The following is a 57,671-nucleotide window of genomic DNA, read 5'->3' as shown; positions in this document are numbered from 1 at the left end:
AGCTTGCCGGCCAGTTCTTCAGGCATTTTGTTGATGACCAAGTCATGATCTTGCGCGACGAAGTTCCTGCTCGCCCCCGTGCCATCGGCGTTTTCCGCGAGAGTGGCCATGTATCCCCGTTTGAGAACAAAGGAACTCGCCGGGAAGTCACTACCGGTTTTTTGATAAGTTGTGAAAGGCTGCTCCTTGCCCTTGAGGTGCTCATTTTCGAAAAGAGTGAGAGCGGGAAAGTCTGGTCCATGGGGGATGACCACCGCCCCAACCCCATAGGGTTCGATGCGGATGTTTTTTCCCAGTCGGGCCACCGCACCATTCACAAGCATGCGATCGAGAAACTGGTCGCGAACTACCGAGGGTTTGAACTTTTCAAAAACGACCCAACCATCTCCATGCACAAAATTAAAAGAAGAGCCGGCAAGCAGATTCTCATCGCTCCCAGTGAGATGAAGCACGGTGGCCTCCTTGGGGGTGAAGAACTGATTGGTTAGAGTTTCCGCTTTGCTCGTTTGAAAGTCCTTGCCGCGAGGGAGCGGCTTTCCGGGGGCGAGGATGGCAATTTTGTTTTCGGCAGGCTGCCCAAGGAGACGCAGGAACTGTTGATCCGCTTTGCTAAAGTTGGAGACTGGGAGTTCGAATTTCGCCCCCAGTTCGTCCTCCACCAGTACGGCGTTGCCCTTCTGAGTGAGGATTTTGAGCTCAACCGGTTGCGGGACTTCCTTGAGAGTCCACTCGCGACCAAGCAAAGCGCCGGGAGCACAGAAGAACAATATGGCGAGAAATGTGAGACTACCGGAAAAACGCATCTTCATCTTGGAAAACAGAACCTGCCTCAGTCCTGAGCCAAATACGAGCAAAGACCCCGCCTTGCGTCTTCGCCTGGACAGTCTTCATCGCTTATTGAAGCAGCCGCCTCCCCTAGGATGCGCGAGTCCCCAAGGCCCTGCGTATTCTTTTTCTTTTTGATTTCTTGATCCTCCATTTTTCGTTTTTCTTCCCCCTATGTCCGAAACACGCATCGAACGCGATTCCATGGGAGAAATGGCTGTCCCAGTTGAAGCCCTCTACGGAGCCTCCACCCAACGCGCCGTCCTGAACTTTCCCGTTTCCCACCGTCCGGTGGACCCCCTCATGATTCACGCCTACGGGCTCATTAAGCTCGCCGCCGCGCGCGCCAATGGCGAACTCGGCGTGGTTGATACCGCCAAGACCGCGATTATCGAAAAGGCCGCACGCGAAGTCCTCGAGGGCAAGCACGACGAGCACTTCCCCGTCGACACCTACCAGACCGGATCCGGCACCTCGACCAACATGAACGCCAACGAGGTCATCGCGAACCGCGCCAAGCAAATCGATCCCGATTGCGGCGTGCACCCCAACGACCACGTCAACCAGAGCCAGTCCTCCAACGACACCTTCCCCACCGCAATGCACATTGCGACCGGAATGGCGTTCAAGGACATGTTGATCCCCGCTCTGGAAGGCCTTCACAAATCTCTCGTGCAAAAGGCGCACGAATTCCACGACGTTCTCAAGATTGGCCGCACCCACCTGATGGACGCGACTCCCGTTCGTCTCGGGCAAGAGTTCTCCGGCTTCGCCAAACAAGTGGAGCGCTCGCTGGACCGCAGCCACAAGGCCCTCAACGCCATCTTCGAACTTCCTCTCGGCGGCACCGCGGTGGGCACGGGCCTAAACTGCCACCCCGAGTTCCCCAAGAAAGCCATCGCCATCATCGCGGAGGAAAGCGGCATCGACTTCGTGGAAGCGGAAGATCACTTCGAAGCCCAAGCGGCCAAAGACGCCCTCGTCGAAGCCCACGGCCAGCTCAACACCATCGCCACCAGCCTTTACAAAATCGCAAACGACATCCGCCTCTTGGGTTCCGGTCCCCGTTGCTCCATCGGCGAGATTTCCCTGCCCTCCACCCAGCCCGGCTCCTCCATCATGCCTGGCAAAGTGAATCCCGTAATGGCGGAAGCCGTCACCATGGTCGCCGCCCGCGTTTTTGGTAACAACAACACCGTCACTTGGTCGGGAGCAAACGGGCACTTCGAGCTCAACGTCTTCATGCCGGTCATGATTGACGCCATTCTTCAGTCCACCCGCTTGTTAGCCAACGTTGCTACCATCTTCGATGAAAAGTGCGTGCAAGGCATCGTCGCCAACAAGGAGCGCTGCGAGTCCCTCATCGAGAACTCTCTCTCCATGGTCACCAGCCTCGCCCCCATCATCGGCTACGAGCCCGCCAGCAAGATTGCCAAGGAGTCCGTCGAAACCGGCCGCACCGTGCGCGAACTCTGCGCGGAACGCCTCGAGGAGCTCGGCATCAGCGCCGAACAACTCGCCGAAGCCCTCGACCCCGGCACTATGGCTGGCGAGTAGGAGCGATTTTTTCTACTCATCGAACAACTACCCTTTCCAACAACTCTGCCTCCTCCGAGGCAGAGTTTTTTTGTGAATTTTTGCCTCACAAAGGAGGCCTTGGTCTTCGACGTTGAGGGGGACTCCACTTCGAACTTTCCAATCGTCTTCCCCAGCAACGACACTCTCGACCTGAGCCCGTTCCTGAAAGAACACTTCGAGGAGCGCTATGGCAAACATTCAAAACTGCCTGCAGATGAATGATTCCCTTCCGAGCGATAGGTTTCTGTCGAAGTCCTCATCACGCCGCCACCTCAAACATCTCGCAAATCCAGTCTGAGTTGGTAGAAAAAGTGGTGCTCAGAATTCACCGAACATCTTCCTGGTTCTGCGTCCTCGCCATCTGTCTTTGTCTCCCCCGACTGCTGGCGAATACTGGCAGCATTCAGGGTCAGGTCCCTCTTCCCGAGACCGACGAAGCAGCCATTCCGGTTGAGAAATATCGTGGAAAAATTTCCGGGCAAGTGGCCACCGCCCCTCCCCTGGTAGCGGCTGTTTGGTTGGAGGCTCCGCACCTCTCCGCACCCGCCAAACCGCCCGTGGTCACCCTTCCGCAAACGAATTATCAGTTCGTGCGTTCCCTCATCGTCATTCCGACTGGCACCACCGTCTTGTTCCCCAACAACGATTCCGACTACCACAACATCTACTCGCTTTCGCGTCCCAAACGCTTCGACTTGGGTCGCTACAAAAAGAGCGAAAACCCAGCGCCCACCGTACTATTCGACAAGGCAGGCTTCCTCGATCTTCATTGCGAAATCCACGATCACATGAGAGCCCGCATCCGCGTCGTTGATTCCCCTTACTTCGGCACCACGGATGCCAAAGGCCAATTTACCCTCACTAACATTCCGCCCGGCACCTACACGCTGCACGCTCAACTCGATCGAAAGACCACTTGGAAACAAACTATCGTAGTGCAAAAGAAAGCGACCACTCGAATCACTTTTCCCAAGTCATGAACAAGCGTCTGGCCATCCTCCTCCCTTTGCTTCTTCCGGGCCTCTCCTTCGCCCGCGATTGGGAATTCAGCGGCAGCATCGAGAACACCCTCTGGCTGTCCAATGAGATTCCGCCTGCCTTTCTCGAGTTCGATGAAGGCTACCTCTACGACCCCAGCCTCTCGCTCAGTCTCGACTATCAGCCCGACCCGCGATTCTATCTCCATGCCACCGCGACCTACGACCAAGGCTTCGACCCCGGCACCAAGACTGATGGAGAGCTTCGCCTGGACGCCCTCATCCTTCGCTATCAACCTTTTGGGGACAACACCCTCAATCTGCAAGCGGGTAAGTTCCCCACCTTCGTTGGCAACTGGACTCCGAACCACAATTACTACGACGACCCCTTTCTCCTCGCCTCTCTACCCTACGCCGCAAACAACGGGATCAATACGCAGAACCCAAACGACCAGTCCCCCTCCGCCATCGAGGCGCGAGCCAGTGCGGACACTCCCAACATCCATCGGGCCAAAGAAAACTGGTCCTCCCTCATCTGGGGGCCAGCCTATTCCAATGGCTTTGCCGCCTTCGGGAGCACCGAACACTGGGACTATGCGTTCGAAGTGAAAAACACTGCGCTGGGCTCCAATCCCGACGAGTGGCACTTGGGCGAAGGTGATTTTGCGGAGCCCACATTTTCCGGCCGAATTGGTTACCGCCCCGACGCCGCCTGGGCCTTCGGACTTTCCGGCAGCTACGGTCCCTATCTGGATGCGGATGCGAGTGACAAGTGGGCCCCCGGAATCAGCCGCGACGATTTCTATCAGACCCTCATCGGCCTCGATGCCCGCTGGGCGCATCACGACTGGATTCTCTCGGGAGAAGCGTTCTACGCAAACTACGACGCGCTCGGTGAAGACCTGCAGAGCTTCAGCTACTACCTGCAAGCACGCTACAAAGCCGCCCCGGGATTCTGGTTGGCGGGACGCTTCGGGCAAACTTTCAGCAACGAAGTCACGGTCCCCTCAGGAAGCGAAAAACCATGGTCGCCAGACCTATTGAGAGCCGAGCTGGCAGCGGGTTGGCGCATCACCCCGGACCTCCTCCTAAAAGGCCAATACGCCTACACCCTCGTGACGAACAACCTGAGTTACCCAAACAAAAACCTCTTCGCCCTCTCCCTCGGCTACCGCTTCTAAAGCCTTTCGGAGCGCGGGTACGAGGCACGAGCTCCCGCTTTCCAAGACAAACCCCCTCCTACCCCAAGAGGAGCGCCAGCCACCACCCTCCCCCTGCCCGCGCAGGGTCCCTTCAACGCCGGGCCCAAACTCGGTGGCGCAGGCACCAATCCCCTTCTCCAGTCCTTTATCAATTCCGACAAAGCCTGGTATCAGGACGCGCGCCAAGCCTACCACGGCAACGACCTCATCGGCGCTGACGGGCAGATCTCCAAACTCGATTGGTCCCTCGCCTACACCTCATACCAGTGGAGCAACTGGACCGCCAACAACCCCGGCACGCCCTTCACCCCCGACCACGAAGTCTACCCCTACGCCGACGGGAAAACTCTTGTCGAAATCTCCTGCGACGACAACGAGGCCTGGACCGGAGTCGAGCCCGCTCTCGCCTCCCTTGGTGCCACCAACATCTCGCACCACGACAGCGTCATCAGCGCCTGGGTCCCCATCGATCAACTCGGTCCCGCCTCTCTGCTCGACGGCATCACCTTCATTCGTCCAGCCTACCGCGAGAACCGTTCCGGCCTCACTTCTTCGCAAGGAGACTTGGCCATTCAAGCCGACCTCGCTCGCGCCGTCGCCCCGGGATTCACTGGTCAAGGCATCACCATCGGAACTCTTTCCGATAGCTTCGCCACCGCCCCCACACCCTCGACCACCGCTTCTGAAGACATCTCTAACAACGACCTTCCTGATGGCATTGAAGTCCTCAGCGAGTTCGCCCAGCCCGCCACGGACGAAGGACGGGCGATGATGCAGATCATCCACGATCTGGCCCCCGGGGCAGAACAAAAATTCTTCACGGCCTTCAATGGACAAGCCGCCTTCGCCAATGGCATCCGCTCCCTCGCCGCTGCCGGCTGCGACATCATCGTCGACGACGTCTTCTTCTTCGCCGAACCCTTTTTTCAAAACGGCCTCATCGCCCAAGCCGTTAACGAAGTCTCTGCCGCGGGAAAACCCTACTTCAGCGCGGCTGGCAATTCCGGCCGGCAATCTTACGAATCGGAGTTCCGCTTCGCCGACGGATTCACCGGGCTCAGCGGTGGCCCTCTCCACGACTTCGATCCCGGTCCCGCGACCGACGCCTTTCAAAGCTTCACCATCCCCGTCGGTTCGGCCGTCACCTTCGTGCTGCAATGGGACGAGCCCTTCTTCAGCGTTTCGGGTGCTCCGGGTTGTCAGTCCGATATCGACATCTTCCTCACCGGCAGCGGTGACGGTCAGTTCAATGTCCTCACCGGAGCCTTCTCCCGCAATGTCAATGGTGACGCGGTCGACATCTTCACCTTTACCAACAATGGAACCATCGACATCGACGGACAGCCCGGACCCGATACCGAGTTCAATCTCGCCATCGAAGGTCTCGCCGGAACCCCTCCGAATCTCATGAAAATCCTCTACATCAACCGGGGCAATTTTTCCGTCAATGAGTTCGATACCCAGAGCAGCACCCTCGTTGGTCACGCCAACGCGCAGCACGCCATCGCAGTCGCCGCCGCGCCCTTCTTCCAGACTCCGCCTTTCGGATCCGCCATCCCCCAGCTCGAGTCCTTTTCCTCTCCCGGCGGCAGTGCGCTACTTTTCAACGACGACGGCACCCGCTTCGTCGAACCCCTCGAAACCGCCCAACCGCGCATCACCTCCGCCGACGGGGGCAACACCACGTTCTTCGGGCAAGTCATCAATGATGGCGACAGCTTCCCGAACTTTTTCGGCACCTCCGCCGCCGCTCCCCATGCCGCCGCGGTTGCAGCCTTGATGTTAGAAAGCGCCGGTGGCCCCGATTCTCTCACCCCAGCCCAACTCCTTACCCTCCTTCAACAAACGGCAATCGACATGGAGACACCGGGATTCGACTCCGGGTCTGGCGCGGGTCTTATCGATGCCCAGTCCGCGCTCAGACGCATCGGTGAAAGCTTGTTCGGCGACCCCCTCCTCGCCGATATCTTCATGGACGAGGACAACCAAAGCTGGCTCAACCCCAACGTCTGGGACAACGACAACGCACCCTCCCCCGAGTTCGACTACGTGCTCGCCACCGTGGGCAACAACATCATGCGTAGCTCCCCGCAAAACCAAATTGCCGCCGGCACCGCCGACTTTCCCGGCAACTCCCTGACCGTCCCCTCCGGCACCCGCTTCTTGCTCAAGCAGCAAAGCCAAACCGCCTCCATCAACTCCGGTCAAGGCGAACTCATTCTCGATGGCGGACAAGTGAGCTTCGGTCCCAACGCAAACGGCAGTCCCGTCCTTGACCTCAACGATTTCCATGTGACCGCCACCTCCGGAAACAGTCTCGGAATCGCATCCAGCATTCGCAACAACACCGCAACCGTGAACGGCCGACTCACCGGACCAGGAGACCTTTTAATTCTTCTCGAAGACGGCGGTTCGTCCCTCACCTCAAACGGCGTTGTTGCCTTCGCGGAAGTGGATGAGAAAGGCTACACTGGTAAGCTCACCGTCCAGGGACGGGGCTCGTCGGGCAACGCCATCCTCGACTTCAATTCCGATGTCGATTTCACCGGAGGAGCTGCCCTGGAACTCATTGGAAAAGGAACGCTCAAAGTCGACCAAGCGCTCACCTTTCAAGCCAGCAAGCTCAGTGATCCCGTCAATGGCACCGTCCCTCCCGGAGTCTATTCCGGGGTCGAACTCGAGGCCCTGGGCGCAAACTATCTCAATGCCGGCGGAACCCTAACTGTCCTCCCCGAGCCCTCGCTGGAAGGTTTCGAGTTCATCAAAACGGACGAAGCGATTACCCAAGTCAATATTGCCTTCAGCAATCTCCAACCGGGTCTCACCTACGATCTTTACCGTAGTACTGACCTGGTCACCTTCGACACCCTGGTCGATACCGCTACTACGGAAGTGCCGGCCTTCACCTTCATCGACACGCAGTCCCCGCCCGCGAAAGCCTTCTATCGGCTGTCCTCACGAGAGGAGCCCGAACCCAACTAACCCTTTCCTCGAGCAATCCACAAAAGGCCTCCCGAGCAATCGGGAGGCCTTTTTTACATCCCTTCGGTCCACCTTCTTGATTCCGCAGGGGCCTATATACTTACCGCAGCAACCTATCACAAAGAACATCTCTTCCACGGAGAAGAACGGCTCAAAGCCTTGCAGGCCGGCTTGCTCAAATACGCAGAGCAATACGAATGGAGCTTGCAAGCCTGGGCCGTCTTCCCCAATCACTATCACTTTATCGGATCTTCTCCGAAAGGAAACGCCGAAAACCTCACTCGGTTCCTTTGCAAGTTTCACAGTCACTCGGCCCTTTGGGTTAACCGACTTGATCAATCAAAAGGCCGGCAAGTCTGGCACAACTTTTGGGACAATCATCTCACCTTTGAGAACAGCTATTACGCCCGTCTCAACTACATTCACCAAAACGCAGTCAAACACGGACTGGTCCAAGTCGCCGACCAATATCCGTGGTGCAGCGCCCGGTGGTTTCAACGCCAGGCCACCCGCGCCCAAGTCCAAAAAATCTATCGCTTCCCCACCGACCGCCTCAACATCGAAGACGACTACGGCGATTTCCACGATATCGGAGCGCGGTAGCGAGGCACGAGCTCCCGCTTTCCCGGGCAAACCTACTCTCACCTCAAAGGGTGCGCTAGCTCCGCCCCCTTTCCCGAAAAGCCACCCCACAAATCCTTACCAACCAAAAAAACGAAGCTATCGCTTCTCGCCTCCCACCCTCAACCCACTTACTCAAAAAGCGGGAGCTCGTGCCTCGCTCCCGCACTCCGAAGAAAATCAGCCTTTAGGGACAACTTGCAGTCGGTAGAACGCCCGTTCAGCGGGAGGATTCGTATCAGTGAAAACATCGGAGGATTCGCTTGGACTACCGCTATCCACAACCGTGAAGTCGCTCTCCAACTCAGTGGTTCGCATGAGCTGATAGCTCGCATCGGTTCTCAAATTTCCAAAAGTGATCTGCACCTCACTGAGAACACCCTCTTCCTCAACGGGTACTATCTTATCGAAGACAGGAGGAGCTTCCACAAAGACGAGATTGTCCATCGAGAAATCACAGAAGCTGATGAACGGATCCGAAAACAGCACGTCTTCAAAGGGAGCCAACCCCACGAATCCGATGAACCCCGAGGTATTGTGCTTCCCGATCGGCTTTAAAGAAATATCCGCGAAGGTCACGTGTGTTTGGTCACCCGCATGCCGATAATCCATCCCCCAAGCCACCACCGGAAAGGGAAAGCTCATGCGAGCACTCTGAACCGGGTTTCCATCAAGCCTCACTTGGAAAAACTCAGTGCCATCAATCGCACTGGCCCCCGTTCCTGGTCGAATCCCTCCGCTTGTATCGAAAAGCTCGAAGGTCAGATCACCAACTTGGGTCGCGGTATCGGAAAGGAAATTGCCTGTCTGAATCTCGTTGAAGTCTTCAGAATAAATCCCTCCAAGATTCGCCACCGCCTCCATCCAAGCTTCTCGGTCGGTGAAAACCTGGGTCTCGGCACAGAGGAATGAGCTGCAGGAAAGGGCTGTTGCCACTGAAATCCATGAAAATGGGAACTGATATTTGTAGTTAGAAGTCATTTGAAAAATCGGGTTCACCAAAGAATCCGAAGTCGCCACCCCAAGGTTGCAATTTATTCTCTCAATCATCGAAGCGCGGGTGCGAGGCACGAGTTCCCGCTTTCCAGAGCAAACCTCAACCCGCCCTAAAAGGAGCGCTAGCGCCGCCCCCGTTCCCACGGCAGTCCCTCCTTTCTCCCCATCCACCCACTGACCTGAAGCTATCGCTTCTCACCTCCCAACCTCAACCCACCACAGAAAAGCGGAAGCTATCGCATCCGCGCTCCACATTGCCTCTAGTTACTTCCCTACAATTTCATCCTTCCAAGCGCCTCTCTCAGCACCTGCAAATCCCAGTCCGCAACTCGATAGTCGTTGGTGAGAACCACTACGCGCTGACTTTTCTCCAGAGCAAACACCTGCAGAGCCTCCCGCCCATCAGGCAAAATCAAATTCCAATCCTGATAGACAATCTTTCCGCCCTCTTCGCCCTGCGTCCCCGTGTCGAGTTCCCCCCTCCACTCTTCCGCTTGCTCGAAATCACCCGCAATCCACCGCTCCAAGAACTTCCCTCCGTCCTCATCCGAAACCTCCACAACCCAATCTCCATCGGCCAACACCATTCGCACTTTCGTCCCTGGCACCCGGTCCAACTCACGAGCTTGCAAAACCTCTCCCGCCTCCGAAACCGAAACCACTTCCAGCGCTCCGGGAACCTGGATCAAGAGCTCCGAGTCACCCAACCACCAGGCATCGGTCGGCGCATCAATTCGCTGATTCTCCACTTCGTAAAAACCTGCCGCCTGCCGCTCGTCAACGGACCAAATTTGCACCCCTACCGCACTCGTGGTTGCTAGAAACCGCTCGTTTGGAGAAAGACTTCCCCCATAAAGACCCGCTTCCACGGGCGAAAGATATTGCTTCTCCCAAAACGCAAAGCCCACCGGTGGAGCTAAATTCCGATCCGGCGAAACCGAAGCGAGAAGCAACTCCCCATTCACCGAAAACCAGTCCGCCCGGTCCTCCTCATAAACCACCTGCAGCACCTCGGCTTGCTTTCCAAAGCGAATCTCCTCGGGCCAATCTTGCAAAGGGATGGACACAAACACTTTTCTACGATGGGTATCGTAGACAGCCAGCTCCATTCGCTCTCCCCTCACCATGGCCAGAAAGCGCCCGTCCTCCGACCACGCTGGCGAACACCGTAAGACACCTCCCGGCAACTCCCAATCCCCAGCCACGAGAAGCCCACCCTCGACTTCTTCCACCCTTGGAAAAGCTCTCTCCTCGCCAATCGCCACCTTCCCCTTACCCACATCCCAGTAGGCCAAGGTCGCGACCGCTTCATCCCGAATCCGCTCCGAATCCTGAATTTCTTTCGCTTCCGAAAGTAACCCCAAAGCACGCTCACGGAATCCCGGCTCACGCAAAAGCCTCTCCGCCCGGGCTTGCTCGATGAGTGACTCGTGCAACAACTGACCCCGCCGTTGATAGTTATCTAACAATAGAATGGACCCAACAACGGCCATGAGCACCAGAAGCGCCGCCAGAACAGCAGGCAAAGGATGGCGGCGTGACCAGCGCCAAGCCTTCTCAGGCAGAGTCGCGGGGCGTGCCAGAATCTCACGCCCGTCGAGCCAACGCTTCAAGTCCTCTACGAAAGCGGCCACGCTGACATAGCGCTCATCCGGATTTTTCGCCAAAGCCTTGGCGCAGATGACTTCCAAATCACGACCGGCCTCGGGACGGAAGCGACGGACGGGGAGCACCTCTTCATCCACAACCGCCCGCAACTGCGCCGCAAGGTTTTCCGCGCCCTCATGGGGACGCCGACCCGTGAGACACTCGAACAGAACGGCCCCCAAGCCATACTGATCGGCGGCCACGCTTCCCCGTGCCAGCTGACCGGACGCCACCTCGGGGGCCAGGTAATTCGGCGTCCCGACCAAGGCCTCGGTTCGGGTCAGAGCACCATCTCCCGCAACGTCCATGCGAGCGACGCCGAAGTCGCCGACGTAGATTTTTCCTTCCCGATCAAAGAGGAGATTGCCGGGCTTCAGATCGCGATGAAGCACCCCTTGCTGATGCGCAAAGTGGACCGCTTCCCCCGCGTCAATCAACCATCGCACCGCGTCCCGCACCTCGGGCAAGCCCGTGCGGAGCTTGTCCTGCAGGGTGCCACCGCGCGCAAGTTTCATCACCAAAAAGGCGAACCCATCCCACTCTCCCACCTGATAGACGGGTAGAATACCGGGATGATCGAGCGCCGCCATGGCCCGACCCTCGCGCTGAAAACGCTCCTGAACTTCCGCGTCCTCGGCGAACTTCGGCAACACCACCTTCAGAGCCACCTCACGTTCGGGGCGCAGCTGGCGGGCCTGATAGACAGCCGCCATGCCACCACGCGCCAACTCTCTAACTACCTCGTAGCCCGGAGGAGCAAAGCCCTGTTCCTCGAGCGCCTCCTCAAAGGCCCCCAGCATCATTCTCCGTCTGGATTCCGCATCAGCCATGGTCCTTTGCCGGCCGTCGCATCATGACATCGCGGAGCAATGCCAGCTCTTCATCAATCTCGTGGGGAGCGCTCACGGTCAAGGCCACCTCGCGGCGAAGATGCTCACGGAACTTGGCGCGCATGCGCGAGACCTCGGACTTCACGCCCCCTTCACCCATTCCGAGAAGCTGGCCCAAATCGGCATAATTCCGCATCTCACCTTCTCCTGTTAGAAAAACCTGCAGAGACTCCCACCCTTCTTCACCCCGCTTTTTCTTCACTTCCTCTCCCGTCGCAAGAACCGCGGCATCGAACAGAGTTTCCGCCCACGCGAGGTCGAAACGCAGGGCATCATCCTCATAACTGCTGGAGTCCTCCCGCAGCTCCACGCGCTCCAATTGCCCACCCCGTTTGGCCGCCATCGTTCTACGCGCATCGTCGGCTAGAAAATTGCGCAGGGCGTTGAGGAGAAAGGTCCGGAACTTGCCCCGCTCGCGATCCGCCCGGCGGAAAAAGCCTCCTTCCATCAGGGAGAGAAAAAAATCCTGAGTCAAATCCTCCACCCGCTCAGACGGCACTCCCCGCGCCCGCATGACTGAAGAAATGGGCGTCCAATAGCGTTCGAACAGTTTCCCGAGAGCCGCTTTTTCGGACTCCCCACCATTGAGGGTCGCCTCTGCCAAAATGGTCCAACTGGTCTCGGGAAAGGTCATCGTGCGTTCCTGCCAACAGCTTGCCGAAAACTTGCGCCGAATGCCATCGCGAAAGCAAGCCAGCCTTTCTACTGAAGCATCCGCGCTCCCCATTCTCGTCCTTTCGGAGTGCGGGTGCGAGGCACGAGCCCCCGCGCTCCGAAAAAGTTGCAACCTCTTACGCGAGAATCCGGAACCTTATGGGGGCCGCCGAATCTTAAGCATTCGAGCCCCGCTCAACCAACCGTATCAAAAATGAAAATCACACGAAACCACCTCGCCATCGTCTCCCTCCTCGCTTCGGGAACTCTCGCTCACGGAGCCATCGTCTTTTCCCAAATCGATCTCGTGAACAACACCATCACCCTGACCAACACGGGAGCTTCGGCAGTCGACCTCGGGGGCTGGCGATTTTGTTCGCACGACATCGACAGCGTGCGGGTCTACTCGTCGTCGAGCCAGTTCAATGGCATCTCCATCCTCAGTAATGAAAGCTATGTCGTTGATACCACCGACATTCCCTTCGCAGGACTGCTCGGGGGCAATACCCTCTCGGTTGGACTTTATAACGACCTCGATGGCAGCCTATCCTTCGGCTCGGCCAACGATCTCTCGGCCTTCATTCAATTCGCCCCCGAGGGAACCACCGAGGTTGGAAACGCCGAATTCCGCACCCACACCGCCGTCGAAGCCGGTCTCTGGGACGCCAATGGTAGCTTTGTGCAAGTCGGAGCCGACGACACCCTCATCCAACTCAACGACCTCAACTCCTCTATCGGTTCAACGAGCTTCTCCGCGATCCCCGAACCTAGTGCCGCCCTTCTCGCTGGCTTCGCCGGACTGCTGGCACTCGGTCATCGTCGTCGCCCGGCCTAACAGAAAGCCCTCTCCCCCGAAAACCATGACAGGCCCACCTTCCTCACGGGAGGTGGGCTTTTTGATTGAGTTCAGAGGAGACAGGTGTTCCTTTTCCTGCGGAGTTTGGGGCTGGGACCTCACTCTTCGGACATCCTGTTTTCATGAACATCCTCGACACCGCACGCTCGCAATTGAACGCCGACTCCTTGTCGGGAATGGCTGATTTTCTTGGCATCGATTCCTCGGTCCTACCACAACTCATTAACGAATCCCTGCCGGCTCTGCTGGCGATTTTTCAAAAAGCCTCCGCCGAACCGACCAAGGCCGTCCTCATCGACCAGTTCCTCACCCAGACTGACAACAGTATTCTGGAACAACCCAACGAAGCCCTGGCGCAATATGGTCCCGATTTGATGAAGGGTGGAAAGTCCGGTTTGGCGCGACTCCTCGGCCCCCAACTCACCGACTACATCGCTCCCTTGGCCAAGTCGACCGGCTTGGGCGAAGGCAAAGTGGCATCCGCTCTGGGAACACTCGCTCCCTTCGTCATCGCCCTGATAGGTCAGGAGACCAGCAATGCGGAAGGACTGCAGGCCCTTCTACTCGATCAGGAAATCGCCGCCCCCGTCCCCGAGGCGAAAGTCGCGGTGCGGGAGAAGGCTCCCGAGAAGTCCTACCTCCCTGATCCGACCAAGAAGAAAGAGCGCCGACCCTTCCCCAAGCGCAAGACCATCCTGCTCGTTCTGGTCCTTTCTCTGGTCGCAGCCCTTCTCTTTTGGTTGGTGAGCACGGGGGTGATTCCTCTCCCCACCAGCGTGGAACCCACACCCGAGACCACCCTCCCCGTTCCCACTCCAGCTGCTCAATCTCCGTGAAAATCAGTCCCGCCGACGCTCCTTGGAGCGAGGTTTCACACAACGTGGCCATTCGCAAACAAGTCTTTGTGAGCAATGGCGAGGTGCCGAACATCACCCAATTCGCGCGCTCGGTCTTCGCACCTGGCCAAGTGGCGCCCGGTCACAGTCATGAAGATATGTGGGAAGTCTTTTTGGTGACCAGTGGGGTCCTAACGGTTGAGGTGGATGGCGCCGTCCATCGACTCGAGGCAGGCGCCTCCATCACCCTCGCTCCGAAGGAAGTTCATGAGCTCCGCAACGAAGGTCCCGAAGAACTGCATTTGACCTACTTCGGAATCCTGAGTTCCGATTGATAGACAAAATCCTGTTCCACAAACGGTCTGAGGGAAGCGTTTTTATGAAGCCCTCACCCTCCACCCTCATCGGTCTCCTGCTTTTGGGGGGTGCGGCGATTCTCTTTTTCAACCAGCAAAGTGATCGCGAGAACAAGCAGCGCGAGTTCGGTTCGACAGCCCGGCCCGAATCACCCGAGGGGAAAATCAGGCCAAAAGTCTTTCCCGAAGGGCCACCCGAGCACCGGTATCGAGCCGCTCATTCCTGGGTTGTGGAAAGTCAGAAAAACACCGACCGTCAACGTCTGGCGAACTTTCAGGCAGTCCGGCTGGTCCTCCTCGGCATCCAGAAAGAGACCCCCGAATGGGAGCCCGAGCGCATCGCCTTTCGCATGAGACAAACGAACGACTGGATCCAGAGGTTGCAGGAGAGAGAGATTCAGAAAGCTCTTTCCGAGAACGCACACTTGCCGAGAGCGGAAAAATGAGACAAAAGCGCGCCATGTTTGAAGGCACCTACACCGCGCTCATCACCCCCTTTCGCAATGACACCGTCGATTACGATGCTTTCCGTGCTCTCATCGATCGTCAGGCTGAAGCTGGAATGACCGGCATCGTTCCCGTCGGCACCACCGGCGAGTCCCCCACCGTCACGACCGAAGAGCATCTCGAAATCATTCGCGTCGCCGTAGAGCACACTGCTGGTCGCATGCAAGTCGTCGCCGGCACCGGAGCCAATGCGACCGCCGAGGCCATCCACTTGACCAAAGCTGCCGAGGAAATGGGGGCCGATTCTTCCCTGCAGGTCTGCCCTTATTACAACAAGCCCTCTCAGGAAGGCCTTTACCAGCACTACAAGGCCGTAGCCGATGCCACCAAGCTGCCCATCATGCTCTACTCCGTGCCCGGCCGCTCAACGGTATCCATCGCACCCGAGACTGCTGCTCGCCTCGCCAACGATTGCCCCAACATTCTCTCGCTGAAAGAAGCCGGTGGTTCGGTAGACCGGATCAACCAACTGGTGCAGGCCGTGCCGGAAGGCTTTGAGCTTCTTTCCGGCGATGATCCGCTAACCGTTCCCTTCATGTCCTGCGGCGCAACCGGCCTGGTATCAGTCGCGGGCAACATCATCCCCGACGTGATGGTTCGGCTCGTTAACGCCTGTCTCTCTGGCGATTATGCTGAGGCTCTCGCGATGCAGAAGAAGTATTACCCCCTCTTCAACGCCCTCATGTCCCTCGACACCAACCCCGTGCCCATCAAGAGCGCGGCCGTGATGATGGGTCACTGCGCGGACGAGTTCCGTCTGCCTCTGGTGGGCTTGAACGAGAAAAAGTCCGCCCAGCTGAAGGCCGTGCTCGAGGAGTTCGAACTGCTTTAGTCCGGAACTTTTTCCGCTAGGACCCGAAAGAAAAGAGGCTCTTCACTCGAGCTCGGCGCAACGGTGGCGAAAGAGAGTTTCCACCGGTCGCCGAGATCAGTTTGTTCCGCGATTTCGGGCACTTCGAAACCGTCGTCTGTGGTCCAAAAGGAATCCCAAGATTCCAAATCGCGTGAAGTCTGCACTTGATAGCGGAAGCCCGGGGTCGTCTTGAGATGCTCGAAGGAAAAGCGGGCTGATTCAGGAGCGGACTCTTCTACCTCCAACTGAAAGTCGAGGACAGAGACCTCGAGAGAAACCAAGGCCTCATTCCCGTCCAAGTCGACGAGGTCGAAACTGAGAGTGGCGGTTCCCGCTTCCCCGGCGATGAGCTCCAAAGTCTCACCCGACAAGCTGGCTGAGATCGGTCCGTTGGTGTCGACTAGGGTTGCAGAAACGGGGCTGATTCGACTCACCGATTCAATTTGTACCAGGTCCGTCGAGGGGTCGGGGGATGAGCCACTCGGGTTTACCAGAGTCGGCCAATCATTGAGAGTGGTCGCTGATCCATTGATCGAAAGAGGGTAGTTGCCAGTTGGCTTTGCCTGCAGGACATCCAGCACAGGCAAGGTCAAGTCGCTTGCCCTACCGAAGACCGAGAAGCCACCCGAGTTGCTCGGACTATCCAGCGCGGTGCGGTTATCAATCGTATTGAAGAACCACTGACTGGTCGCGCTATTGGGGTCGGAGGTCTTGGCCGGAGCAATGGTCCCTCTCAAGTTCGGAAGCCCCGGCTCATTGGCGATGGGCGAATAGAGGTCCAAGGTCGAATAGGCATCTGAGGCTCCCTCCGGATCGGGCTTGAGAAAGCCTGCTTGCACGATACTCAATCCCGTCGCCACCGAGCGGTGAAAGATGACATCGGTGTAAGCTCCATCATCAACATAGCGCAAAAAGTTGGCGACCGTATTGGGTGCGGCCTGCGGATAAAGAACCACATCCACCGTGCCCGCATTCGTAACAACTCTTGCCGCACTTTCGGTATCGAAGTCCTCAAACAAGTCGCTGAAGGAAAAAGTGGTTTTGGTCTGCGAAGTCACCAGAACCAAATCATCACGCAAAGAAGGACCTGAGGAAGATGGGACAAACCGAAAAGTCACAAAGCTACTCGCGACCGAGTTCTCGTCATCCACTTTGCGAAGCGCGCGAAAAACTCCCACTTGAGTCGGCGTTCCGGAAATCACCCCCGTGGTCGAGTCGATGGACAAGCCTTCGGGCAATTCTTCCGCGCTGAAAGTCAATTCGCCAGTCTGATCCGGCGCACGTGAGATGGACGGAGCAGCAACTGTGATTGGAGTGCCCACCGGACCACCCCCGAAGACTCCCGCAGCCATCGCTACCGTGGTTGGCAGAGTGACGGAGACAGGCGCAGAAAACTCCGAATGGTCGTCGTCAGGTGAGAGGCTGCGAATCCGAAAGTAGAGAGTCCCTCCACCACCGGTGAAAGTGGTACGGGTCTGATTTGGAAGGGTCGTGGTGATGACAGTCCAGTCATCGACTCCATTGACGCTATATTCGATCTCGAATCCACTCTCGCCCTCCGAGACATCGTTCCAGATCAATTCGATGGATGCGCTTGAGGTAAAGGGCGCAGCCGTTCTCAGTTCAGTCGGCTCGGGCAAAGCTGCTTCCGCAGCCATTCCCATCATCGATAAAGCAGCAACAATGTTTCGCATCCTGAGACGATCAAAGCCTCTCAAGAACGAAAAACAATCTGAAACTGGTCTTCGCTGGGACACTGACCCACGAAAAAGGGGACACGTATCGCATCCCCTTTTCAGAAAATTCAAATGGTCGCTGCGTAGCCTACCCTCGGCCCTTCTTTTTGAGTGCAAGCTGAGCCATTGCCGAAGCAATCACCTTCTGCTGGGCAGCCACTTCTTCCGCTTCTTCAGGGTCGATCTCGGCGAGGGTCTTGTGGGCGCGCTCCATGGCGGCTTCCACTTTGGCCTCGTCAATTTCGTCCTGCTCGAAAGCGACGTCAGTTAGAACGGTGACCTTCTCTTGGGTGACCTCGGCGAAACCGTGGCCCACCGCGAGCTCGACAACTTTGCCATCTTTCGAGTAGCGCAGTTCACCGGCATCCATAGCGGTGACGAGAGCTGCGTGCATCGAAAGAATTCCCATCTCACCGTCCGCGCCGGGCAGATAGACATTGTCGACATCGTCGGAAAATACTTTCCGCTCGGGAGTCACGATATTGAGATGAAAGGCCATAGCTGTTGCTTAAAAAGTGAGTGGGTGAATTACGCTTTCTCGACGGAGTCGATGCCAGCCTTCATGTAGAAGTTACCTTCAGGAACGCTGTCGTGCTTGCCGTCCAGAATCTCGGCAAATCCTTTCACGGTGTCTTCGATGGAGCAAAGAACGCCGGGAACGTTGGTGAAAATCTCCGCAACGTGGAAAGGCTGGGTGAGGAAACGCTGAATCTTACGAGCACGGAATACGCTCAACTTATCTTCGTCGGAGAGCTCATCCATACCAAGAATGGCAATGATGTCCTGCAAGTCCTTGTAGCGCTGGAGAACGGTCTGAACTCCCCGAGCCACGCGGTAGTGCTCTTCACCCACAATCTCGGGCGCAAGCGCTTTCGAAGTCGAAGCAAGAGGGTCAACCGCAGGGAAAAGAGCCTGCTCCGCAAGGGAACGCTCAAGAACAACCGTCGCGTCCAAGTGGGCGAAGGTGTTGGCGGGAGCGGGGTCAGTCAAGTCATCCGCAGGAACGTAAACGGCCTGAATGGAAGTAATCGAACCCTTGTTGGTGGAAGTGATTCGCTCCTGAAGTCCGGCCATCTCTTCGGAAAGAGTGGGCTGGTAACCTACCGCGGAAGGAGTCCGGCCAAGAAGGGCGGATACCTCGGAACCGGCCTGGGAGAAACGGAAAATGTTATCAACGAAGAGAAGAACGTCCTGTCCAGCTTCGTCACGGAAGTGCTCCGCCATGGTAAGCGCGGAAAGAGCGACACGGAGACGGGCTCCTGGAGGCTCGTTCATCTGGCCATAACAAAGTGCCACCTTGGAACCATCCGCGAGAACGGGAGTTCCGTCTGCGTTCAATTTGGGGTGACCTTTTTCGTCTTTTTCAGTGGCGATAACGCCAGACTCAATCATCTCCCAGTAAAGGTCGTTACCCTCACGAGTCCGCTCACCCACACCTGCGAAAACGGAGTAACCACCGTGTGCTTTCGCAATGTTGTTGATGAGCTCCATGATGACAACGGTCTTACCAACACCCGCACCACCGAACATACCGCCCTTACCACCCTTGAGCAGTGGGCAGATGAGGTCGATGACTTTGATACCGGTAGGAAGAACTTCCGTGGTAGCGGACTGGTCTGTCAGCTCGGGAGCCGGACGGTGAATGGGAGACTTGGTGTCAGGCTCGGGAAGAGGAACGTTCTCGTCCACCAGGTCGCCGGTCACGTTGAAGATACGTCCCAGTACTTGCTTACCAACAGGAACCGCGATGGGCTTGCCGGTGTCAGACAAAGTCATGCCGCGCTTCAAGCCGTCAGTTGCGCTCATGGCAACTGCCCGGACCCAGCCGTCACCGAGGTGCTGCTGAACTTCCAATGTCAAAGTGGTGTCCACGCCTGCTGGCTGGAACTGCACCTCGAGGGCGTTGTTAATTTCAGGCAGCTTGCTAGCCTTTGAGAAGTCGGCGTCAACGACGGCGCCGATGACCTGGACGATGGTTCCTTGGTTGCTCATGGTTGGAGAGAGGTTTGTGTTATCCTTTAGAGGTAGTTGGGATTTTAGAAGGCGAAGTCAATGATCACTCCATGGCCTTCATGGCGGTAGTGATCTCGAGAAGCTCGGCGGTAATCGCGGCTTGGCGTGCTTTGTTGTATTGGAGGGTCAGCTCCTTGGTCATCTTCTTCGCGTTGTCGGTCGCCGCTTTCATGGCAACCATCCGCGCGGAGTGCTCGGAAGCACGCGATTCGATGATCATCTGATAGACTTGGAAATTGATGTAGAGGGGAAGAAGAGTATCGAGAACATCTTCCGAGGAAGGCTCGAAGAGGTAATCCTTACCCAAGGCGGCAGCGTGGTCGGTCTCCTTGACTTCATTGCCAACTCCTTCGTAGTCCTGCTTCTCACCCACGGTATCCGCATCGATTGGCAGCAGTTGCACAACCGTTGGTTCCTGATTAAGGGTGGTGACGAAGTTGGTGAAAGCGACGGAAATCTTCCCATACTTGCCTTCCAAGAAGAGCTTGGTGAGGAGGGTCGCAATGGGACGGGCTTCCACGAAGGGAGCGGGGTCCGCGACTTCGAAGTCAGCGACGAGTTCGCCACCCGATTTCGCCAACTGCTCGCGGAGCTTGCGCCCAACGGTGACATACTCGGCATCGGATGAGGTCTGGGAACGAACTTTCTTGAGGAGGTTCGTATTGAGCGCTCCGCAAAGACCCTTGTCAGTGGAAATGACCAGGACCAATTCCTTGCCGCCGTCGCGCTTTTCGAGGAGGGCGTGTGCTTCCTCATCGACGTTCTCCTTCAAGTTTACCAGAACCTGATTGAGAAGATCGGCGTAGTCACGACCGGCAAGAGCCTGGTCCTGCGCCTTCTTCATCTTGGCCGCAGCCACCAGCTGCATTGCGCGGGTGATTTGTGCGGTGTTTTTGACCGACTTGATGCGTCGGCGGATGTCACGAAGGTTGGCCACTGTTTTTTAAATGGGTTGGGGTAATCGGGTGGTTGGGAAAGTTGCCTGGCAACTCTCCGCAACCGTTAAAGCTCTACTTCCAAGTGGACTTGAAGTCCTTCATTGCCTGGTCGACTTTTTCCTTGGCCTCTTTGTTCTTCTTGAGGTCAGGCTTCTCGTTCCGGATTTCGGCGAGAACGTCGGCCTTGCGAGTGGTGAAGAATTCACCCATCGCGTTCTGGCACTCCTTGATGCGCTCGACTTCGACGTCATCGAAGTAACCGTTCTGCATCGCGAAGAGATAGATACACTCCATCTCGATGGAGAGCGGGGTGTATTGGTTCTGCTTGAAGAGTTCCACAATCCGTCCACCACGCTCGAGCTTGGCCTTGGTGCCGGCATCGAGGTCGGAACCGAACTGGGCAAAGGCCTGAAGTTCGCGATACTGGGCGAGGTCGAGCTTCACAGTTCCCGCGACCGACTTAATGGTCTTGGTCTGTGCAGCGGAACCCACTCGGGATACGGAGAGACCAACGGAAATCGCAGGGCGAATACCTTGGTAGAACAAGTCGGTCTCGAGGAAAATCTGTCCGTCGGTGATGGAAATCACGTTGGTTGGAATGTAAGCCGATACGTCACCAGCCTGCGTCTCAATGATGGGCAGTGCGGTCAAAGAACCACCACCTGCGTTTTCGGAAAGACGGGCAGAGCGCTCAAGAAGGCGGCTGTGCAGGTAGAAAACGTCACCAGGATAGGCCTCACGACCGGAAGGACGGCGAAGAATGAGGGAAACCTGACGATAGGCAACCGCGTGCTTGGAAAGGTCATCGAAAACGATGAGGCAGTCTTTCCCCTGGTCCATGAGGTATTCCGCGATGGAACAACCGGCGTAAGGAGCAAGGAACTGCATCGCAGCAGGGTCGGATGCGGAAGCGGAAACGATAGTGGTGTATTCCATCGCACCCGCGTCTTCGAGAGTCTTGGCGATGCGGGAAACGTTGGAGAGCTTCTGGCCAATCGCAACGTAGATACAGTGAAGAGGCTTGAAGTCCTTCAACTCACCGCGCTCGGCAGCTTTGTTCTGCTGAGCCTGGGAAATGATGGTGTCCACGGCGATGGTGGTCTTACCAGTGGAACGGTCACCAATGATGAGCTCACGCTGACCGCGACCAATTGGAATCATGGCGTCGATGGACATGATACCGGTCTGGACGGGAACGGAAACGGACTTCCGCTTAATGATGCCGGGAGCAATCTTTTCGAGAGGGTATTCAGCAGCAGCGTCGATTGGGCCTTTGCCATCGATGGGTGCACCGAGAGCGTTCACCACGCGGCCGAGACAAGCTTCACCGACGGGAACGGAGAGGAGTTTGCCAGTAGTCTTACACTCCATGCCTTCAGTCACCTTGGCGTAGTCACCGAGGAGAACAACCCCGACTTCACCTTCCTCAAGGTTCATGGCGAGACCGGTCACGCCACCGGGGAATTCGATGGCTTCGTTCAGCATCACGTCGCTGAGACCTTCAACTTTTGCAACCCCGTCACCAGTTTCGCGGACGACGCCGACGTTGGTTTTTTCGACCCCGGCCGAAACTTGGGAAATGTGCGATTCGAGTTCTTGGAGAATGCTGCTCATCGGTTTGTTATTTGGAGATTGTGTTTACTGAAATGCCGTTTCGAGGCGTTTGATGCGGGCGGCCACCGAACCATCGATGACGTCATCGCCGACCCGGATCTTCATCCCGCCCATCAGGTCGGGGTTGGTCCGGAATTCAAAATTGAGGCCCTGTCCATATTGATTGGTCAGGGAGTCGCGCACGCGCTGTTCGGTGGCGGGGTCGAGGAAGCGAGCGCTTTCCACCACTACCCGCTTGCCATCTTCTTCGCGACGGACGAGACGGGAAAGACCCGCGAGAATACCACGATAGTCACGCGGCTTGTCCGCGACGATCTTCGCAATCACCGAGCGCATACGCTGCTCATCGAGGTGTCCCTCGGGAGAGCAAAGCCGGAAAATTCTCCGGGCGGCAGTCTGGGCGGATTTGGAAATCTTCATCGCGTTCGGTTCGGAAAGAAGGAAAGGAAATTAGTTGGGAAGGGTCGCCATGGACTCTTCGTTGATACGACGCTGGTCGTCATCGGTCAGGACTTTGCCAGCCACTTGGGAAGTCGCGGTGGTCACCAGCTTGCCGAATTCGGCCTTCAGCTCGTTCACCATTTGGGCGCGCTCGGCTTTGGCTGCCTCCTCGGCTTTGGCCAAAATGCTCTTCGCGGAAGCAATCGCCTTCTGCGCCTCTTGCTCGCTCAACTTGCTCGCGCTTTCGCGGGCTTCGTCAATCATGCGCTGGGCATCGGCATTCGCCTGGGCGATGGCCTCGGCAGTGTGCTTCTCACTATCCGCGAGCTGCTGCTCGATTTGCTTGAGCTTCTCTTCGCCATCAGCGATGCGAGTTTTGCGCTCTTCAAGCATGGTCTGGATGGGACCGAAGGCGAACTTCTTGAGGACGAAGATCACCAGGAAAAAGTTAATCACTTGGGCCACGAAGAAAGGAAGCTTGAGACCAAAGGTTTTGGTCAGGTTTTCCCATACTCCGGGTTCAACTTCGGCAGCGGCTAGTAGGAGGTTCATCGTGGTAGTTTAGTGAAAAAATTGCCGCCGGACACGAGGTCCGGCGGACTTTGTAAAATCATTTAGACTGCGAAGGCAGAAAGAATGAAGACACCCTCAATAAGAGCGGCCAAAATAATGGAAAGAACGAGGATAGGAGTAGCTGCACCAGGGTTGCGTCCAGTGGCTTCAGCAGCCTTGGAGCCGAGGAGGCCGATTCCGAGTCCAGCACCGACAGCGGCGAGACCTGCAACAAAGAATTTGTTGGCCTCGAATGCAGCGAGCATCAATGGGAGCATTTCGATTGTCATATTAGTATCTGTTTTTGTTGGTTGAACAACGCTCCCACAGTCTTGCCATGGTCAAGCGCCGAAAGTTTTCTTAGTGAGCTTCTTCGTGGTCGTCACCGTGCGAGTGGTCGCAGATGAGGCGGAGGAAAATCGCACACAGGAGGGTGAAGACGAGAGCCTGAATAAGGCCCACGAGGAGCTCAACAAAGTAGAAAGGAAGAGCCGGCAGGAAGTGAAGCGCGGGATGCGGAACGAGTGCCATGAGAGACTCCAGAGTCTGCTCACCTCCGTAGATGTTACCGAAGAGACGGAAACTCAGTGCCACCGGACGAATCGCGATGGAAATCATTTCCAAGACCCCCACGAAGAGGAAGATGGGAATCATCATGAGCATCATGATGCCTTTGAAGTCACCCTTGGGAGCGAAGATGTGCTCGAAGAAGCCTTTCACCCCGTTCTCAGTGATGGCCCAGTAGAACCAAAGGATGGCGAAGGTGAAGGCCATGGCCGCGGTCAGGTTGAGGTCGGCGTTTGCACCCCGGAAGAATGGACGGAAGATGGGCTCCTTGAGGTTTTCCCCAGAGCCATAGAGACCAACGGTGCCGACTCCCGGGAACAGGCCCATGTAGTTGTTGACCAGGATGAAAACGAAGACTGAACCGAAGAACCAGAAGGTGCGCTTGATGAGGTGCTCACCGAGAATATTGCCAAAGAAGTCGTAGAGACTTTCGATGACCCACTCGGCAAAGTTTTGGAAGCCGGCGGGAACCAATTTCATGTCCTTGGTCGCGGCTTTGCAGAAAAGAACGATGAGACCAACGGAAATCCAGCACATGAGGATGGAGTTCGAAACGGGACCAAACAATTGCTCCGCGTTGAGGGGCATTTTGTGATGACCACCCTCGTGACCGCCACCAGCAGCCATGAGAGCACTACCCGAGGCGAGGAAACCGATCAGAGTCAGGAGAATACGGGAGAAAGTGTTTGAAAAATTCACAGTGTTGCGGTGCCGACTAAGATTCGAATAGGAGGGTTCGAAACTTGGGTCAAGACACTTTGTGAAATTTTTCACAAAGTCCCAAACTCGGGACTTGGCGGGGATTTTATCGAGATGTGGAGTTTTCCTTGAGGGACCAAGGATAGGGCATGAAAAGTGGTGAAAAGTTCATCTTGGGAAGCTTCTTGGCGGACAGCTCGCGCCAACCGCCCGCCTGAGTTGAAAAGTGAACGGGTCTTTTCGAGATCCCGCTTTTCGTAGAAACAGACGAGGTTATCGTGGGCTACTTCTCTTTTTTCTCAGTCTCAGCCTTTTCATCGGCAGCCGCCGCCTTTTCGTCGGCCTTGTCCTTTTTCGGGACGAAGCGGAGAACGGAACCATTGATGCAGTAGCGCTGGTCGGTCGGGGTGTCGAAACCTTCCCCTTCAAACAGGTGACCCAGGTGGCCATCGCAATTGGCGCAGCGCACCTCGGTGCGAATCATGCCTCCGCTAACATCGGGCACGGTCTTGACGTTCTCGTTCTTGGCCGGGTCGTAGAACGAGGGCCAGCCACAGTGGGCGTCGAACTTGCCTTCGGAGGTGAAGAGTTCGGTGTTGCAACCCACGCAAATGTAAGTGCCCTCGCCCTGCTCCTTGAACTCTTTGTAAACTTGACCGAATGCGCGGTCTGTTCCCGACTCACGCAAAACTCGATATTGCTCGGGAGTGAGCTCCTTTTTCCATTCTTCTTCAGATTTCACGACTTTTTGAGTTGGCTCTTCCGGTTTCTCAGTAACGACCTCCATCACCTGCTTATCCCCTTTTGCCTGCTGACTAAGGGCAAGTCCACCCATGGCGACAGTCAATCCAAGGGCTAGTGAGGTGATGAGAGTTCGAGTGGTCATAATGATAGGAGGCTACTAAGGCGAACCTTATTCCTCGATTGCCTGTTCGTCAAACGGAGGCTGCTAGGTGTTCACAAACCCGGTGGGGTAGATCATTTGCATCAACATCGAGAGCAAGAAGTTGGCGATGAGGATGGCGAGGGAGGAAAAAACCATCGCGTTGGTGGTCCCCCGCCCAACGCCCACCGCCCCGTTGGAGGCCTTGAGCCCTTGATGGCAGGAGATGACGACGATCAGGAAACCAAAGACCGTTCCCTTGATGAGAGCGATCTTCACATCATCGAGGGACGAATACTTGCGCACGTTCTCCCACCAGATGGCGTCTTCCACATTGAACAAGGGCACGCCCACGAGGTAGGAGGCAAAAATCCCACAAACCACGGACTCGGCGAGAAGGATGGGGATGGAGATCACCATCGCGAGGAACCGCGGCGTCACCAGGTAGTCGATGGGATGGACGGCCATAGAACGAAGGGCGTCGATTTGCTCGGTCACCTTCATGGTTCCGATTTCTGCTGCCATGGAAGATCCGACCCGACCGGCCAGCATGAGACCGGTGATGGTCGGGCCGAGCTCCCGCAGCATGGCCGCGCTGACCAAGCCGCCCGCCAGGGTCTCCATCCCGACCAATTGAAACTGAAAAAGCGCCTGAGCCGCCAAGACCGCACCGGTGAAGCCGCCGGTGATAATCACGACGGGCTGCGAGCGGTATCCGATCTCCGCGATTTGGCGAAAGAGCTGGGGCCAACGGCGATTCCCCCTGAGCAACGATTCTCCCACATCTCTCGCCAGAAAGGCCAACTCGCCCAAGTATCGAAGAAAGGCGAAGAATGAATCTCCAAGTTGGGCTAATAGGCGCACGACCCTACTTCGTCTACTTCACCCCCATCCCGCAAACAAAAAAACCCGATGAAGCCAAGGCCTCACCGGGAATATGAAATGAAAGTTGATCCTCGATTAGAGAGAAGCTTTCAGAGTCGAGGAAGGCTTGAAGCCAACAGACTTGGAAGCTTTGATCTTCATCGCTTCTCCAGTCTTGGGGTTACGTCCCATACGGGCGGCGCGCTTCTTGACCTCGAAAGTGCCGAATCCGATGATTTGGACCTTCTTGTCTTTCTTCACACCCTTCGCAATTGCGTCGAGCACAGACGCGACTGCCTCTTCGGCTGCACGCTTGGTGGTGTCTGCTCCCATACCCTTTTGGACTGCTTCAATAAGTTCTGCTTTGTTCATAGCGACCACGTTTTGAGCGGTTTTTGGATACTTGGCAAAGCTAAAGTAGTGATGCGCGAAGTCTTGTGTCATATAGAATTCTGCTTGCCAACTCACACTTTTCGTGTTTTTCGAACCATTCCCAAATCGTGCAGTGGCGAGGGATAGAGGCTGTTAGATTCTGTTAGAAATTCCGATGGCCCGTCGCAACAGGACAAACGGGTGAACCTAAGTCGGGCACGCAAAGCAAACAGAGGGAGACAAGCAGTCCGCACCTCTCATGGAATCCATTGAAGATTCCCCAGCCTGAAGCTTCTGCTCCAGTGAGCTCTCCAACGAGCTAGGAAGAGCGGTTTTTCCTTATTGCACGGGCGCTAGAGCGTCCGTTTCCACTTCAACAAGGAGGTTCTCCGGCACGTAGCGGTAGTGGCCGATGATAGGATACGAGAAGAGTTCATTCTCCCAGCGAGGGCCAGAACCGTTGTTGTGGACGACCCACTTCTCCTCCGAAAGCTTGCCGGGGCCGGGGACGATGATTCCGATATGACCAGCGCGCTGAGGCAACTGCTCGGGCAAGTGCCAGACCACGATGTCACCAAATTCGTAATCGTCTGAAGAGTTGCTGGTAACGAGAGACTCGCCGTGACGAACGAAAAAGCGCTGCAAATTTGGTGTGCGCCGGTGGTCGACATTGGGATCGGGCTCGCTCAAACCCCAGTAACGGGGATACTCGCGAAAGTGCTCCGACATGTCGTCGTTGATGAGAAGCTGGAGATCTGTTCCCAGAGTGCGGTAGGCGCGGACGATGACATCTTCTGCCTTGCCACGGTCGGCTGGGATGTCGCCATTGGGAAAATCAATCACCCGGTAGGTCAAGTCATAGACCACCTGGGACTCGGTGCGTTGCAAGGCAGCCTTGGCCAACTTGGCACCAAAGGTTCCAAGTTCATCAAGCTGCTTGCCGGCAGCCTCCAAAGTGGTCGCATTGGGCTCACTCTGTTGAGCCTGAACCAGCTGCACGAACGGCCGGGCCAGAAAAAAAGCGAGGACGGCAGCAAATCCAATCAAGAGCCAACCTCCGGCCGAGCTTCGAGGCTTCTTGACAGTCGGGGTCGGCCCGATATATTCGATTGGCTTGAGTTTCACTATTTAATACACTTTCCTTAACGGACTTTAGGACACCTTCTTTCGATTGAACATCCTTTTTTCGGCATTTTAGTAAAAAAGTCACTCCATTTTCGTCATCATTTCCTACTTTGGAGCCCATGCACTTGCCTCAGGCCGAAACAATCGATAGCGACTGGTACGGAAAAGCTCTTTCCCCTCCAGCATCTTACTGTCTGCAACATGGCCCCGAGGGCTTTCGGCTGACTGCCTCCCGGCAGGCGCCCGCCCTCTCCGCCCCCCAGTCATCACCGGGCGAATTCGTTCCCGAGCTCTGGCGATATGACGTGGCCGAGATCTTCTTCCTTGAGCCCAGCGGTCGTTACCTGGAGATCAATCTGGCACCCAACGGAGCCTGGTGGGCTCGTTGGTTTGGCAAAGTGCGGCAGGCCGAGTCCGAGCAGCCGGACTTTCAAGAAGTCGTGACCGAGAGCAAGCTCGGGGCAGATTCCTGGGAAGCCTCCATTCTCCTTCCCGACTCACTGTTCTCCGACATCGGGGGCTTGCGTTTCAACGTGACCTTTATCCTGAATTCTCCCCGTCAAACGTTTCACAGTCTGGCAAAACTACCGGGAGCGGAGCCGGATTTTCACCAGCCGGACCATTTTCTGCCCCTGTTGCCGGGGGTTCCCTCTTGATTCCAACCGCTCTTTCACCAAGGGTCTAACCAGTGCCTGAACGCGTGAAAATCAATGGACCGTCCCTAGCTCTGGTTGCCCCCGTGGATATCACCGAGGCCTGTCTGGCGACGCCCGCCTTCCGGGCTATCCGGCGCGCTCGCCCTGATCTGACGCCGGTCGTCCTTTGTCCGAAATCGGCGGTTTCCTTTTGGTCCGTGCACTTTCAGCAAGTCCTGTCCTACGACGATTCCGCCTCGCCGCAAAAGCTGGCAGAGCGTTTCGCGGGAGGCACCTATCATTCAGCGCTGATTCTCGAGGACTCGCGGGCCGCGCGGGCCCTCTCCCGACTTGGCGTGCCCCAACGGATTGGTTTCGCCGTGCCGGGTTTGGACAAGCTTCTCACCGACCCGATCACGATCACCATGGACCACGGTCCCCTCCCCCACCGGGTGACCCGCTACTTGAAATTGGCCGAGGAACTGGAGTGTGATCCCCATCAGGCCGAGAACTTTGCGCCTCCCCCTCTTCCCCGACGACCTTCCACCCCGCGTATCGCACTCGCTCCGGACTCGGACTTGGGACCAGCCGCCGAATGGCCGACGGCATCTTTTCTAGAGCTCACCCAATCCCTAACGGAAAGCCTGAAACCCGAGTTCTACCTCCTATCCTTGCCAGGAAAAAGTCCCGCCGCTGATCTCCTGGCCAAATCATTGGGGAGCGAACAAGACAAAGAGCCTAAACGAAATTCATCCGCTGGAGACCTTGGTTTGGACAACCTGCTGGAACTCCTGCCCACCTTCTCCACCGTGGTGGGCTCGAACGGAAGTTTGGTCAACCTCGCCGCCCATTTGGGAGTGCCGACCGTGACCCTGATGGGACCACACAGCCCCCGGACACACCGTCCGTTGGGAAAAATCCACGAAGTTCTCACCACCTACGCAGAGTGCTCGCCTTGCCACCTCGCAAAGTGCCCTCTCGACCACCGCTGCCTCAATGAACTGTCGGTGGAGACTGTAACCGAGGCGGTGAAACGCGTCCTCGCCTAACCTCGCCTAGTCGTTTCGGAACAGCACTGGACGAGCGCCGTTGCGGAGGATCGTTGCAGGATGCTTAAGCAGGCTGTTGATACTCGAAATAAAGGATCGAAGTCTTACCGTAATCCTTACGCTTCACGAGGTTAAGATAGGGCAAGTCCTCGGGAGTCGCCCGCTCGGACTCCACCTCCAAAACCAGAATCCCTTCGTGAGCCAAGGGTAAAGGCTCGCTGAGAAGAGAGCCCGCCAAGTCCGCGGAGCCATTGCGGAAATAAGGAGGGTCGGCAAAAATGAGGTCGTAGGGCTGCGGGTCACGAAACTTTTCCAGAAAACGAAAGACATCGCTTTCCACGATTCTCCCCTCCGGAAACTTGGTGTGGGCAAGATTATCGCGAAGGCAACGCAGCGCCTGGGCATCCATTTCCACGAAGGTGCAGCTCTTCGAACCACGCGATAGAGCCTCCAACCCCAGCGCTCCCGTTCCGGCAAAAAGGTCCAGAACTTTGGCCTCGGGAACGACGTGCCGTAGGACATTGAAGATAGCTTCCCGCACTCGATCTGAGGTGGGTCGGGTGACGTTTGCGGGCTCTTTCAATCGGGTTCCGCGATGGGTTCCGGCTATGATTCTCATGGTGTTTCGATTTCTTCTGGGGCTCGGGCGGGAAGTTCTTCAGCGACCTCGCGCGCGGTGAAGTTCTGTAGATGCTGCACGATGGTCGGCAATGGAATGAATTCTCCCTTGCGACCGGTATTGACCGCCACATTGGGCGCAAAGCCTTCAAAGTGAAGGTCCCGATACAAGCGGTCGGGAGTTTCCAACGGTTGAAACCAGCGGCGGGTCCATCCCCCGCTGACGAAGCTGCCAATCGCAACGCGGGTGAGGCGATCCGCGAGCTCGGGATCGGCAACAATCCGCATCACCGCTAAAACATATCCTCCCAGATGGAACTGCCCATTGCCCATGAGCGAGAGGCGCTCCGATCGCAAGGATAGGTCAGGAGCTATGAGGGTCATCCGGCGCAAGCCCATCCGGGCGTGTGCGGTATCAAAGACGAGATGCTGCCCGCGCAACTCGGAGTAAACCTCCACCTCCCGCGCGCCTAGATTGCAGTCCGCGATCCAGCTATCCGGGTTGGTCAATCGACCGGAGGCCGAAAGGGTGGCCGCCACCTCTGGACACCGGAGGTGGAACTGGGAATTCTGGTGGAGAAGGTAATCCGGTATCGCCTGTGAGGACAGTGAAGCATTGAACCGGAAGTCCTTCTTTCCCCCACGGGGGGCAAAGGCCCCACCCACTCGCACGGTGAAGGGAAGGCCTTTACCTCCCGGATCGACATACGAAGGCAAGGTCAGCGCCAAATCTTGGTTCGCCAGCTTCCAGACAGGTCTTTTCCATTCGATAGGCAAGGTGTGCGCACCGGCGACAGACTGCCCTGCCAGAGCCACCTCTTTCCAAGCGATTGAGCCATTCGTTGCCGGACCCGCCAGAGGCAAATCGAGGTTCAATCCCTTGACCTCGAGAGACTGCCCGATCTTCAGAGAATAAAAACGCACCTTGGCATCGCGCACCCGCAACCAGAAACGCTTTTCATCGGGTTCCCGCAACGGGGGTTTGGGAGGCGGGACCGGTTTTGGCTTCTGGGTCGGAGAAGGCTTGGGCCGGGGCTTGGTGGGCTTGGGCTTTCCAGTCTGCTCCGGCGGCTTCGGCTGTTCGACCGGCGCTGGTTGCACCGGCGGGGCCGGGGTGGTGGGCTGCACCACGAAGAGAAGTTCGACCGGCACGTTGAGCTCGGGGCCCACCAGATTGGCTTCGCGAAAGAGCTTTTTCCCTCGGAGGAGATCCTTCCAATAAGGCTTCAACCTCGCTTCCTTCAGAGCCAGCAGGGGCGGGAGAGGCTGGGCTTGAGCATCCGGGGGCAACTTCAAATGCCCGGCCAAATTCTTGACCGTCACCCCATTCCACGGCGACCAACTGGCCCCGGAAACCTGCCAACGAATTCCGCTGCGGCGCTCGAGGTTGCTCTGGAGAAATTTTCGCCCCGGCGGTGTGGCGAGGAAAATGTTGGAAGCGGCGAAGAGAAGCACGATGAGGAGAAGCCCGGCGAGGATCCCTCGAACGAGCCACCGGAGGAGCGGCTGCGACTTCTCTCTACTCACAAAGTTCTTACTCGGATCCGCTGCTAGTCCCGCTTGATGGCAAAGCGAATCACCATGCTTTTATCGAAAAGACGGGTTCCCGCACTCGAAACCTCCTGCAAGCGATAGACCAGCAGGCCGTAGCTGCCATCGGCCAACTTGCCAATGGCGAGATTCTCTTTGGTGATGCCGAAGCCATCGTTGAGCTCCATCTTCCATTCCTTGCCAGTCCACTCACCGAGAATGCTGCGCTTGTCGGCCTTGATGTCCTCGATGCGCTTCATCACGCCACTGGTGGTGGTGTAGGTGTCGGACTTGGGATCGTAGAACATGGTGGTGATGTCGGAGCCGGCTCCGGTCACCCGAATACGCCAGCGATCATCAGAGGCGGGCTCCAAGCGCACGATCAGCTCACCTTGGGGAAGGGGCTCCATTTTTCGCTGATCCCAGAGCTTCAGATACTCTTCATACTCGGCCTTGGTGAGGCCCAGCTTTTCATTGTATGGCAGCGGGATACCGGGTTTGGCGTTCTTCGAGTATTCCGCGAACCACTCGGGGTCCTTTTTGCGGACCTCATCCACCTTGTCGATATAGGTCTGAATTTCGTCAGGCGGAATCACCGCGACAACCTCGCCCTTCACGGCCACATTGGGCTGCAGATAATCCGCGAAGACGGCCGGAGCTTTCTCTTGAGCGACCAATGGGGAGGCCAATGGCAGAACGCAGAGACAAAGGGCGGAAAAAGCAGTTTTCATAGTCATGGTGAATCAGGGAGGGGGAAGCTTCGTCCGCTGAGAAGGAATCTCAAGCCTTTAGAGTCGATTTAACCGCCAAACATTTGGGTCCAGTGACGGTTGAACTGACCCAAGCCCACTCGACGGTAGCCGGGCGAGAACATGTTCTTGTGGTGACCGGGGGAGAAAAACCAGCCCTTGTTCGCGGCTTCGGGCTGGGGCGAGCCCATGTAGATGTTTTCCCCCCCGCCGGTAGTTCCTGCCGCGCGCGCCCGGTCGGAGGGTGTCTTCTTGCCGGGAACTGGTGAGTCGTGGGCGAAGAATCCTTTCTCCGCCATATCCTGGGAATGGCCACGCGCGGCATCGCAGAGCTTGGGATCGATTTCGAGGGCGTTCTGTTCGATGAGCAAACGCATCTCATTCAACTCGCGGATACCACGACGCTCAGCCTCGGGGAGGTCGGCCTTGGCAGCGATTTTGTCATTGTCTTCGATGATTCTCAAACCCTTGCGATCGAGGTCCTGATACTTGGCTACGATGGCTTGTTCGGCGGCCTTCAGCGTTCCGGGGGTGTCATCAGCCCCCACCGAGACCGCGTATTCCTGCAGAAGATCGCGGAATTCAGCAAGGCCATGCACCAGACGATGCTTTTCCTTCAATTCATCCGGCGCTTCGGGGAGGAGGTCCTTGGACTCGGGCATCAGGATGGCGCGCAACTCCTTCATCGCCGGCATGGAGACTTCCTTCAATTTCGCCTTCATCGGCCCCTCCCCCAGTTGGCGGACAGCATGGAAGTTCTTCCGCAGTTCGCGCACCCGCTTCATATTCTCCGTGCGGGCCGGTCCCTTGAAGCGGGAGCTCACGAAGTTGGAATAGCTTTGCAAGTAGTCTTTCTCCAAGCCCAGCCACGCTTTCTCGAAAGTGGCGGAGAGGCTCTTCAAATCCGCGATGGAGAGATCTTCCAAAGTCTCCTCTACTTCTCCAAAAGACTCCCCCTGCTCAATACAACGTTGCACCGAGAGGATCACCTCGTCCGTGGAATTGGCCCGAAGCGAAACCAGAGAAACGAGAAACAGTAACAGGGTGGCACGTATCATATACCTTATGAACGGAACTCAAGGGACCTTCTTTGCCAAAAACTCTTGGGTAAAAAGAAAAGGGACTCCACGCGGAGTCCCTTTCGAAGTTCATTCGGCCACTTCACTTCCGGCCCACGGACCTCTATCGGCCGCGATGGTAGCGACCACGATCATGGGATGCACGGCTGTTGCTCCGGCCATGGCTCCCGTGGTTGCGGTGATGGTGTCCGCGATGGGGAGCTACGTGCCGGGGAGGGGTCACGCAACGGCTGGAATAGCCATGACGAACAACAGGGGCCCGATGCGAACGACAGTTGCAATTGAAGGGGACCCGGACATAGCTGTAGATGGGTCGGCGATAGCAATCGTAGCCACGCACCACCCGCTTGGTGTAGATGGGGCATCCACAACTGGCACGTCCACTTACGTAACTACTACCTGACCCGAAGCTGATATGAACTCCTGCTTCGGCGGTGTTGGGAGTGGCGATGAATCCGACTATGGCGGCGGCGATTGTAGCGAGTAATTTCTTCATTGGATTGGTTCCTTTCTTATCGATTGGGGTTCGCTATCTAGGACCCGGGCTTCTGAAAAAGTATTCAGCCCGAAGCAGAAAAAAAATCTGGCCCACGCTTTCAAAACAATCCGGTGCATACAAAAATCCGGGCACCCCGCGGTGAAGTCACTCGCTCGCCTGAGGCCTCCTTGGGTGCTTTCACCGAACCAATTGCGGACTCGGATAGGTGTTTTTATAGGACGAAAGAGTAGTCGGGGGCAGGAATCTCCGCCGGAGAGGACGACGTGACGCTGCAGCAGTTCAGATTTTCTCGGGAACTGATTAAAGAGAATCAAGCGCTTACGCAAAGTCATGGGTTCCAAGCCACCCCTGACCCCTCAATGCGTTCCACCGGTGTGAACAACTCCTGAAATTTCGTCCAATAGCACCGGCACCGGCAGTTGATAGGTGCATTATGTCGTCTTTTCCCCATGTCAACGCCCGTTCACTTCGGACTCTTCCGGTTGTGCTATTCCTCGGATGCAACTGCGCCAATGCCGAAAGCCGGATCCAATCTCCGGACGGACGCCTATCCCTCACCTGGGAGCTCAAGGATCACGGTCTCACCTATCAAGTCGACCGCGATGACGAAACGTTCGTCAGCGAAAGCCAAACCGGATTGCGCTGGGGGCCGAAGACGGTGAAGTGGGATTCGCTTGATGCCAAGATTGAGACTGAGAAGGCTACTTGGGAGCCAGTTTGGGGCAAGAACAAGAGCATCCTCGACCATTATCAACAGGCCTCCGTCTCGCTTGGGTCGGAAAACCCCGCCGACCCGAAGCTCACGGTCATTTTCCGCGTTTACGACGAAGGCTTCGCCCTGCGCTATCAGATCGAGCAAGGCGATCACTCCTCCCCCCTCGTGATTTTGGAGGACCTCACCGAATTCAACTTTTCTCAAAGTGGCACCGCCTGGTCATACAATGGTGAGGCCCCGAACGTCGGACCGGAACCCCTCAATCAAATTGAGACCACCCGGCGACTGCCAATGACCATCCAATTTGACGAAGAGTCGTTTGCAACCATCGCGGAAGCGCACCTCGATGACTTCAGCTGGATGGACTTGAGACCACAGGAGGCGACCAACGGCTTCCAAGTGGGGATTGAGAAATCCAGCGTCAAGCTCCCCTTCGCCAGCCCGTGGCGAGCCATGCTCATCGCGGACACCGCAGGCGGCCTGGTCGATGCCAATCTGCTGGAAAATCTCAATCCGCCTTGCGCCATCGAAGATCCATCCTGGGTCAAGCCCGGCCTCACCTTCTGGGACTGGCGCACATGGGGATACGTCGCTCCAGACGGTTTCGAATACGGCTTGGACATGGCGTCCTGGAAGCGGTTCATCGATTTTGCCAGCGCGAAAGAGGTCCCCTACCTCCTGCTCGATGCCAACTGGTATGGCCCAGAGTTCGACCCAGAAATGGACCCCAAGGTCAGCCGCGATCATTTGCTCAAACAGCTGCCCTCCGGTGAGATTGTGCGTAGCCCCGCACCGCCAAACTGGGACGAGGCCATCGACGTCCCCGCCCTCATCAAATACGGCCAGGAACGAGGAGTCGGCATCTTTCTCTACATCAACGACAAAGCGCGAATCAACTACGACTTCGAGGAAACCCTCGCGACCTACCAAGCCTGGGGCGCGGCCGGCATCAAATATGGCTTCATGACCGGCACCAATCGCCAGGGCAAGGTCAACAAGACCAACGAGATCATCCGCCTTTGCGCCAAATACAAGCTGATGTGCAACTTCCACGACGGCCCCATCCCCCCCAATGGCGACTACCGGACTTGGCCCAACTGCACCACCCGCGAGTATTGCCACGCCCAAGCTGACGCCAAGCGCTCTTTCACGCCCTCTACCTTCAACACCTCCATCTTCGTGAACATGGTGGTCGGCCCCATCGACATGAACAATGGAATGTTCGCTCTCGAAGGAGCCGAGAAGGACCGGCCCCGCGTCTTCGAGGCCATTCCTTCCACCATCGTAGGCGAATGCGCCCGCATCCTCGCCACCTTCAGCGGTCAATCGATCGTGTTGGATGCACCGGAATCATTCGGCGCCCACCCCGAGCTCTTCTCCTTCTTGTCCGCACAAAAACAGCCTTGGCAAGACAGCACCACCATTGCGGGCGAGATTGGCAACTACATCGTGATGCGACGCACTGCGGCGGACGGCACCATTCTCCTGGCCGCCACCACCAATGAGGAGCCTCGCGAACTGGTTGTCCCTCTGGACTTTCTCGGTGCCCAGCCCATGGAAGCTCTCATCATTCAAGATGGAGAAGACGCCTCCTACTTGAAGAATCAGGAAAGCTATGAGACCGAGGTTCGCCCCGTTCGTTCTGGTGAAAGCCTGACCCTCAAGTTGGCGGCTGGCGGTGGAGCATGCGTCCTGTTCCGCTCCCCGTCCAAAGAACTCGGGAGCTCCCGCTAAAGCCCGCGGGGATGCCGGGGGACCAGTCCTTTGTAGCTCCGGCTCCTGGTCTTCCATCGCGGTCCGGTGCGGGTGGTGGAGCCACCGGTATCGAGCCGCAACCCGCCGATGATCATGAAGACATGGCCATCCCGCACCCAAACCGTGATCCACTCGCCCTCGCCTGATTCCCCATAGTTGAAGAATCCTCGCGAAGGCATCTGCCCCTTCATCAAGCCGGCCTCACGGAGCACATAGCTCACCGTGCCCGAACAATCGTAGCCATTGTCATTGAGGACGGCGTGCCCGCCACCCCACTTGTAAGGCATCTTTTGCAAGCGATTGCCGGCAGCCACCGCGCGATGGACCACGGGGGGAGCATCGGATGGCGCAATGGCCAATCCGTTCACGAGACGAACTTTTCCCCGCACACTGGGAGTGGAAACCGGAGGAGGGTTCAGATGAACCGGAGGATGATAGGTGGCCACTGGTTGGGGCCAAGTTGGTCGACTCTCCCGAATCGCGGCGACCCGGGTCTGCTCGCGACCAAAAGTCGGAAGTGGAACCCCAAGCAGGGTGGAACGCCCTGCCGTCGCGACCGACACCCGACTGGGATCTGGAGCTGGAACTCGATACTTTACTGGAATAAACGAGGCCGGCCGCGACTGAGCGTGGTTCATGGGGAAATTCTGGACAACTGAACTGGAATCCCACTTGCTGCTGACTTGGCAGCTACTCGAGAGAGTAGCTACCAAGGCAAGCAGAAGGAGGTTTTGGGGGCTTTTTTTACTGGGGAACATCGGAACACTTAATGACATAGACTGACAAACTTTCTTGTTGTTCAAACTTTTCGGAAAGAATTTCGCAAGACTAAACCATCCTCGTTCCTTCCTCCGCCATTCCACCAGGTTCGAACTCGCCCTTCCGGCCCGCGCTTCCGGACAAAATACATCTCCGTCCGTGACTGGGATCCCATCGTTCAAAAGACAAGCGGCGACCCTTTTCAAAAACCATTAGCCAAGGCCGACACCCTCGCTAGTCTTAGCGCGTGCCCGCAAAAAAGAGTGCCCGCAAAGCCCCCAAAAAGTCTTCTTCCACCCGCGCGAAGAAGACCGCCTCAAAAGCCTCCACGCGCCCGAACGCGATCCAAGTTCGCGGGGCCCGGCAGCACAATCTGAAGGGCTTCGATGTCGATATCCCCCTCGGCCAGCTCACCGTCGTGACGGGGCCTTCGGGCTCGGGAAAGTCCTCTCTCGCCTTCCACACCCTCTACGCCGAGGGCCAGCGGCGCTATGTGGAGACCTTTTCGCCCTACGTCCGGCAGTTCTTCGATCGCATGGACAAGCCGGCGGTGGATCGCATCGACCACATTCCGCCCGCCATCGCCATCGAGCAAAAAAACCAGATCCGCACCACCCGCTCCACCGTGGGCACCCTGACGGAGATCAACGATTACCTGAAGCTCCTCTACCCGCGTCTCGCGAAAGGCTACCACCCGCGCACCGGCGAAGAAATCTCGCCCGACACCCCCGCCAGCGCCGCCGCCTGGACCCTCGAGCACTTCGCCGACGAGCCCGTGCTCGTCACTTTCCCCGTCCCCATCCCGGCCGAAACCAATAGCGAAGATCTCTTCCCCTTCCTCAGCGCCCAAGGCTATCTGCGTCTCCTCCTCCCCGACGGCACGGCCCAACGAACCGACGAACCCAATCCCGATCTCGACCTGGCGTCCTTCCGGAAAGTCGACGTCATCCAAGACCGCGTCAAAGCCTCCTCGCGCAACAAATCGCGTCTCTTCGAAGCCCTCGAAGCCGCCCTGCGACTCGGCAAGGGCGAAGCCACTGTTCGATTGGCGACCCCCTCGGCTGACAATTCCGCAGGCAAGGTTTTCAGCACCAGCTGGGCCCCTTTGCAAAAGCCGACCTCGGCCCTCTTCACCTTCAACAATCCCCTCGGCGCTTGCCCCGAGTGCCGGGGATTCGGGCGCGTCATTGGCATCGATCTGCAAAAAGCGGTCCCCAACCCTTCCCTCTCCATCGCCGATGGTTGCGTGAAACCTTTCCAAGGCGAGCGCGGCGAAGAATGCCAGGCGGACCTCGAGCGGCTCGCGCCCGAAGTCGGCATCGAACTCGACGAACCCTTCCGCCACCTCACCCCGGACCAGCAGGACTGGCTGCTCTATGGCGAGGGCAACGGCAGCACCGACACCGAGACCCTTTGGCAAGAGGGCAAGTGGTATGGCGTGAAGGGCTTTTTCGACTGGATGGAAAGCAAGGCCTACAAGATGCACGTCCGCATCTTTCTCGCCCGCTACCGCAGCTATACCCAATGCGGAGCCTGCCGGGGTCGCCGCCTCCGTCCGGAAGCCCTCGCCTTCAAGATCGCCGACAAGACCCTCCCCGACCTCTGGCGTCTCTCCATCGAGGACCTCTCCACCTTTATGGAAAAAGTCCGGCAAGAGACCCCGCCGCTGGTTCTCGACAAAACTCTGGATCTCATCTTTTCGGAGATCACGACCCGGCTCGACTACCTCAAGCAAGTCGGCCTTTCCTACCTCACCCTCGACCGCCCGGCCCGCACCCTGAGCGGGGGAGAAATCGCCCGCGTCAACCTCACCACCTGCCTCGGCACCAGTCTTTCGCAAACTCTCTTCGTGCTCGACGAACCCACGGTGGGACTGCATCCACGCGACATCGAGGCCCTCATCGGGGTGATGGAAGATCTGCGCGACAAGGGCAATACCCTCCTGGTGGTGGAGCATGATGAGGCGGTGATGAAGTCCGCCGACAACCTCCTCGATATCGGGCCCCGCAGCGGTCAGCACGGCGGCCATCTGGTCTATCAGGGACCCGGCACGGGCAGCTCCAAGGAAAGCATCACCCTGCCCTATCTCAATGGGCAAAAGAGCATCCCCCTTCCCGAACAACGGAGAGCACCCAAAGACTTTCTCGAGCTCGCGGGCGTCAATCAGAACAATCTGCGCGATGTCAGCCTGAAGCTGCCCCTCGGGCGCTTCACTTGTTTGACCGGAGTCTCCGGCAGTGGCAAATCCACCCTCGCCCACGATGGTCTCTTTCTCAATCTGGCGCGCGAACTAGGTCAAGAGTCGGAGGAAGAACCCGCCCCCATCTCGCGGCTGGTCTTTCCCCAGGGCCGCATCGGATCGGTCCAGCTGGTGGACCAAACGCCCTTGGCCAAGACTCCCAAGTCCACTCCCGCGGTTTACCTCGGAGCCTTCGAAGCCGTGCGCCAACTCTTCACCCTCACTCCCGAAGCCAAAGCGGCCTCCCTCAAGCCCGGCTTCTTTTCCTTCAACTCGGGTGCGGGTCGCTGCGAGCGTTGCCTCGGCAATGGCTTTGAGAAAGTCGAGATGCAGTTCCTCTCCGACCTCTACCTCACTTGTCCGGAATGCGAAGGCAAGCGCTACAACCAGTCGGCCCTCGACTACAAATACTATGATTCTAGTATCTCCGACGTCCTCACCTTCACCATCGAAGAATTCGTGGAGTGGACCGCCCGCCTCCTCGCAAACGACGATGATTTGGCGAAGAAGGAAGTCACTCTTCTCACCAAGGCGGCCCACCTCCTGCAGCCCCTGATCGATGTCGGCCTGGGCTATCTGCGCCTCGGACAGCCGCTCAACACTCTTTCCGGAGGGGAATCCCAGCGGCTGAAACTTTGCCAGCTGTTAGGAACCTCCACCTTGGAATCCCAGCTCCTGATTCTCGACGAGCCCACCACCGGCCTTCACTTCATCGACATCGAACGCCTCGTCCTCATCTTCCAGCGACTGGTCGACAGCGGCCACACCCTGCTTGTCATCGAGCACAACCTCGATGTCATCAAGTGCGCGGATCACATCATCGACATGGGCCCGGGTGCCGGCACCCACGGCGGTCACATCGTGGCGGAGGGCACACCGGAGGAAGTCGCCAAGACCGGGACTCTCACCGGTGAGTTCCTCGCTCCTCTCTTAGGAAAAAAGAGAAAGACGAAGAGCGCCAAAACGCCTGCCGCGACTCCCCGCACCGAAAAGGCGAAGAACGTGATCTCGATCCACGGCGCGCGTCATCACAACCTGAAGAACATCACCCTCGAGATCCCACGCGACGAGATGGTGGTCGTCACCGGGCTTTCGGGATCGGGAAAATCCACCCTCGCTTTCGACCTCGTCTTTGCCGAAGGGCAGCGGCGCTTCCTCGACTCGATGTCGCCCTACGCGCGGCAGTTTGCCGAGCAGTTGGAAAAGCCCGATGTCGACAAGATCTCCGGACTACCCCCCACCGTCGCCATCGAGCAACGGGTCTCGCGCGGCGGCGGCAAGTCCACGGTGGCCACCATCACCGAGCTCTATCACTTTCTGCGCCTCCTCTTTGCCAAAGTCGGGGTTCAGCATTGTCCCGAGTCCGGCCTTCCCGTCATCTCGCAAACCGAGGACACCATCTTGCAGAAGCTCAAGGCAGAGGCAAAGAAGGGCCCCATCGTTCTCCTCGCCCCCCTCATCCGCGGTCGCAAGGGGTACCACACCGACGTCGCCGCCTGGGCCGCCAAGCAGGGGTACACGAGAGTTCTAGTAGATGGCCAATTCAAGGAAACCGAAGGCTTCCAGCGACTGGAGCGCTTTGTGGAGCACGACATCGACGCCGTGATCTTTGATTCCAAAGAAGACAAGGCAACCGCCGCCAACTTGGCAGCGAAGCTCTCGGAAGCTCTCAAGATTGGCAAAGGCACGTGTCGGCTGCTCACTTCGCAAAAGAAGATCGTCCCTCTGTCCACCGCCCGCGTTTCCCCCGCCACCGGCCGCTCCTTCGACGTGCCTGACCCCAGCCACTTCTCCTTCAACTCCCCGCGCGGATGGTGCAAGAGCTGTCGGGGCTACGGGCACATCACTACCAGCCGCAGTCGCTTCGATTCCTCCGCTTTCAACTCGGTCTCCGAAGCCGAGATCGACTACGACCGCAAGCTCGACAAAGCCGAGGAGACCGAGCTCATCATCTGCCCCGATTGCTACGGCACCCGTCTCAATGAGGATGCACGTCACGTCTACATCTCCGAGGAGATGCACCTCTCCTTGCCCGCACTTGCCAACCAATCGGTCTTGCAAGCCAAGGACACCATCGAGGCCCTGGAGTTCACTGGTCGCGACAAACTGATCGCCCGCGACATCTTGCCCGAGCTCACCCAGCGCCTCCACTTTCTCGCCGAGGTTGGGCTGGGCTATCTCTCTCTCGACCGTTCAGCCAATACCCTGTCGGGTGGTGAGGCCCAGCGAATCCGACTCGCTGCCCAGCTGGGCTCAAACTTGCGGGGCGTGCTCTACGTTCTCGACGAGCCCACCATCGGGCTGCATCCCCGCGACAACGTGAAGTTGTTAGACACCCTGCGCGCTCTCCAGCAAAAGGGCAACAGCCTCCTCATCGTCGAACACGATGAAGAAACCATGGACCGCGCGGACACCCAGATTCACCTCGGACCCGGCGCGGGACGACTGGGCGGAGCACTCATCGCGGCCACCGGTCACGAGCATCAGCCTTTCCTCAAACCACCGCGGCGCAGGATTCCTGCCAAGAACTCTTCCAAGGGTTGGCTCAAGTTGAAGGGCTGCACCCACAACAACCTCAAGAACATTGACGCGGCCATTCCCTTGGAACGGCTCACCGTTCTCACCGGAGTCTCGGGTTGCGGGAAGTCTTCCCTGATGCGCGGCACCATCAAGCCGGCCTTCGACTCTCTTTCCAAAAAGTCCGTCGAGAAGACCTGGAAGTCGATCAGCGGCTTTCAAAATCTCAAAGCCTGCTACGAGGTCGACCAAACCCCCATCGGAAAGACCTCGCGCTCCTGCCCCGCGACCTACGTCAAACTCTTCGACGAAATCCGCAAGCTCTTCGCCCTCCTGCCCGAGGCCCGCATGCGGGGCTTCGATGCCGGGCGCTTTTCCTTCAATAATAAAGAAGGCCAATGCCCGGACTGCAAAGGCAATGGACGCATCAAGCTGGAGATGGACTTCCTGCCCGCCACCTGGATTGACTGCGAAGCCTGCGAGGGCGACCGCTACAATCCCGCCACCCTGGAGGTCACCTACAATGGCCGCAACATCGGCGAGGTCCTGCACATGACCATCGCGGAAAGCGCGGAATTCTTTTCGGCGGTGCCCAAGCTCAGCAAAACCCTTTCCCTCCTCGCGGACACTGGACTGGGCTATCTGCAGCTCGGCCAACCCAGCCCCACCCTCAGTGGCGGAGAGGCCCAGCGCATCAAACTGGTCTCGCAACTGATCAAAGGGCGCTCCCCCAAAGCCGCGCTCTCGGGCATGAAGATCGCGAACCTCTATCTCATCGAAGAACCCAGCATCGGACTGCACGCCAGCGACGTGGCCAAGCTCATCGACGTTCTCCATCGCCTGGTCGAGGAAGGTCACACCGTCATCGTCATCGAGCACCACATGGACCTCGCGGCGCAAGCGGACTACATCATCGACATCGGCCCCGAAGCCGGATCTGATGGTGGAACGATCGTCGCCCAAGGCACTCCCGAACAAGTCGCTAACTCTAAAAAATCTCAGACCGCGCCTTTCCTGAAAAGCGCTCTGTGAATCAGAGCACTGAGCGAATCTGTAGAAAATACTTCTCTGGCAGAACCGCCGGTAGGGTAACGGTATGAGCCTCCGGGGCCATACTGTTGGTCGAGAACGCGGAATCGATGGGCACCAGCGAGGACAAGTCTTCTCCACCATAGAATTGCAGGAGAATAGCCGGCGGGGCAGTGACCTCGACCTCGGCTTGGCCAGAAGCGACATTGACCAAAGTCAGATCGATAGCTCCATCGGTCGATTCATAATCCGCGAATGTTGCCACCGCTCCCGGAGTCGGGAGGACTGCCAGGGTCACATGGTCGTAGTGAGCGTCAAAGACCCGCCGGGCGGCATCTTCATTGCTCCCGATCAAGATGCTTTCCTCTAACAAGGGGCGGGTTCTCCAAAAGCCCCCATACTCACCCAACGGAGCGAGAACGAAGTCGTTCTGACTAGCGAACGAGGTGCCCGCAATAGTGCTCCAATTCCCATCCCATCGGAAGTTGCCCGCATTGACCACCACATTCAGGTCAGCCTTTCCGAGCACATCCAAACTACTCGTATTCTCGTAGAAAAGACTGTTGCTCACCCGATTGTAGCTTCCATTCTGGATAACCAGCGCCCCGGGCCCATGGCTTTGGGAGAAGGTTGAATAGTTGACCCAGAGACGCGAATTGTTGCTATACACCGCCGCTCCAACAGTGCCGTCAAAGGTGCAATTTCGCACCTCCAACACACTCCGGTCCGTTCCCGAATAGGCAATCATCGCCGCACTCACGCTGGCTCCAGTGCTTTCATTGCCATCAAAGGTCGAATTCCAGATCTGAATCGAAGGAGCTTGTTGACTGGCTGAAATAATAGCCCCTGCCGACATCACATTATCCTCAAAGTTGCATTCGTTGAGAAGTACGCGGGAAGCGAGACCGGCCGTGATATCCAACGAGATGAAGCGGCGGGCATTGCCACTGTATTCGCATCGATTCGCTCCCAACCGGGAACCTCTGGCCACTGCGAAAAACGGTTCACTGGAGGAACTTCCCGATGATCGAAAGCGAATATTCTGAAAGGACGCGCTGGCTCCTTCCCGCAACCAGAAACCCCGCTGGCTGTTCGTTGTCTGCAAGGTCAGCGGCACCGCCAGGCTGCTGGCGTCGAAGTCGATATGGGCCCCACTCCCCAATTCCAGAGAGCCCACCGAAATCGTTGCTCCGCTCATTGCGGGGCTGAAGATGATGCGGCGATTGGCGGGACCCGGCGCGTTGATCATCGTATCCAGGGTGCCCGGGCCATCGGTCCCGGCAGAGGTCACATAGTAGGCCACGTGGGTCGCGGCTTCCACCGCCCCGATATCCCGAATGTTCGAGGCTGGAGCCCCGGATCGACTGGCATTGCGCGCAAACCCGCGTCCATCGTAAAGACCTTCAAAGAACGCATTCGCGTGCCCGGGATTTCCGGCCCCAAGCGCAGGCGAACCAGGCTCTGGGAAGCAAGTCGGCACTACCCCTCCGAAGTATCCCAATCGAGACAACTTGGGGTCCACCCCAAGCACATCACCGGAGTGAGCCAGTGCGGCCGGAGTGGTATCGCAAAGATTGTATCCCATTGAGTCGATTCGCGAAGACGCGTGGTCAATCAAGTTGAGAAGTTCACCACTATTTTCCTCCCGGTTTCGGGCCACGATACAACTATAGAGAGCCAAATTGCTTCCACCCGCGACCCCACCACCCAAATTGTCGACGATGGTGCAATCGGCCATGATGATAGGCAATGAGCCCTCGGTATGAACCCCGCCCGCGTCCGACTTGCTTTTCGACAACCCATTTTCCGCAATGGTGCAGTTGGATAGAAAGCCCTTTTCGAATCGATTGTCCGGGAGCCCCGAAATGGCAACCCCTCCCCCAAAATTGTGATAGAAGCAGCTCTCCCGAATCTCCACTGTGCGACCGAAATAGAAGCGCAAACCGTATCCAGCAGAATCATTGGTCTTCTTTTTCAAACCATTGCCATGCACTTCGCAGCGACTCATCACAAGGTCTCCCGAAGCAAAATTAATCCCACTGTTCCCACAGTAACGAATGATCACATCCTCCAAAGTGATATCACTGGCATCCCCATATGCAGCCAGGATGCCATAGCGGGGAGCATCCTCGATGATCACATTTTTCAAGATGAGGCTCCGATTGGTGACATTGAACGCGTCCGTATCGGCGGGCAGACCAATCGCAGAAATTACGATGGGTTCCTCCAAAGCAGAGGCATCGATGATCAAGGCTCCGTTCACTTCATTGGAGGGCTCAGGATCTGAAATCAAAAGCGACTCTCCGGTTATAAAAAAGCGCTGGGCGCCCACACTGGGATCAAAGGTAATGGTGGAAAGCTCGTCACCCGCCTCGCGAATCGCCTCGCGCAGTGAGAGCTCGGAACCGACGGGATTATCATCCTGGTCCGAATGGGTAGTGACGACCTGACTATTTGCCGCGAGATGATTCGCGAAAACAAACAGAACCGTTAGAAAAAGCGTTGTCCTAATCATGCTGCATTGTTGTTGTTTGCTTCATTACCAAACTTCAAAAATAGAAGTTCGATAATGACGACTTCGATATACAATCCGAACTGAAAGTTCAACCTTAGACGAGAGGTACTGACCTCAGTTGCTTCTTAAAGCCAAAGCACGAAGAGATGAGGAACTGGTGAAGCTTTCGACTAATTCCGAAGAAAAAATAACATTCCGACGGAAACAAAGAGTAAAATTTTTCCCCGGTTAAACCGAGGCGCTGAGAAAATCCACCCAGCAATTTCGCTTTAGGGACCTCCGGTTCTTTGCCTTCTGGAGAATATGTAACTTCATGCAATTTTTGTGTTGATTTAGTCCCCGACTTTGCTTTGCTGAAAGACCCATGAAGAACAAACTGATAGGCGTGGCCGTCTCAATAAATCTTGCAGCTGGAATGTCAAACGGCGCCATTGTCGGCTTCGCATCCAACTTCGACTCTCTTGACGCCTCAGATTCCGCCGCGTCACTTGGTGGTGAAGGATGGCAATGGTTTGCCAATGTCTTCGACCCTACCGGAGCAAACTATTTGGGGGGATATTTTGGTGGTACCAACTTTGGAGGAGCTTCTGCCGCAGGTCTCTCTGGCACTCCCGGGGATCAGCAGATGGTCGTCTACAGCGACTACGGTAACGCTGGGGATCAGGGTGCGGGAAACATAATCGAGATGAACGTTTACCAGCAGCAAGCCATCACCATCGACGATGTGGGCTCCACTTGGTATTTCTCGTTCGACGCTGCGCCCGCCGCAACCAATGCATTGCTACCGCCATCGACCGCCATCGCCTTCATTAAAGTTTTTCCCAATGACTTCAGCACTCTTCTCGCCTTCCCCACTGCCGATACTTCGACCTTGGCTGGGCCTATCAGCGAAGAGCTGGAAGTGACGATCGATGCCGGCATGGTCGGAGGATTCGTTCAATTCGGCTTTAGTAATCAGGCAACAAACTATAACAACTCAGCGGTGGATTATGATAACGTCTCGTTCTCCCAGACCTCAATCCCTGAACCCAGCACTGCCATTCTTGGTCTCATCGGCCTTGGCTTTCTAACTGTGCGACGCCGCAGCTAAAACATTTCCCCTACAAAAAAACCCAAACCAAAAACCCATACAGCCCAAAGAAAACCCCTAAAAACCCACAAAACCCCGCCTTCCCCCCCCACAGGAAGGCGGGGTTCTTATTTTTAGGCTGAGGATAATCTGGTTTTGCCCGAGTCCCGCTCTTGTTAGGATCCCCGCATGGAACCAAACATCCCGCCACCGAAGCCCTCTGCGGTGCAAGGCTGGCTGATGGTTTTTTGCTGGCTTGTTCCCGGCCTATCCGCGCTGGGGGCGGTGACCTTGAGTTTCGTTCTGTCCTACTCCCGCCGGAGCAGCAGTCCCTTTCTCGAAATTCTCGATGAGCTTCTGCTTCTCGTTCTGCTCGCCCTCCTGATTGGCTCGGGCATCTTCGCCTCAATCTTACGAATCACGCGCCTGGAGGGCAGTTCCGGGGTCACTCCCCGCACGGTGGCCGGGCAAACTTTCCTCTTCTGCCTGGCACAAATCTTTGTGACTCCCGTCGTCGCCTTTTCCTTTATGATGGGCTGTGGAGCCGTCTCTTCGATCTTTTCCTAACAGGTTCGAATCTCCTCGATGAAACCCAGCCGTCCTCCCGCAGAAAAGATCGTTTCTGCCGTCCACCGCTGGCTGACCTTCCTCTGCTGGATCCTTCCCGGGGCAGTCTTGGGGGTTCTCTATTCCGTTCTCTATTGGAATCAATCCAGCTATCATGTGGAAGCTCGAACCACTCTCCTGGGCGCAATTGCCTTTTGGTTGTTGGTCCTTGGGGGCAGCGGTTTGTTTGCATCCCTGCAGGTCGTTTCTCTTCGCGATGGCAGTGAAGAAACGAAAGTCCGGGTTCTCGCGCGAGAGACTTTTTCCTTCTGTTTGTGGCAAATCATCACCGCCCCCATTTCGGCCATCCCTTTCCTAGTGGGTGCCAACCTTCTTCTGGGCAATTGATAGGCTGACATTGATATAAACAATCTTTCTATCAGCGAAATCAATTTCGGGCGCGGGTGGCAAACTGCTAGCGTCAGGCTATCTCCAGTGAAATTCCACCACCCAAGGCATCGCGACCTCCCCTCCATGGGTGGCTGAGCTTTCTCTGTTGGGTATTGCCGGGGATTTCATCAATCGGACTCGTCTTCCTCGGGGCCGCTTTCGGTTCGACTGGCTTTCTCACTGAACAACAGCTCGTCCTTGCGCTGCTATTCCTCCTTCTGCTGATCTCAATTTGTGCTGGTGTCTTTGCCTCCATCCTCAAGATTACCGATAGGGATGGCCGCGAAGGAATTCATGGCAAAGCCCTAGCCTTCGAGACCACCGTCTTCTGCCTGATTCAATGCCTCGTCACTCCGTTGGTGTTTGTGACCATTGCGTTTGGCGGCTGCCTTCTCTTTATTTCTCTCTAATCATGACCACTCTTCCTCCCATCCTCTCCCGTGATCCACGGGAGATTAAGCGCACCACCTCCCGCTGTCCCGAATGCCATCTCCGGGTCCCGGGCGAGGTTCTCAAGGTGAACAATGAGGACGGGAAGTCCGAAGTGCATCTGCGGCGGACTTGTCCGGAACATGGCACCTCCACCTCCCTCATCTCCTCTGATGCCCGCTTCTATTGGCTGGCCCAGGGGTCGGAGGACAATCGCTGTGGACCGGGCTGCGCCTGTTCGCCCGCGGACTCGGCGGGACTGCCAGGAACCTTGGGAAAGAATGCCGGCCAACCCGATACCATCGAAAAGCTCTCCACCTGCCTGGCCCTCATCGAGATTGTGGACTCGTGCAATCTAGCTTGTCCGACTTGTTTTGCTGACTCGCCCTCGGGAACGGGGGAACGCCTGAAGTATCACTCCCTCGCCGCACTGCAGCAACGCATCACCGGGGTGCTGGACCGCAAGGGCCACATCGAGCTGCTGCAGCTTTCCGGCGGAGAACCGACTTTGCATCCCGAATTCTTTGCCCTGCTGGATTGGATCCATGAGGAACCGCGTATCGACTACGCCCTCATCAATACCAATGGGGTGAAGCTGGCGGGCGATAAAGACTTTGTCGCCGAGCTGGGCAAACGCACTTCCCGGGGTCACATCCAACTCTACTTACAATTCGATGGTCCCCAAGAGGCTGGCCAAGTCGAATTGCGGGGGGCCGACCTGCGGGCGATGAAAAAGATGGCTCTCGCCAATTGCGAATCCATCGCCCTGCCCGTCACCCTCGCGATGACGGTGACGCCGGAGAACCTGCCCCATCTCTGGGAGACGGTGCGCTTCGGGCTGGAATTCGAAAGCTGTCGGGGCGTCTCCTTCCAGCCCATGTTCCACTCCGGCCGCACCCACGCCCAAGAGCGCCGCCTGAATACCGCGGACGTTATCTTGGGATTGATGGAGCAGTCGGGCGAGGAGCTCTGGCCCGATGACTTCACCCCCCTGCCCTGCGGCGACCCGAACTGCGCGACGATTGGCTACTTGCTCAAGACTCCCCTCGGCACGCGCAGTGTTTCGCACTTCATCGACTTTGCCAAAGTGCAGGGCTTCTTGCAGGACAAGATTCGCTACAACCTCTCCGACCTCGTGCAGTGCGGCTGCGACAATACGGAACTGGGGGAAATCCTGAAGCAGTTCGAGCTGCGCGAAAAGGACACCTACCGCCTCTTCATCAAACCCTTCATGGACGCCAGCACCTGGGACGACGATCGCATCGACCGTTGCTGCACCCACGTCATTCGACCCGATGGCAAGTTGGACTCCTTCTGCCGCTACTATGGATTGGAGTGAGGCGGAATTTTCCAGCCGAGCTACCCCCGCTTCGCGACTTGCGAAGAGACCACCCACAATAAAATCTCACGGGCGAACCACTTCAGTACGGAGACGAAGCAGCACGGGATCACTTCCTTCGATCTTCACCCGCACCGACTTGCGATACCGTCCTTGGGAAGAAGAAGGAAAGTCAGGTTCCAGGCCATCGCGGACCCAACCTCGCTCGCTTTCAAATCGTTCTACCCAACAGATCGCCCCGGGACGGTCGAGGGACCACGGGAAGGTATACTGACCTTGCAAACCCGTGTAACCAACCCAATCGAACCTCACATTATCAACCCAGTGATGCAGAAGAGAGGCCTCGCCGACAGCCTCTCTGAGTAAGGGGTTGAGATCGAAACGGTATTCGAAGGCATTGGCCCAGCCATCACCATCAGGATCGGCCAGTGGTCCGGAGATGGCTTCATCGGCGAGTTGAGCAGGTGAAAACTGTTCTGCCTGCCATTCCGCGAAGAAATCGCGCCAAGCGGCGCTCACCCCAATGAGCCCTCCATCTCCGACAAAGACGACCCGATCCTGAAAGCGCGCCCCATGCTTGAACCCGCCCTGTGCGGGGTAGGGAAAGTCAGCGCCAAAGAGCCCCTCGTAGTGAATGTCCCACGCGGAGCCATCGGGCGAACTGGAGAGATAGCGTTGGTCACAGGCGATGAAGGTCCCGAAGGCAAAGAGAATATCGGAATCCACCGCCTGGGCATCCCGTTTCCACCACACTTCAAAGTCTTCGGTGAAATGAGCCTGATAGGAATCAGGGACGAGCCAGAGGCCGTTGCCGAAACTAGCGTTCTGATAGGTAACGGTCTCGGGTCCCAGTTGAACGGAGTCCCAACTGAGCCCGTCTGTGGAATAAAAAATCAAGCCCTCGCTTGCCGTTATGAGATAAGTCCCTCCCCCGTAGTTCACAGAAGTTAGGTCCACAGCAGTGCCCAGCGAGATGGGAGTCCAAGCAACGCCATCGCTCGAGCGGGCCAAGGCTCCCGCCTGGCCACAGGCCCAAAAATATTGCCCATCCCAGACCGCACCCTTGAGGGAGCTGTTCGAAAAATGGACAGGGGCCGTTGCGGTCCAGGTGATTCCGTCGCTGGAGAGCCAGCACTTGGCCTCAGCCTCCGTTCCTCCAACCGCGAGAAAAAGATTCAATTCGGGAGCATGAATCACCCGGGCCACGTCGGCTGGTTCGGGTAATTGCACCGGAGAGAAGGTGACCGCATCATCACTCCAGAGGAGGTGCCCTCCTTCCCCGGCAATGACAAGACGGTCATCCCTGGCAGCGATCGTCGTCCAGTTCCACGCTTGTTGGGGCAGGAGCTGTTCGCGCTCCGTTTCCCAATTGGCCCCCTTCCACAGATTTCCATTTTCCCCCAAAATGTAGAGCTGACCGTTTGCCGACGTGAGGTGAGTGGCTTTCGCCCGCGAAAAGTCGGAAGACGAATCGCCGGCCAATCCGCTGCTGACCTCCCAAGTCACCCCGCTCGCGGAGCTCACCAGGATGGGGGCCCCGCCGTATCCTTCCGCCAGGGCATAGAACTGGCCGTCGTGCCACGTGAGATCGCGGGGTGAAGAATAGACCGGCTGCACGCTCCCGAGCTGCCCGCTTGTCAGGTAGTAGACCACATAGGGAAACTGCTCGCTGGTCCATTGCAGCCCATCCGGGGACAGGGACAGACGACCATTGGAACCGCTGGCGACCCACCCGGTCTCGCCAACCGCGAGGGCCGTCTGACCGGCGGGGACGGAGGGGACCGCCGACCAGTTTTCGCCATCGGACGAGCTCCACAAGCCAGCGGTGCCGTTGGAGGCGCCATTGGCTAACATATAGAGTCCGTCTTTTTCGATCAGTTGGGAAATGGTGAGGAAATTCTCTTGGTCCCCGATGGGGCTCTCCGTCCACACTTGGGCATCTGCCGATCGGAAGAGCTGCGCATTGACCCACTGGCGCCCACTGATGCCGTCATTGGAGTAGGCCCCCGCACTCCAAGCCCAAAAGAAGCCGCCCTCCCAGATGAGCTGCTCCAGAGGCACCGGCATCTCGTGGCCTTCCCACTCGTCGGTCCAGGAAACTTTGGTCCAAAGCTGTCCCGAAGCGAGTGCAACCCAAAGCCCTGGCCGGTGGACGAGCTGGGTGGCGAACACGCCTTCTGGTAACCCAAGGTCTTCAAGCTGAAAGGTCTCACCATCGTCACTCACCAACCCTTGTCCGTTCGGGTCTCCAAAGAGGGCCACCAGCATCCCTTCCCCTTCCGCCAAGTGCTCAAGAGTCTGGTAGGTCGGCAGCGGACCACGAGCGGTCCAATGCGAAAGAGGGTGTTCCGCCCCGTGGCTCCAGCCTAAAACCAACAGAACAAAGAAGAGGGTTCTCATACAAACCAAGATCTATATTTTCCCTAGTGAAACCTCAAGAAGGTTAAAGTGACAAGGTGGCGATCGCAGGCCCGTTCACCCACGCGGAAGACCCGTGGCCGCCACCTCGTTGGTGGAGCCAAGGCCCGGACCATCCCGTCTGTTAGCTCTCTCCCGGACGGCATTCTCCTACTCGCCTTTTCCGAGTTTTTCCCTATCGTCCTCTCCCTGTGAACGAACAACCCACTCCCCCCAGCGTCCCCTCACCACCGCCCAAGCTCAATGCGACGCTGCTCTGGCTGACCATTCTGGGACCCATCGGCCTAATCGGCATTTTCACCATTATGGCCTTTTCCGAAATCGAATTTGATTTCATGAACATCGCTCCATCTCTCACCGTTTTAGCTATTTTGATCGGTTGGATCGTTTTTGGAGTCGTTCTTTCAAAAAGGTTTCGAGGAGGAGGACTGGTGCTCTGCCTCATCGGTTATCCTCTTGCGCAGGCCGCGATTTGCTTCGCCATTTTCTTCTTCGGATGCCTGGCCAGTTTAGGTGGCAATTGGGGCCATAGAGCTCCGGACAGTTGGGTCGAAGAACAAGAACGACTGGCGAGAGAAAATGCCATCGATCCCTTCGCGCTCGAAGAGGCAAAGCAAGAATTGGAGGAGCACCTTGAGCGAGAGGAGGTAGAGAACGAATTCCTCGGAACACCGCGAGATTTCCAACCTGCAGGAGAACCGATTTCCAGACCTGTTCCCAACGAAGAGGTTGTTGAGCCATGAAATCATTTCCCAGGCAGAGCACTCCTCTTCCACTCCCCATCTTTCGAGTCCTCCTCTGGCTGGTCCCCTTTCCCGTTTCCGTCACATCGACGGGCTGCGTTTCCATCCTTATTGCAAAGGTGGCCTCGCTTCACCTCTGCTCTATCTGCCCTTGGCGGTGATTTTCTCTTCGCTTTTCTCAATCATCTAATCAAGCAGTGGACCTGTTCTCAAATCCAGCTTCCCTCTACTCGCTCACTCTGCTCATCGGCATTGTCGGTTCGGCCATTTATTGGATCCGTCGGGGCAAATCCGATCCGATGATTCCCCTCATCTACGGGGCCGCTCTGGCCTGTGCCTTCATTGGGGCCAAGCTGGCCTATCTGCTTTCCGAAGGATGGTTGGTGGCTGCTTCAGACAATCGCCTGTTGCATTGGTTGACCGGCAAGTCGGTGACCGGTGCTTTGCTCGGTGGCTTCATCGGAGTGGAGATGGCCAAGAAGTTGGCGGGCTATCGCAAGGCGACCGGCGACGGTTTCGCGGCCGTGGTTCCGCTGGCCATCATCGTGGGGCGCTTGGGCTGTCTGTCACATGGTTGTTGCAAAGGAATCGCCTGCGAAATCGGACCCCTCGATCACTGGCCCTCCGTCGAGGTCGAGATCGCCTTCAACCTCCTCATCTTTCTCACCTTTTTCAACTTCCGTCGCTTTGGCTTCCTGCGCGGGCAGCACTTTCACCTCTATCTCATCTCCTACGGACTCTTCCGGTTCGGCCATGAGTTTCTCCGCGCCACGCCCAAGCCCTTTCTGGGGTTGTCGGGCTACCAGCTCTTCGCGCTCGCCCTCGCCATCACCGGACTGGTGGCCTTCCGCCGTCGCCAACGCAATCCCCCGAGCGAGTTCGCCTAGTGCCAGCGGGACCTTCCTTGCCCGACCTGCGGCGGTCTGTTATGGCCTTCTTTTCCTTTTATGAAGCCCACCACCAATGTCGCCGAAACCCACGCTCCCGATGGCGCGCACTTTCGTCTCATCGAGCACGACGGGGACTACTACCTCTACATGAACGATCGGCAGGTCATGAGCACCAAGATGACCTACTCCGAGCGCATGTTGGCGGACATCGGCTGCGACTTCTCCGGTCCCCGCAAGGAGGCCCGCATCCTGGTGGGTGGCTTGGGGCTAGGCTTCAGCCTGCGCCGGGCACTGGAACTCACGGGCCCGGATTCCCGCTGCGAGGTCGCGGAACTCTTGCCCGAGGTCGCCCGCTGGAACCGTGAGCTCCTCAAGGGCTACAACGACGACATCCTCAACGACCCGCGCACCGTGGTCACCATCGACGACGTCTTTCACTGCATTCGCAAGGCTGCCAATGGCGACATTCCGCCCTACGATGCCATTCTCCTGGATGTCGATGACGGCCCCTCTTCCCTACTGCAGCCGCAGAACTCGCAACTCTATCAGAGCAAGGGTCTTTCCTTGCTCAAACAAGCGCTTGCACCCAATGGCCGCATTGCCTTTTGGGCAGTGGAGAAAGATCCCCGGCTCTTTCGTTCCCTCAAGAAAGCCAAGTTCTGGGTGGAAGAATATCCCGTCGCCAAGCACGAACGCGCCAAGCGCAAAGAGCATGCGATCTATCTGGCGGTGAGACGCTGAAGAGTTCTTCGCGATTGCAATTGAAGGGCGAAGGGTTTCAATTCGGCCCCATCACTATGAGCAAGCTATCAGGGAAACGCATCGCAGTCACGGGAGCTTCCAGCGGAATTGGAGCCGCCATTACGCAGGCCCTCGTCGCTGAAGGAGCGGAGGTCTTCGGCATGTGCCGCAAGATTGGCAAGATTCCAACAGGCGCCACCCCCATCTCCTGCGACCTGCGCAACCCTGATCGAATTGGCCACGCCTTCGAGATCATCGAACAAGCGGCCGGCGGATTGGATGCCATCGTCAACAACGCGGGCTTGGCTTGGTTGGAAAGAGTGACCGACGGCGACCCCGCCCGCTTTGCCGAGATGTGGCAAGTCAACGTGCACGGGCTCGTGGTGGCCACCCAAGAAGCCCTCAAGCTCTTCCCCGCAAGCGGCGGTCGCATCGTCAATATCTCCAGCATGAGCGGCCATCGGGTTCCGCCCACGGGAGGATTCTATTCCCCCACCAAGTTCGCGGTCCGGGCCATCACCGAGTCCCTGCGCTGTGAATTCGCGGGCGATGGTTCCCCCCATCAAGTGGCCATGGTCTCGCCCGGATATGTCGACACCCCGATCCTGGACACCTATTTCGAAGGCCGTTCCGAAAAGCTGGCGGACATGCGCGAAACCATGCCCATGCTCCAACCCGAAGACATCGCCCAAGCCGCACTCACCATCCTCAGCGCCCCCGACCACGTCAACATCGGCGACATTCAACTACGCTCCTCTGCTCAACGTGCTTAGATGAAGACGGTCTCCTGTCTACGTAGACCTCTTTGCAGGTCTCTGAAATCCGACTCCGAGCGAAAATGCAGAGCAGAAGAAAGGTTCTGCGACTTTTCGATTCAAGTTTTTCCTACCGGCTTCAACTCACAACGTTCTTCTGGAGTTGTCTCAAGTTATAGATTCGTTGCGGCTTTGGGACCAGCTCGAGCCCCTTTAGGGGGCGCGAACCGTCCTTGCGGTTGGGCGAAAAGTGTTCCCGGGCGGATTGGAAGACTTCTTCGATAAAGGATTTAGTGCCCAAGGCGGCTCCGTCGCTGAAGTAACGAACTCGGCAGCGGAGATAGTCACTCTGCTTGAGCCGCCCTCCTTCCTTCATGACTTCAAGAGCCCTCTCGCGCGAGATTCGGGCCCGGAAGACATGAGCTTTTCCGCCTAGTCCCTCTTTTTGCAGCTCTTCATTGCGGGCTCTTTCAGAGAAGGGAACCCCGAACAAATAGCATCGCCATCTCTCGAGGGCTTCTTTGTTAGAAACAACTGGCGAAACAGCAGTGACATCTGAGTTCGAAGAGCGTTCGACTCCTCCGAGGCTATCGACGCGAAAACTTTGCAGCCACTGCAAGGCCTTTTGCGCCAGCTTGCCTCCCGCCACGGCCTCGCCATAGCTGCACCAGCGATAGTCCTTGGAATCCTGGCAAATTCCCGCCCGCACCGGATTGAGGTCGATATAGGCAGCCATGGTCTTGATGGCGGCCCCTTTTCCTTCCACTAAAACAGAGCGAAAGCGGTCTTCCCAGAGAGTGCCGCGGCGGTTGTGGCGGCCGTTGAACCATTGGGTGAAGCGCTGCTTGAGAACCTTCATATAGCGGCTGATATCCCACATCCGGCTGAACCACTTTTCGCGCAATTCCTCGGCGGATTTGTCATTGCCCTGGCCTCGATAATGGGACAGTTCCCACTCCAACTCGGTGGCCGCCTCATCCCCCAGACAACTGCGAACATGGGCCACCAAGCCCGCATCATCGGGTAATTCCGAGTCATCCGGACGCTGCGGCACCTCCACGAGAATGTGAAAGTGATTCGACATCACCGCATAGGAAATCACGCGCAGTCCGTAGAGCTTTTCGTAAAGACGCATGTAGCGAACGAACTGCTCCTTCTCCGTCTCCCCCAGCAAAAACTCCCGCCCCACCACTCGGGAAACGCAATGATAATAGGCTTGGGCATGGCCGGGGGGAACTTTGACGCGGGGTCGTCTCATTTCGAAAAACTGCCAAATCTCGCCCTCCGCGTCAATTTCCTTTGGAAGGGGTCAGGCATTTTATTCCCCTTTTATTCACTCCGGCATTTTATTCACTCCGTAAAGTATTGGCGTTGAATACAGTCGCAGCTGAGAAACCCGACCTCCGGGCCGAGGACTCTGGACTCCCTGCAACACGTTAACGCCACTCTTTGAGCCAGATTCTTGGACCCCGCTGATTGCCGGACACTTGTCATTGGCAATGACCCTCAGCCAACCATTGCTGCTTTAACGAACCATGGGACATCACTACAAAATTTCGGGAAAATTGAATTTAAATCTTTGCTCTAAACCGCTGACTATTTTGCAATTTGCGGCGCGCTTTCCGATAGAATTACCTCATAGGAATCTAATTATAAACAATTTACGAGCGTTCTAGACCAAGTCTCAATCCCGCGTCTTGCTGAAATGAGGCTTGGTCGACAGAAGACACTAGGTAACTTTTCTGACTGAGATGAAATAGTCGTTGCCTCCAAATTGGTGGCTCGACTTCCTTCGTTAACCAAAAAACCTAATATGAAACCCAAATTTATTCGAGTGAGCATGCCGCTAGCAGCTTCGGCTATGGTTAGTCTTTCGGGTGGTCTTTCCGCCCAAATTGTCTGGAATGGAGCTGGCGATGGCACGAACTGGACCGACGGCGCCAACTGGGTCGGTGGGACCGCTCCTGCCAATGATATCACCACGGACATTGCCCAGTGGAACGGTGGCATTGAGTTGGATGTAAATCGGTCTGTTCATGGTCTCGACTTTACCGGTGGTGCTCAATTAAACGACGCTGGCGATGACAATACGCTGACTCTTGGTGGCGGTGGCATTGACGTCACTGGCGGTGGTGCTGGCGATATTTACACCGATGTGATATTTGCAGCCGACTCTATCATCACACTATCGAACCAGCGTATCTCGTTTCGCGGGACCAGTAACCTTTCCGGATCAGGCAATGTGACGATCACTGGTGGAAATATTGCTTACTTTGATGTTGGGGCGAGTACTAGGACTGGTGGAACAACGGTCACTGGGGGCGCAAGAGCCAGCCTTAAAGGAAGCACAGGCCTCGGGTCTGGAACCGTTACTTTAGATAACGGCACGGTGGAGGATAATAATGTAGGCTATCACTGGAATAATGATGTCGTTGTTAATGCGGGGGGAGGCACATTGAACTTCAATGGTAATATGAACGGCACCTACACTGGCAATGGCGCTTTGACGATTGTAGGCTCAAGTATAACTTCAGATAAAACGATAACAGCTGACGGGTCAGGTCATTCGGGTGGCGTTACACTCGATAACGTAAGATTCCGAACAAGCAACAATAGCGCTTATGGAACTGGCGCGATCACCCTAACAAACGGTGCTATTATTAAGAACAATAATAATAACGTGACATTAGAGAATGACATAATCATCGGCGATGGCGGCGGCGGATTCGAGGTCGGTTGGAGTAATAGAAATATTAGGCTCAATGGCGAAGTGTCTGGAGCTGGACCACTTCTAGTTAGCAATGATAGCAGTTTTTTAAGGATTCTTTCGAATAACTCGTATACTGGTGGCACCGAGATCCAAGGATTCGTGAATACTCGCTCTGGTGGATTAGGGACAGGAGAAATTGTTTTGAACGATGTTGCTGGCGGCCGCGGTCAACTCCAAAACTTTGAACAAGAAGCGACTTTGGACAACGACATGCTCGTCTCTGCAAACGGTGGTCGCCTGAAAGCTGGT

53 protein-coding genes (2 of these 53 only partly in view) are annotated in these 57,671 nt (G+C 56.9%); 26 read left to right on the top strand and 27 right to left on the bottom strand.

Annotated features, from left to right (window positions below; genetic code table 11):
- On the bottom strand, positions 1-809 hold the 5' portion of the coding sequence (locus IE099_RS11055) for a glycosyl hydrolase (protein ID WP_189569982.1). 751 nt of this gene lie to the left of the window's left edge; the window shows 809 of its 1,560 coding nt (coding positions 1-809); its start codon is at positions 807-809; the stop codon falls past the left edge of the window.
- A gap of 190 nt (positions 810-999) precedes the next feature.
- Here IE099_RS11055 and IE099_RS11050 point away from each other — a divergent pair, with 190 nt between their 5' ends.
- From IE099_RS11050 to IE099_RS11035, 4 genes are all read left to right on the top strand, one after another.
- Complete coding sequence (locus tag IE099_RS11050) at positions 1,000-2,382, top strand: class II fumarate hydratase (RefSeq protein ID WP_189569981.1); 1,383 nt, start codon at positions 1,000-1,002, stop codon at positions 2,380-2,382.
- A 72-nt stretch (positions 2,383-2,454) separates the two neighbouring features.
- Positions 2,455-2,625 carry a hypothetical protein gene (locus tag IE099_RS11045; protein ID WP_189569980.1) on the top strand — a complete coding sequence of 57 codons (171 nt, stop codon included), beginning with the start codon at positions 2,455-2,457 and terminating at the stop codon, positions 2,623-2,625.
- Positions 2,626-2,717: 92 nt separating this feature from the next.
- Complete coding sequence (locus IE099_RS11040) at positions 2,718-3,383, top strand: carboxypeptidase regulatory-like domain-containing protein (RefSeq protein WP_189569979.1); 666 nt, start codon at positions 2,718-2,720, stop codon at positions 3,381-3,383.
- Complete coding sequence (locus IE099_RS11035) at positions 3,380-4,561, top strand: porin family protein (protein ID WP_189569978.1); 1,182 nt, start codon at positions 3,380-3,382, stop codon at positions 4,559-4,561. The genes IE099_RS11040 and IE099_RS11035 overlap by 4 nt, the downstream gene beginning before the upstream one ends.
- Positions 4,562-4,840: 279 nt before the next feature.
- Here the strand turns inward: IE099_RS11035 and IE099_RS11030 are convergent, their stop codons facing one another.
- Positions 4,841-5,158, bottom strand: a complete 318-nt coding sequence (locus IE099_RS11030) for a hypothetical protein (protein WP_189569977.1) — start codon at positions 5,156-5,158, stop codon at positions 4,841-4,843.
- Here IE099_RS11030 and IE099_RS11025 point away from each other — a divergent pair.
- Complete coding sequence (locus IE099_RS11025; protein WP_189569976.1) at positions 5,147-7,564, top strand: S8 family peptidase; 2,418 nt, start codon at positions 5,147-5,149, stop codon at positions 7,562-7,564. The two genes, IE099_RS11030 and IE099_RS11025, sit on opposite strands and share 12 nt — an antisense overlap.
- Before the next feature lie 15 nt (positions 7,565-7,579).
- Positions 7,580-8,167 carry an REP-associated tyrosine transposase gene (locus IE099_RS11020; RefSeq protein ID WP_189570002.1) on the top strand — a complete coding sequence of 196 codons (588 nt, stop codon included), beginning with the start codon at positions 7,580-7,582 and terminating at the stop codon, positions 8,165-8,167.
- 198 nt (positions 8,168-8,365) lie between these two features.
- Here IE099_RS11020 and IE099_RS11015 read toward each other — a convergent pair whose 3' ends face one another.
- The 3 genes from IE099_RS11015 to IE099_RS11005 all read right to left on the bottom strand — a co-directional run bounded on the left by IE099_RS11015 (position 8,366) and on the right by IE099_RS11005 (position 12,352).
- Entirely contained in the window at positions 8,366-9,166 is an 801-nt protein-coding gene (locus IE099_RS11015) for a hypothetical protein (protein ID WP_189569975.1), read from the bottom strand.
- A gap of 287 nt (positions 9,167-9,453) precedes the next feature.
- Positions 9,454-11,658, bottom strand: a complete 2,205-nt coding sequence (locus tag IE099_RS11010; RefSeq protein ID WP_189569974.1) for a serine/threonine-protein kinase — start codon at positions 11,656-11,658, stop codon at positions 9,454-9,456.
- The gene (locus IE099_RS11005) at positions 11,651-12,352 is read right to left on the bottom strand and encodes an RNA polymerase sigma factor (protein WP_189569973.1); all 702 of its coding nucleotides are present in this window, start codon (positions 12,350-12,352) and stop codon (positions 11,651-11,653) included. The genes IE099_RS11010 and IE099_RS11005 overlap by 8 nt, the downstream gene beginning before the upstream one ends.
- A 234-nt stretch (positions 12,353-12,586) precedes the next feature.
- On the opposite strand from IE099_RS11005, the gene IE099_RS11000 reads away from it, so the two are divergent.
- The 5 genes from IE099_RS11000 to dapA all read left to right on the top strand — a co-directional run bounded on the left by IE099_RS11000 (position 12,587) and on the right by dapA (position 15,759).
- A complete protein-coding gene (locus IE099_RS11000) occupies positions 12,587-13,207 on the top strand; it encodes a hypothetical protein (RefSeq protein WP_189569972.1) in 621 nt (206 codons plus the stop codon).
- 143 nt (positions 13,208-13,350) lie between these two features.
- Positions 13,351-14,064 (top strand): DUF937 domain-containing protein, encoded by a 714-nt coding sequence (locus IE099_RS10995; protein ID WP_189569971.1) that lies wholly within the window; start codon positions 13,351-13,353, stop codon positions 14,062-14,064.
- The gene (locus IE099_RS10990; RefSeq protein ID WP_189569970.1) at positions 14,061-14,399 is read left to right on the top strand and encodes a cupin domain-containing protein; all 339 of its coding nucleotides are present in this window, start codon (positions 14,061-14,063) and stop codon (positions 14,397-14,399) included. The genes IE099_RS10995 and IE099_RS10990 overlap by 4 nt, the downstream gene beginning before the upstream one ends.
- 44 nt (positions 14,400-14,443) lie before the next feature.
- Complete coding sequence (locus IE099_RS10985) at positions 14,444-14,866, top strand: hypothetical protein (protein WP_189569969.1); 423 nt, start codon at positions 14,444-14,446, stop codon at positions 14,864-14,866.
- Complete coding sequence (dapA, locus tag IE099_RS10980; RefSeq protein ID WP_229809485.1) at positions 14,863-15,759, top strand: 4-hydroxy-tetrahydrodipicolinate synthase; 897 nt, start codon at positions 14,863-14,865, stop codon at positions 15,757-15,759. The genes IE099_RS10985 and dapA overlap by 4 nt, the downstream gene beginning before the upstream one ends.
- On the opposite strand, the gene IE099_RS10975 is transcribed toward dapA, so the two are convergent.
- The 13 genes from IE099_RS10975 to IE099_RS10915 form a co-directional block, all read right to left on the bottom strand.
- Positions 15,756-17,474, bottom strand: a complete 1,719-nt coding sequence (locus tag IE099_RS10975) for a peptidylprolyl isomerase (protein WP_189569968.1) — start codon at positions 17,472-17,474, stop codon at positions 15,756-15,758. The two genes, dapA and IE099_RS10975, sit on opposite strands and share 4 nt — an antisense overlap.
- Positions 17,475-17,604: 130 nt before the next feature.
- On the bottom strand, positions 17,605-18,015 hold the full coding sequence (atpC, locus tag IE099_RS10970; RefSeq protein WP_189569967.1) for an ATP synthase F1 subunit epsilon: 411 nt from the start codon (positions 18,013-18,015) through the stop codon (positions 17,605-17,607).
- 29 nt (positions 18,016-18,044) lie between these two features.
- The gene (gene atpD / locus IE099_RS10965) at positions 18,045-19,508 is read right to left on the bottom strand and encodes a F0F1 ATP synthase subunit beta (protein WP_189569966.1); all 1,464 of its coding nucleotides are present in this window, start codon (positions 19,506-19,508) and stop codon (positions 18,045-18,047) included.
- A 64-nt stretch (positions 19,509-19,572) separates the two neighbouring features.
- Positions 19,573-20,466, bottom strand: coding sequence for an ATP synthase F1 subunit gamma (gene atpG / locus IE099_RS10960; protein WP_189569965.1), 894 nt, complete (start codon positions 20,464-20,466; stop codon positions 19,573-19,575).
- A gap of 73 nt (positions 20,467-20,539) precedes the next feature.
- Positions 20,540-22,081 (bottom strand): F0F1 ATP synthase subunit alpha, encoded by a 1,542-nt coding sequence (gene atpA / locus IE099_RS10955; RefSeq protein WP_189569964.1) that lies wholly within the window; start codon positions 22,079-22,081, stop codon positions 20,540-20,542.
- Between the two features lie 24 nt (positions 22,082-22,105).
- Positions 22,106-22,501: a F0F1 ATP synthase subunit delta gene (locus tag IE099_RS10950; RefSeq protein ID WP_189569963.1), complete on the bottom strand. Its 396-nt coding sequence runs from the start codon at positions 22,499-22,501 to the stop codon at positions 22,106-22,108.
- Between the two features lie 30 nt (positions 22,502-22,531).
- Complete coding sequence (atpF, locus tag IE099_RS10945; protein ID WP_189569962.1) at positions 22,532-23,074, bottom strand: F0F1 ATP synthase subunit B; 543 nt, start codon at positions 23,072-23,074, stop codon at positions 22,532-22,534.
- A 62-nt stretch (positions 23,075-23,136) separates the two neighbouring features.
- On the bottom strand, positions 23,137-23,364 hold the full coding sequence (locus tag IE099_RS10940; RefSeq protein ID WP_229809484.1) for an ATPase: 228 nt from the start codon (positions 23,362-23,364) through the stop codon (positions 23,137-23,139).
- A 70-nt stretch (positions 23,365-23,434) separates the two neighbouring features.
- On the bottom strand, positions 23,435-24,340 hold the full coding sequence (gene atpB / locus IE099_RS10935) for a F0F1 ATP synthase subunit A (RefSeq protein ID WP_229809483.1): 906 nt from the start codon (positions 24,338-24,340) through the stop codon (positions 23,435-23,437).
- Positions 24,341-24,623: 283 nt separating this feature from the next.
- The gene (gene msrB / locus IE099_RS10930) at positions 24,624-25,226 is read right to left on the bottom strand and encodes a peptide-methionine (R)-S-oxide reductase MsrB (protein ID WP_229809482.1); all 603 of its coding nucleotides are present in this window, start codon (positions 25,224-25,226) and stop codon (positions 24,624-24,626) included.
- Positions 25,227-25,289: 63 nt separating this feature from the next.
- A complete protein-coding gene (locus tag IE099_RS10925; protein ID WP_189569961.1) occupies positions 25,290-26,087 on the bottom strand; it encodes an MlaE family ABC transporter permease in 798 nt (265 codons plus the stop codon).
- Between the two features lie 96 nt (positions 26,088-26,183).
- The gene (locus tag IE099_RS10920) at positions 26,184-26,531 is read right to left on the bottom strand and encodes an HU family DNA-binding protein (protein WP_411846598.1); all 348 of its coding nucleotides are present in this window, start codon (positions 26,529-26,531) and stop codon (positions 26,184-26,186) included.
- Positions 26,532-26,798: 267 nt separating this feature from the next.
- Positions 26,799-27,584 (bottom strand): DUF1287 domain-containing protein, encoded by a 786-nt coding sequence (locus tag IE099_RS10915; protein ID WP_229809481.1) that lies wholly within the window; start codon positions 27,582-27,584, stop codon positions 26,799-26,801.
- Between the two features lie 119 nt (positions 27,585-27,703).
- Between IE099_RS10915 and IE099_RS10910 the strand changes: the two genes are divergently transcribed.
- Both IE099_RS10910 and IE099_RS10905 read left to right on the top strand, forming a co-directional pair.
- Entirely contained in the window at positions 27,704-28,240 is a 537-nt protein-coding gene (locus IE099_RS10910) for a DOMON domain-containing protein (RefSeq protein ID WP_189569960.1), read from the top strand.
- Between the two features lie 44 nt (positions 28,241-28,284).
- A complete protein-coding gene (locus tag IE099_RS10905) occupies positions 28,285-29,268 on the top strand; it encodes a glycosyltransferase family 9 protein (RefSeq protein ID WP_194598385.1) in 984 nt (327 codons plus the stop codon).
- Between the two features lie 64 nt (positions 29,269-29,332).
- On the opposite strand, the gene rsmD is transcribed toward IE099_RS10905, so the two are convergent.
- The 5 genes from rsmD to IE099_RS10880 all read right to left on the bottom strand — a co-directional run bounded on the left by rsmD (position 29,333) and on the right by IE099_RS10880 (position 33,740).
- Positions 29,333-29,887, bottom strand: a complete 555-nt coding sequence (rsmD, locus tag IE099_RS10900) for a 16S rRNA (guanine(966)-N(2))-methyltransferase RsmD (RefSeq protein ID WP_189569958.1) — start codon at positions 29,885-29,887, stop codon at positions 29,333-29,335.
- A complete protein-coding gene (locus IE099_RS21000) occupies positions 29,884-31,413 on the bottom strand; it encodes a hypothetical protein (protein ID WP_189569957.1) in 1,530 nt (509 codons plus the stop codon). The genes rsmD and IE099_RS21000 overlap by 4 nt, the downstream gene beginning before the upstream one ends.
- Positions 31,414-31,436: 23 nt before the next feature.
- On the bottom strand, positions 31,437-32,147 hold the full coding sequence (locus tag IE099_RS10890; protein ID WP_189569956.1) for a hypothetical protein: 711 nt from the start codon (positions 32,145-32,147) through the stop codon (positions 31,437-31,439).
- 68 nt (positions 32,148-32,215) lie between these two features.
- The gene (locus IE099_RS10885) at positions 32,216-33,223 is read right to left on the bottom strand and encodes a CAP domain-containing protein (protein WP_189569955.1); all 1,008 of its coding nucleotides are present in this window, start codon (positions 33,221-33,223) and stop codon (positions 32,216-32,218) included.
- 124 nt (positions 33,224-33,347) lie between these two features.
- Positions 33,348-33,740 carry a hypothetical protein gene (locus tag IE099_RS10880; protein ID WP_189569954.1) on the bottom strand — a complete coding sequence of 131 codons (393 nt, stop codon included), beginning with the start codon at positions 33,738-33,740 and terminating at the stop codon, positions 33,348-33,350.
- A gap of 436 nt (positions 33,741-34,176) precedes the next feature.
- Between IE099_RS10880 and IE099_RS10875 the strand changes: the two genes are divergently transcribed.
- Entirely contained in the window at positions 34,177-36,192 is a 2,016-nt protein-coding gene (locus IE099_RS10875; protein WP_189569953.1) for a glycoside hydrolase family 97 protein, read from the top strand.
- Here IE099_RS10875 and IE099_RS10870 read toward each other — a convergent pair.
- Positions 36,189-36,851, bottom strand: a complete 663-nt coding sequence (locus tag IE099_RS10870) for a C40 family peptidase (RefSeq protein ID WP_189569952.1) — start codon at positions 36,849-36,851, stop codon at positions 36,189-36,191. The genes IE099_RS10875 and IE099_RS10870 overlap by 4 nt on opposite strands.
- A gap of 464 nt (positions 36,852-37,315) precedes the next feature.
- Between IE099_RS10870 and uvrA the strand changes: the two genes are divergently transcribed.
- Positions 37,316-42,760, top strand: coding sequence for an excinuclease ABC subunit UvrA (gene uvrA / locus IE099_RS10865; RefSeq protein WP_189569995.1), 5,445 nt, complete (start codon positions 37,316-37,318; stop codon positions 42,758-42,760).
- Between the two features lies 1 nt (position 42,761).
- On the opposite strand, the gene IE099_RS10860 is transcribed toward uvrA, so the two are convergent.
- The gene (locus tag IE099_RS10860; RefSeq protein ID WP_189569951.1) at positions 42,762-45,272 is read right to left on the bottom strand and encodes a right-handed parallel beta-helix repeat-containing protein; all 2,511 of its coding nucleotides are present in this window, start codon (positions 45,270-45,272) and stop codon (positions 42,762-42,764) included.
- 415 nt (positions 45,273-45,687) lie between these two features.
- Here IE099_RS10860 and IE099_RS10855 point away from each other — a divergent pair, with 415 nt between their 5' ends.
- From IE099_RS10855 to IE099_RS10835, 5 genes are all read left to right on the top strand, one after another.
- A complete protein-coding gene (locus tag IE099_RS10855; protein WP_189569950.1) occupies positions 45,688-46,362 on the top strand; it encodes a PEP-CTERM sorting domain-containing protein in 675 nt (224 codons plus the stop codon).
- A gap of 168 nt (positions 46,363-46,530) precedes the next feature.
- Entirely contained in the window at positions 46,531-46,908 is a 378-nt protein-coding gene (locus IE099_RS10850; protein WP_189569949.1) for a hypothetical protein, read from the top strand.
- Positions 46,909-46,926: 18 nt separating this feature from the next.
- Positions 46,927-47,295, top strand: coding sequence for a hypothetical protein (locus IE099_RS10845; protein WP_189569948.1), 369 nt, complete (start codon positions 46,927-46,929; stop codon positions 47,293-47,295).
- A gap of 155 nt (positions 47,296-47,450) precedes the next feature.
- Positions 47,451-47,747 (top strand): hypothetical protein, encoded by a 297-nt coding sequence (locus IE099_RS10840; protein ID WP_189569947.1) that lies wholly within the window; start codon positions 47,451-47,453, stop codon positions 47,745-47,747.
- Between the two features lie 2 nt (positions 47,748-47,749).
- Entirely contained in the window at positions 47,750-49,105 is a 1,356-nt protein-coding gene (locus tag IE099_RS10835; RefSeq protein WP_189569946.1) for a radical SAM protein, read from the top strand.
- A 66-nt stretch (positions 49,106-49,171) separates the two neighbouring features.
- Here IE099_RS10835 and IE099_RS10830 read toward each other — a convergent pair whose 3' ends face one another.
- Complete coding sequence (locus IE099_RS10830) at positions 49,172-51,505, bottom strand: WD40/YVTN/BNR-like repeat-containing protein (RefSeq protein ID WP_189569945.1); 2,334 nt, start codon at positions 51,503-51,505, stop codon at positions 49,172-49,174.
- 48 nt (positions 51,506-51,553) lie between these two features.
- Here IE099_RS10830 and IE099_RS10825 point away from each other — a divergent pair, with 48 nt between their 5' ends.
- The 5 genes from IE099_RS10825 (at position 51,554) to IE099_RS10805 (ending at position 54,670) form a co-directional block, all read left to right on the top strand.
- Complete coding sequence (locus tag IE099_RS10825) at positions 51,554-51,718, top strand: hypothetical protein (protein WP_189569944.1); 165 nt, start codon at positions 51,554-51,556, stop codon at positions 51,716-51,718.
- Positions 51,715-52,266, top strand: coding sequence for a hypothetical protein (locus tag IE099_RS10820; protein ID WP_189569943.1), 552 nt, complete (start codon positions 51,715-51,717; stop codon positions 52,264-52,266). Before IE099_RS10825 ends, IE099_RS10820 begins: the two co-directional genes overlap by 4 nt.
- Before the next feature lie 197 nt (positions 52,267-52,463).
- On the top strand, positions 52,464-53,153 hold the full coding sequence (locus IE099_RS10815; protein ID WP_229809479.1) for a prolipoprotein diacylglyceryl transferase: 690 nt from the start codon (positions 52,464-52,466) through the stop codon (positions 53,151-53,153).
- Positions 53,154-53,213: 60 nt separating this feature from the next.
- Positions 53,214-53,897, top strand: coding sequence for a spermine/spermidine synthase domain-containing protein (locus IE099_RS10810; RefSeq protein WP_189569942.1), 684 nt, complete (start codon positions 53,214-53,216; stop codon positions 53,895-53,897).
- Between the two features lie 56 nt (positions 53,898-53,953).
- Positions 53,954-54,670: an SDR family oxidoreductase gene (locus tag IE099_RS10805; protein WP_189569941.1), complete on the top strand. Its 717-nt coding sequence runs from the start codon at positions 53,954-53,956 to the stop codon at positions 54,668-54,670.
- Between the two features lie 121 nt (positions 54,671-54,791).
- Here the strand turns inward: IE099_RS10805 and IE099_RS10800 are convergent, their stop codons facing one another.
- Positions 54,792-55,910 carry a transposase gene (locus tag IE099_RS10800; RefSeq protein ID WP_189569940.1) on the bottom strand — a complete coding sequence of 373 codons (1,119 nt, stop codon included), beginning with the start codon at positions 55,908-55,910 and terminating at the stop codon, positions 54,792-54,794.
- 555 nt (positions 55,911-56,465) lie between these two features.
- On the opposite strand from IE099_RS10800, the gene IE099_RS10795 reads away from it, so the two are divergent.
- Positions 56,466-57,671, top strand: the 5' portion of a protein-coding gene (locus IE099_RS10795) for a PEP-CTERM sorting domain-containing protein (protein WP_189569939.1). It continues 711 nt past the right edge of the window; 1,206 of the gene's 1,917 nt are visible here — the first part of the coding sequence; it begins with the start codon at positions 56,466-56,468; its stop codon lies beyond the right edge, outside the window.

The sequence above is a fragment of the Roseibacillus persicicus genome (genome assembly GCF_014651675.1).
Classification (GTDB): Bacteria; Verrucomicrobiota; Verrucomicrobiia; order Verrucomicrobiales; family Akkermansiaceae; genus Roseibacillus; species Roseibacillus persicicus.
The sequence above is the reverse complement of the archived record's forward strand: the minus strand, read 5'-3'. Positions and strand labels throughout refer to the sequence as shown.

Coding starts and splice junctions, on each gene's coding strand:
- IE099_RS11050 (WP_189569981.1), top strand. CDS start 1,000: ATGTCCGAAACACGCATCGAACGCGATTCCATGGGAGAAATGGCTGTC.
- IE099_RS11035 (WP_189569978.1), top strand. CDS start 3,380: ATGAACAAGCGTCTGGCCATCCTCCTCCCTTTGCTTCTTCCGGGCCTC.
- IE099_RS11015 (WP_189569975.1), bottom strand. CDS start 9,166: ATGACTTCTAACTACAAATATCAGTTCCCATTTTCATGGATTTCAGTG.
- IE099_RS11010 (WP_189569974.1), bottom strand. CDS start 11,658: ATGGCTGATGCGGAATCCAGACGGAGAATGATGCTGGGGGCCTTTGAG.
- IE099_RS11005 (WP_189569973.1), bottom strand. CDS start 12,352: ATGACCTTTCCCGAGACCAGTTGGACCATTTTGGCAGAGGCGACCCTC.
- IE099_RS11000 (WP_189569972.1), top strand. CDS start 12,587: ATGAAAATCACACGAAACCACCTCGCCATCGTCTCCCTCCTCGCTTCG.
- IE099_RS10995 (WP_189569971.1), top strand. CDS start 13,351: ATGAACATCCTCGACACCGCACGCTCGCAATTGAACGCCGACTCCTTG.
- IE099_RS10985 (WP_189569969.1), top strand. CDS start 14,444: ATGAAGCCCTCACCCTCCACCCTCATCGGTCTCCTGCTTTTGGGGGGT.
- dapA (WP_229809485.1), top strand. CDS start 14,863: ATGAGACAAAAGCGCGCCATGTTTGAAGGCACCTACACCGCGCTCATC.
- IE099_RS10975 (WP_189569968.1), bottom strand. CDS start 17,474: ATGCGAAACATTGTTGCTGCTTTATCGATGATGGGAATGGCTGCGGAA.
- atpC (WP_189569967.1), bottom strand. CDS start 18,015: ATGGCCTTTCATCTCAATATCGTGACTCCCGAGCGGAAAGTATTTTCC.
- atpD (WP_189569966.1), bottom strand. CDS start 19,508: ATGAGCAACCAAGGAACCATCGTCCAGGTCATCGGCGCCGTCGTTGAC.
- atpA (WP_189569964.1), bottom strand. CDS start 22,081: ATGAGCAGCATTCTCCAAGAACTCGAATCGCACATTTCCCAAGTTTCG.
- IE099_RS10950 (WP_189569963.1), bottom strand. CDS start 22,501: ATGAAGATTTCCAAATCCGCCCAGACTGCCGCCCGGAGAATTTTCCGG.
- atpF (WP_189569962.1), bottom strand. CDS start 23,074: ATGAACCTCCTACTAGCCGCTGCCGAAGTTGAACCCGGAGTATGGGAA.
- IE099_RS10940 (WP_229809484.1), bottom strand. CDS start 23,364: ATGACAATCGAAATGCTCCCATTGATGCTCGCTGCATTCGAGGCCAAC.
- msrB (WP_229809482.1), bottom strand. CDS start 25,226: ATGACCACTCGAACTCTCATCACCTCACTAGCCCTTGGATTGACTGTC.
- IE099_RS10920 (WP_411846598.1), bottom strand. CDS start 26,531: ATGACACAAGACTTCGCGCATCACTACTTTAGCTTTGCCAAGTATCCA.
- IE099_RS10910 (WP_189569960.1), top strand. CDS start 27,704: ATGCACTTGCCTCAGGCCGAAACAATCGATAGCGACTGGTACGGAAAA.
- rsmD (WP_189569958.1), bottom strand. CDS start 29,887: ATGAGAATCATAGCCGGAACCCATCGCGGAACCCGATTGAAAGAGCCC.
- IE099_RS10890 (WP_189569956.1), bottom strand. CDS start 32,147: ATGAAAACTGCTTTTTCCGCCCTTTGTCTCTGCGTTCTGCCATTGGCC.
- IE099_RS10885 (WP_189569955.1), bottom strand. CDS start 33,223: ATGATACGTGCCACCCTGTTACTGTTTCTCGTTTCTCTGGTTTCGCTT.
- IE099_RS10880 (WP_189569954.1), bottom strand. CDS start 33,740: ATGAAGAAATTACTCGCTACAATCGCCGCCGCCATAGTCGGATTCATC.
- IE099_RS10875 (WP_189569953.1), top strand. CDS start 34,177: ATGTCGTCTTTTCCCCATGTCAACGCCCGTTCACTTCGGACTCTTCCG.
- IE099_RS10870 (WP_189569952.1), bottom strand. CDS start 36,851: ATGAACCACGCTCAGTCGCGGCCGGCCTCGTTTATTCCAGTAAAGTAT.
- IE099_RS10860 (WP_189569951.1), bottom strand. CDS start 45,272: ATGATTAGGACAACGCTTTTTCTAACGGTTCTGTTTGTTTTCGCGAAT.
- IE099_RS10855 (WP_189569950.1), top strand. CDS start 45,688: ATGTCAAACGGCGCCATTGTCGGCTTCGCATCCAACTTCGACTCTCTT.
- IE099_RS10850 (WP_189569949.1), top strand. CDS start 46,531: ATGGAACCAAACATCCCGCCACCGAAGCCCTCTGCGGTGCAAGGCTGG.
- IE099_RS10845 (WP_189569948.1), top strand. CDS start 46,927: ATGAAACCCAGCCGTCCTCCCGCAGAAAAGATCGTTTCTGCCGTCCAC.
- IE099_RS10835 (WP_189569946.1), top strand. CDS start 47,750: ATGACCACTCTTCCTCCCATCCTCTCCCGTGATCCACGGGAGATTAAG.
- IE099_RS10830 (WP_189569945.1), bottom strand. CDS start 51,505: ATGAGAACCCTCTTCTTTGTTCTGTTGGTTTTAGGCTGGAGCCACGGG.
- IE099_RS10810 (WP_189569942.1), top strand. CDS start 53,214: ATGAAGCCCACCACCAATGTCGCCGAAACCCACGCTCCCGATGGCGCG.
- IE099_RS10805 (WP_189569941.1), top strand. CDS start 53,954: ATGAGCAAGCTATCAGGGAAACGCATCGCAGTCACGGGAGCTTCCAGC.
- IE099_RS10800 (WP_189569940.1), bottom strand. CDS start 55,910: ATGAGACGACCCCGCGTCAAAGTTCCCCCCGGCCATGCCCAAGCCTAT.